The 55,658-nt window shown below is 58.9% G+C and carries 62 protein-coding genes and 2 tRNA genes (1 of these 64 running past the window's edge); 41 read left to right on the forward strand and 23 right to left on the reverse strand.

The features are described from left to right. Positions 1-103 precede the first annotated feature (103 nt). Positions 104-1,543: a type IV secretory system conjugative DNA transfer family protein gene (locus C5J26_RS20100; protein WP_245441219.1), complete on the forward strand. Its 1,440-nt coding sequence runs from the start codon at positions 104-106 to the stop codon at positions 1,541-1,543. Continuing rightward, the gene (locus C5J26_RS20105) at positions 1,503-2,432 is read left to right on the forward strand and encodes a M48 family metalloprotease (RefSeq protein WP_105403389.1); all 930 of its coding nucleotides are present in this window, start codon (positions 1,503-1,505) and stop codon (positions 2,430-2,432) included. Before C5J26_RS20100 ends, C5J26_RS20105 begins: the two co-directional genes overlap by 41 nt. Positions 2,433-2,472: 40 nt before the next feature. On the opposite strand, the gene C5J26_RS20110 is transcribed toward C5J26_RS20105, so the two are convergent. The 10 genes from C5J26_RS20110 to xerC form a co-directional block, all read right to left on the reverse strand. After that, entirely contained in the window at positions 2,473-6,846 is a 4,374-nt protein-coding gene (locus C5J26_RS20110; protein WP_105403390.1) for an NACHT domain-containing NTPase, read from the reverse strand. A gap of 130 nt (positions 6,847-6,976) precedes the next feature. Next, the gene (locus C5J26_RS20115; protein ID WP_105403391.1) at positions 6,977-7,633 is read right to left on the reverse strand and encodes a DNA methyltransferase; all 657 of its coding nucleotides are present in this window, start codon (positions 7,631-7,633) and stop codon (positions 6,977-6,979) included. Then, positions 7,633-7,830 carry a hypothetical protein gene (locus C5J26_RS20120; protein ID WP_105403392.1) on the reverse strand — a complete coding sequence of 66 codons (198 nt, stop codon included), beginning with the start codon at positions 7,828-7,830 and terminating at the stop codon, positions 7,633-7,635. The genes C5J26_RS20115 and C5J26_RS20120 overlap by 1 nt, the downstream gene beginning before the upstream one ends. Positions 7,831-8,212: 382 nt before the next feature. Next, positions 8,213-8,632 (reverse strand): hypothetical protein, encoded by a 420-nt coding sequence (locus tag C5J26_RS20125; RefSeq protein WP_206051208.1) that lies wholly within the window; start codon positions 8,630-8,632, stop codon positions 8,213-8,215. A gap of 228 nt (positions 8,633-8,860) precedes the next feature. Then, positions 8,861-9,331, reverse strand: coding sequence for a hypothetical protein (locus tag C5J26_RS20130; protein WP_105403393.1), 471 nt, complete (start codon positions 9,329-9,331; stop codon positions 8,861-8,863). Between the two features lie 21 nt (positions 9,332-9,352). Continuing rightward, positions 9,353-9,667 carry a hypothetical protein gene (locus C5J26_RS20135; RefSeq protein WP_105403582.1) on the reverse strand — a complete coding sequence of 105 codons (315 nt, stop codon included), beginning with the start codon at positions 9,665-9,667 and terminating at the stop codon, positions 9,353-9,355. Positions 9,668-9,762: 95 nt separating this feature from the next. Next, complete coding sequence (locus C5J26_RS20140) at positions 9,763-10,251, reverse strand: hypothetical protein (RefSeq protein WP_105403394.1); 489 nt, start codon at positions 10,249-10,251, stop codon at positions 9,763-9,765. Between the two features lie 87 nt (positions 10,252-10,338). Then, complete coding sequence (locus C5J26_RS20145; protein WP_105403395.1) at positions 10,339-11,406, reverse strand: MobA/MobL family protein; 1,068 nt, start codon at positions 11,404-11,406, stop codon at positions 10,339-10,341. A 228-nt stretch (positions 11,407-11,634) separates the two neighbouring features. After that, positions 11,635-12,801, reverse strand: a complete 1,167-nt coding sequence (locus tag C5J26_RS20150) for an integrase (protein WP_105403396.1) — start codon at positions 12,799-12,801, stop codon at positions 11,635-11,637. A 196-nt stretch (positions 12,802-12,997) separates the two neighbouring features. Further along, positions 12,998-14,239 (reverse strand): tyrosine recombinase XerC, encoded by a 1,242-nt coding sequence (gene xerC, locus C5J26_RS20155; protein ID WP_172745958.1) that lies wholly within the window; start codon positions 14,237-14,239, stop codon positions 12,998-13,000. A gap of 331 nt (positions 14,240-14,570) precedes the next feature. Here xerC and C5J26_RS20160 point away from each other — a divergent pair, with 331 nt between their 5' ends. The 4 genes from C5J26_RS20160 to C5J26_RS20175 all read left to right on the forward strand — a co-directional run bounded on the left by C5J26_RS20160 (position 14,571) and on the right by C5J26_RS20175 (position 16,910). Then, on the forward strand, positions 14,571-14,789 hold the full coding sequence (locus C5J26_RS20160) for a helix-turn-helix domain-containing protein (protein ID WP_105403397.1): 219 nt from the start codon (positions 14,571-14,573) through the stop codon (positions 14,787-14,789). A 63-nt stretch (positions 14,790-14,852) separates the two neighbouring features. Continuing rightward, positions 14,853-15,287: a hypothetical protein gene (locus C5J26_RS20165; protein ID WP_105403398.1), complete on the forward strand. Its 435-nt coding sequence runs from the start codon at positions 14,853-14,855 to the stop codon at positions 15,285-15,287. Next, complete coding sequence (locus C5J26_RS20170) at positions 15,284-15,550, forward strand: hypothetical protein (protein WP_105403399.1); 267 nt, start codon at positions 15,284-15,286, stop codon at positions 15,548-15,550. Before C5J26_RS20165 ends, C5J26_RS20170 begins: the two co-directional genes overlap by 4 nt. Before the next feature lie 109 nt (positions 15,551-15,659). Further along, complete coding sequence (locus C5J26_RS20175) at positions 15,660-16,910, forward strand: AAA family ATPase (protein WP_245441220.1); 1,251 nt, start codon at positions 15,660-15,662, stop codon at positions 16,908-16,910. A 260-nt stretch (positions 16,911-17,170) separates the two neighbouring features. On the opposite strand, the gene C5J26_RS20180 is transcribed toward C5J26_RS20175, so the two are convergent. Continuing rightward, positions 17,171-17,653 carry a hypothetical protein gene (locus C5J26_RS20180; protein WP_105403401.1) on the reverse strand — a complete coding sequence of 161 codons (483 nt, stop codon included), beginning with the start codon at positions 17,651-17,653 and terminating at the stop codon, positions 17,171-17,173. 281 nt (positions 17,654-17,934) lie between these two features. Between C5J26_RS20180 and C5J26_RS20185 the strand changes: the two genes are divergently transcribed. Further along, positions 17,935-18,330, forward strand: a complete 396-nt coding sequence (locus C5J26_RS20185; RefSeq protein ID WP_105403402.1) for a hypothetical protein — start codon at positions 17,935-17,937, stop codon at positions 18,328-18,330. A gap of 8 nt (positions 18,331-18,338) precedes the next feature. Next, positions 18,339-19,496: a hypothetical protein gene (locus C5J26_RS20190; protein ID WP_105403403.1), complete on the forward strand. Its 1,158-nt coding sequence runs from the start codon at positions 18,339-18,341 to the stop codon at positions 19,494-19,496. A 153-nt stretch (positions 19,497-19,649) separates the two neighbouring features. Here the strand turns inward: C5J26_RS20190 and C5J26_RS20195 are convergent, their stop codons facing one another. Continuing rightward, positions 19,650-20,111 (reverse strand): hypothetical protein, encoded by a 462-nt coding sequence (locus C5J26_RS20195; RefSeq protein WP_105403404.1) that lies wholly within the window; start codon positions 20,109-20,111, stop codon positions 19,650-19,652. A 388-nt stretch (positions 20,112-20,499) separates the two neighbouring features. Here C5J26_RS20195 and C5J26_RS20200 point away from each other — a divergent pair. The 29 genes from C5J26_RS20200 (at position 20,500) to C5J26_RS20340 (ending at position 45,538) form a co-directional block, all read left to right on the forward strand. Then, positions 20,500-20,576, forward strand: a tRNA-Met gene (locus tag C5J26_RS20200). Between the two features lie 3 nt (positions 20,577-20,579). Beyond that, positions 20,580-20,654: transfer RNA gene (locus tag C5J26_RS20205), tRNA-Trp, on the forward strand. A gap of 20 nt (positions 20,655-20,674) precedes the next feature. Further along, positions 20,675-21,241, forward strand: coding sequence for a hypothetical protein (locus C5J26_RS20210; RefSeq protein ID WP_105403405.1), 567 nt, complete (start codon positions 20,675-20,677; stop codon positions 21,239-21,241). 243 nt (positions 21,242-21,484) lie between these two features. Further along, positions 21,485-22,090, forward strand: a complete 606-nt coding sequence (locus tag C5J26_RS33275) for a hypothetical protein (RefSeq protein WP_245441221.1) — start codon at positions 21,485-21,487, stop codon at positions 22,088-22,090. After that, on the forward strand, positions 22,005-23,735 hold the full coding sequence (locus C5J26_RS20215) for a phage terminase large subunit family protein (protein ID WP_245441234.1): 1,731 nt from the start codon (positions 22,005-22,007) through the stop codon (positions 23,733-23,735). The genes C5J26_RS33275 and C5J26_RS20215 overlap by 86 nt, the downstream gene beginning before the upstream one ends. A gap of 9 nt (positions 23,736-23,744) precedes the next feature. Continuing rightward, positions 23,745-23,936, forward strand: coding sequence for a phage head-tail joining protein (locus C5J26_RS20220; protein ID WP_105403406.1), 192 nt, complete (start codon positions 23,745-23,747; stop codon positions 23,934-23,936). 1 nt (position 23,937) lies between these two features. Beyond that, positions 23,938-25,470, forward strand: a complete 1,533-nt coding sequence (locus C5J26_RS20225; RefSeq protein WP_105403407.1) for a phage portal protein — start codon at positions 23,938-23,940, stop codon at positions 25,468-25,470. Then, complete coding sequence (locus tag C5J26_RS33280; protein WP_245441222.1) at positions 25,467-26,099, forward strand: HK97 family phage prohead protease; 633 nt, start codon at positions 25,467-25,469, stop codon at positions 26,097-26,099. The genes C5J26_RS20225 and C5J26_RS33280 overlap by 4 nt, the downstream gene beginning before the upstream one ends. A 27-nt stretch (positions 26,100-26,126) precedes the next feature. Beyond that, positions 26,127-27,662: a hypothetical protein gene (locus C5J26_RS20230; protein ID WP_245441223.1), complete on the forward strand. Its 1,536-nt coding sequence runs from the start codon at positions 26,127-26,129 to the stop codon at positions 27,660-27,662. A 46-nt stretch (positions 27,663-27,708) separates the two neighbouring features. Beyond that, entirely contained in the window at positions 27,709-28,032 is a 324-nt protein-coding gene (locus C5J26_RS20235; protein WP_105403408.1) for a DUF2190 family protein, read from the forward strand. Positions 28,033-28,036: 4 nt separating this feature from the next. Next, positions 28,037-28,402: a hypothetical protein gene (locus tag C5J26_RS20240; RefSeq protein WP_172745960.1), complete on the forward strand. Its 366-nt coding sequence runs from the start codon at positions 28,037-28,039 to the stop codon at positions 28,400-28,402. Positions 28,403-28,418: 16 nt separating this feature from the next. Next, positions 28,419-29,201: a hypothetical protein gene (locus C5J26_RS20245; RefSeq protein ID WP_105403410.1), complete on the forward strand. Its 783-nt coding sequence runs from the start codon at positions 28,419-28,421 to the stop codon at positions 29,199-29,201. Continuing rightward, positions 29,198-29,755, forward strand: coding sequence for a hypothetical protein (locus C5J26_RS20250; protein WP_245441224.1), 558 nt, complete (start codon positions 29,198-29,200; stop codon positions 29,753-29,755). Before C5J26_RS20245 ends, C5J26_RS20250 begins: the two co-directional genes overlap by 4 nt. Before the next feature lie 185 nt (positions 29,756-29,940). Further along, on the forward strand, positions 29,941-30,315 hold the full coding sequence (locus C5J26_RS20260) for a GPW/gp25 family protein (protein WP_105403412.1): 375 nt from the start codon (positions 29,941-29,943) through the stop codon (positions 30,313-30,315). A gap of 32 nt (positions 30,316-30,347) precedes the next feature. Beyond that, positions 30,348-31,223: a baseplate J/gp47 family protein gene (locus tag C5J26_RS20265; RefSeq protein ID WP_105403413.1), complete on the forward strand. Its 876-nt coding sequence runs from the start codon at positions 30,348-30,350 to the stop codon at positions 31,221-31,223. Beyond that, positions 31,220-32,305, forward strand: coding sequence for a phage tail protein (locus C5J26_RS20270; RefSeq protein ID WP_105403414.1), 1,086 nt, complete (start codon positions 31,220-31,222; stop codon positions 32,303-32,305). The genes C5J26_RS20265 and C5J26_RS20270 overlap by 4 nt, the downstream gene beginning before the upstream one ends. Positions 32,306-32,323: 18 nt before the next feature. After that, positions 32,324-35,539 (forward strand): DUF4815 domain-containing protein, encoded by a 3,216-nt coding sequence (locus tag C5J26_RS20275; protein WP_105403415.1) that lies wholly within the window; start codon positions 32,324-32,326, stop codon positions 35,537-35,539. Positions 35,540-35,555: 16 nt separating this feature from the next. Continuing rightward, complete coding sequence (locus C5J26_RS20280) at positions 35,556-36,659, forward strand: hypothetical protein (protein ID WP_105403416.1); 1,104 nt, start codon at positions 35,556-35,558, stop codon at positions 36,657-36,659. A 128-nt stretch (positions 36,660-36,787) separates the two neighbouring features. Next, positions 36,788-38,446 (forward strand): phage tail protein, encoded by a 1,659-nt coding sequence (locus C5J26_RS20285; protein WP_172745962.1) that lies wholly within the window; start codon positions 36,788-36,790, stop codon positions 38,444-38,446. Positions 38,447-38,460: 14 nt separating this feature from the next. Next, positions 38,461-38,970: a phage major tail tube protein gene (locus C5J26_RS20290; RefSeq protein ID WP_105403417.1), complete on the forward strand. Its 510-nt coding sequence runs from the start codon at positions 38,461-38,463 to the stop codon at positions 38,968-38,970. Positions 38,971-39,038: 68 nt separating this feature from the next. Next, a complete protein-coding gene (locus C5J26_RS20295; RefSeq protein ID WP_105403418.1) occupies positions 39,039-39,302 on the forward strand; it encodes a phage tail assembly protein in 264 nt (87 codons plus the stop codon). A 124-nt stretch (positions 39,303-39,426) separates the two neighbouring features. Continuing rightward, positions 39,427-41,547, forward strand: a complete 2,121-nt coding sequence (locus C5J26_RS20300; RefSeq protein WP_105403419.1) for a phage tail tape measure protein — start codon at positions 39,427-39,429, stop codon at positions 41,545-41,547. 160 nt (positions 41,548-41,707) lie between these two features. Beyond that, positions 41,708-42,166 (forward strand): phage tail protein, encoded by a 459-nt coding sequence (locus tag C5J26_RS20305; RefSeq protein ID WP_105403420.1) that lies wholly within the window; start codon positions 41,708-41,710, stop codon positions 42,164-42,166. Positions 42,167-42,172: 6 nt separating this feature from the next. After that, positions 42,173-42,385, forward strand: a complete 213-nt coding sequence (locus tag C5J26_RS20310) for a tail protein X (protein ID WP_105403421.1) — start codon at positions 42,173-42,175, stop codon at positions 42,383-42,385. 3 nt (positions 42,386-42,388) lie between these two features. After that, positions 42,389-43,534, forward strand: coding sequence for a phage late control D family protein (locus C5J26_RS20315; RefSeq protein ID WP_105403422.1), 1,146 nt, complete (start codon positions 42,389-42,391; stop codon positions 43,532-43,534). A 222-nt stretch (positions 43,535-43,756) separates the two neighbouring features. Next, complete coding sequence (locus tag C5J26_RS20320; RefSeq protein WP_245441225.1) at positions 43,757-44,023, forward strand: hypothetical protein; 267 nt, start codon at positions 43,757-43,759, stop codon at positions 44,021-44,023. Next, entirely contained in the window at positions 44,016-44,618 is a 603-nt protein-coding gene (locus C5J26_RS20325) for a glycoside hydrolase family protein (protein WP_245441226.1), read from the forward strand. The genes C5J26_RS20320 and C5J26_RS20325 overlap by 8 nt, the downstream gene beginning before the upstream one ends. Then, positions 44,615-44,986 carry a hypothetical protein gene (locus tag C5J26_RS20330; protein ID WP_172745964.1) on the forward strand — a complete coding sequence of 124 codons (372 nt, stop codon included), beginning with the start codon at positions 44,615-44,617 and terminating at the stop codon, positions 44,984-44,986. Before C5J26_RS20325 ends, C5J26_RS20330 begins: the two co-directional genes overlap by 4 nt. A 210-nt stretch (positions 44,987-45,196) precedes the next feature. Then, on the forward strand, positions 45,197-45,538 hold the full coding sequence (locus tag C5J26_RS20340; protein WP_105403426.1) for a hypothetical protein: 342 nt from the start codon (positions 45,197-45,199) through the stop codon (positions 45,536-45,538). A gap of 9 nt (positions 45,539-45,547) precedes the next feature. Here C5J26_RS20340 and C5J26_RS20345 read toward each other — a convergent pair whose 3' ends face one another. Then, positions 45,548-46,636 carry a hypothetical protein gene (locus C5J26_RS20345; protein ID WP_105403427.1) on the reverse strand — a complete coding sequence of 363 codons (1,089 nt, stop codon included), beginning with the start codon at positions 46,634-46,636 and terminating at the stop codon, positions 45,548-45,550. Positions 46,637-46,951: 315 nt separating this feature from the next. On the opposite strand from C5J26_RS20345, the gene C5J26_RS20350 reads away from it, so the two are divergent. Continuing rightward, on the forward strand, positions 46,952-47,761 hold the full coding sequence (locus tag C5J26_RS20350; protein ID WP_105403428.1) for a hypothetical protein: 810 nt from the start codon (positions 46,952-46,954) through the stop codon (positions 47,759-47,761). A 94-nt stretch (positions 47,762-47,855) separates the two neighbouring features. On the opposite strand, the gene C5J26_RS20355 is transcribed toward C5J26_RS20350, so the two are convergent. The 7 genes from C5J26_RS20355 to C5J26_RS20385 all read right to left on the reverse strand — a co-directional run bounded on the left by C5J26_RS20355 (position 47,856) and on the right by C5J26_RS20385 (position 51,100). Beyond that, complete coding sequence (locus C5J26_RS20355) at positions 47,856-48,689, reverse strand: hypothetical protein (RefSeq protein WP_105403429.1); 834 nt, start codon at positions 48,687-48,689, stop codon at positions 47,856-47,858. Beyond that, positions 48,686-49,003 carry a 4-fold beta flower protein gene (locus C5J26_RS33675; RefSeq protein ID WP_105403430.1) on the reverse strand — a complete coding sequence of 106 codons (318 nt, stop codon included), beginning with the start codon at positions 49,001-49,003 and terminating at the stop codon, positions 48,686-48,688. Before C5J26_RS33675 ends, C5J26_RS20355 begins: the two co-directional genes overlap by 4 nt. A 95-nt stretch (positions 49,004-49,098) precedes the next feature. Continuing rightward, positions 49,099-49,773: an SOS response-associated peptidase gene (locus C5J26_RS20365; RefSeq protein WP_105403431.1), complete on the reverse strand. Its 675-nt coding sequence runs from the start codon at positions 49,771-49,773 to the stop codon at positions 49,099-49,101. A 12-nt stretch (positions 49,774-49,785) separates the two neighbouring features. Further along, positions 49,786-50,130, reverse strand: a complete 345-nt coding sequence (locus tag C5J26_RS32805; RefSeq protein WP_172745966.1) for a hypothetical protein — start codon at positions 50,128-50,130, stop codon at positions 49,786-49,788. A gap of 3 nt (positions 50,131-50,133) precedes the next feature. Beyond that, complete coding sequence (locus C5J26_RS20375) at positions 50,134-50,346, reverse strand: hypothetical protein (protein WP_245441227.1); 213 nt, start codon at positions 50,344-50,346, stop codon at positions 50,134-50,136. Further along, on the reverse strand, positions 50,343-50,618 hold the full coding sequence (locus C5J26_RS20380) for a hypothetical protein (protein ID WP_105403432.1): 276 nt from the start codon (positions 50,616-50,618) through the stop codon (positions 50,343-50,345). Before C5J26_RS20380 ends, C5J26_RS20375 begins: the two co-directional genes overlap by 4 nt. Continuing rightward, the gene (locus tag C5J26_RS20385) at positions 50,615-51,100 is read right to left on the reverse strand and encodes a hypothetical protein (RefSeq protein WP_105403433.1); all 486 of its coding nucleotides are present in this window, start codon (positions 51,098-51,100) and stop codon (positions 50,615-50,617) included. The genes C5J26_RS20380 and C5J26_RS20385 overlap by 4 nt, the downstream gene beginning before the upstream one ends. Before the next feature lie 147 nt (positions 51,101-51,247). Here C5J26_RS20385 and ligD point away from each other — a divergent pair, with 147 nt between their 5' ends. After that, on the forward strand, positions 51,248-52,303 hold the full coding sequence (gene ligD, locus C5J26_RS20390) for a non-homologous end-joining DNA ligase (RefSeq protein ID WP_105403434.1): 1,056 nt from the start codon (positions 51,248-51,250) through the stop codon (positions 52,301-52,303). Between the two features lie 131 nt (positions 52,304-52,434). On the opposite strand, the gene C5J26_RS20395 is transcribed toward ligD, so the two are convergent. The 3 genes from C5J26_RS20395 to C5J26_RS20405 form a co-directional block, all read right to left on the reverse strand. Beyond that, entirely contained in the window at positions 52,435-52,968 is a 534-nt protein-coding gene (locus C5J26_RS20395; RefSeq protein WP_105403435.1) for a hypothetical protein, read from the reverse strand. Between the two features lie 37 nt (positions 52,969-53,005). Further along, positions 53,006-53,242: a hypothetical protein gene (locus C5J26_RS20400; protein WP_172745968.1), complete on the reverse strand. Its 237-nt coding sequence runs from the start codon at positions 53,240-53,242 to the stop codon at positions 53,006-53,008. 370 nt (positions 53,243-53,612) lie between these two features. Beyond that, complete coding sequence (locus C5J26_RS20405; protein ID WP_105403437.1) at positions 53,613-53,939, reverse strand: GrlR family regulatory protein; 327 nt, start codon at positions 53,937-53,939, stop codon at positions 53,613-53,615. Positions 53,940-54,658: 719 nt separating this feature from the next. Here C5J26_RS20405 and C5J26_RS20410 point away from each other — a divergent pair. Then, positions 54,659-55,021 carry a hypothetical protein gene (locus tag C5J26_RS20410; protein ID WP_105403438.1) on the forward strand — a complete coding sequence of 121 codons (363 nt, stop codon included), beginning with the start codon at positions 54,659-54,661 and terminating at the stop codon, positions 55,019-55,021. A gap of 13 nt (positions 55,022-55,034) precedes the next feature. Then, a protein-coding gene (locus C5J26_RS20415) for a Fic family protein (protein WP_105403439.1) crosses the window boundary here: on the forward strand, positions 55,035-55,658 show its 5' portion. The gene runs 33 nt beyond the window's last position; only the first 624 of its 657 coding nucleotides appear in the window; the start codon lies at positions 55,035-55,037; its stop codon lies off the right edge, out of view.

Consider the following 55,658-nt stretch of genomic DNA (forward strand, 5'->3'; position numbering starts at 1 on the left):
GACGGCTCTGCCGCCTCGTGAGAACCTCCAACGTAGACTCCATGGAGAAACTCCTTGTCGCTCATCCATGGAATGTCGATCACAGATCAGGCGGCGGCAGGCAATGTGGGGGCAGAACACCGGTTACCGTGGTCGGGAGGCCTTCGACGATCCACGTTCGCTGCTCCTCGGCACCTTCAGCGACGAGGGCCAAACAATGCCCGCCGGGTTCGTCCACTGGGACGGCGACGGTCACCTGCTGACCATCGCGCGCACGCGCTCCGGCAAGGGCAAGACCAGCATCATCCCCAACCTGCTCCGTTATCAGGGCAGTTGCGTTGTCCTTGACCCCAAGGGAGAGCTGTTCGAGGCTACCTCGAAATGGCGGAGTACCCTGGGGCCGGTTTACCGCATCGCGCCGTTGGACGAAGGGTCCGGTAAACCCGTGCATCGCTTTGATCCCTTGAGCCGGGTCCGGCGGGAAGCGGACGCGCGGTCCATCGCCCAGCAGATGTTTCCGCGCGATCCGAAGTCGCCGTCGTTTTTTGCCGACGACGCGGTCGGCTTTATGACCGCCGTGATCATGTACGTGCACTACAAGGCACCGCCGCAGCGAAGGACACTGGCCACGGTATGCCAGATGGCGTCCCTCAAAGGCGGCAGCCTGCTCAAGGTCGTGAAGGATATGGAAGCGTTTCCGCCGACGGCGGACACGGCCCGCGCAGTCCTAGAAAAGGACCCGCTCCGTGGGCTGAAGGTCTTGCAGGAGACCCTCACCAGCAAGCTCTACGAATGGAAGGACCCTGATATCCAGCGCAGCGTCAGCGGCAATGATGTGAGCTTCGAAAGCCTCAAGGACAGAACCGCCACGGTCTACATCGAAATCCCGTTCGACATGATGAAGACCTTCTCCGGCTGGCTGCGCGTGGTGCTGAAGGCGGCATTGGACGCCATGCTCGCCAACCGGCTCATACCGAAGATCCCTGTGCTCTTCATGCTCGACGAATTTATGAACATTGGCCCGTTTCCCGAATATCGTGACGCGATCAACACGCACGCAGGCGCGGGCGTCAGACTCTGGTTTTTCCTCCAAAACCTCTACGGTATCCAGGAGCATTACCCCGGCACAAGCTGGCAGACATTCCTTGACTGTGAGGTGAAGCAGTTCTTCGGCATCAATGATGACGAGACCGCGAAGCTGGTCGGCGCCTATCTCGGTCACAAGACCCATGCCATCCGCACGACCACGGCCAGCGCCAACGTCTCCTCGCATCTCGGCGGCATCCACGGTGAGGCGTCCACCAACACCAGCTTTTCCATGACCGAGGGCATCCAGTTCCTCGGCCGCCCGCTGCTCACCAGCGACGAGGTGAGGGAACTGCTCGGCGGCTGGCAGGGCGACGGCTGGCGCTACAGCATCACCGATCTCGCGGGCATCCGCCCGTTCAAGACACAGCTCGTGGTCCACGAGAAAAGCGACACTTGCAGGCAACGCATCGGCATGGTCATGAAAGGGGACGCCAATGACCGAACTGAAAATCAATCACAACGACCTCAAGAATAGCAGCCTGCCGACCTGGCTCGGCCTCGTCATCGGCAGCTGGGTCGGGCTGGCTTGGGGCAGCCTGATCTCGTCGCCGATCGGCATCGGGTTCGGGGTGGCGGCCGGAAGCGCCTTCGGCGGTTTCCTGGCCGTACCCCTCTGGGGGACTGTCTGGGGCCTGGTCGGCCTCGGCCGCCAGCGCGAGAACGCCGTGCGCCAGCACGGCATCAAGCTCCTGACCGAAAACGACCCGCTCGCCCAACGCGTTTACACCCTCGCCGCCCAACTTGGCCTCAAAACCCGCCCGTGGGTCGGCGTGATGCCGCACAACAATGCCTACGCAATCGGCGCCAACGCCGACAACGCCCTGGTCGTTATTGGGCAACCGCTTCTGGACTCTCTTAGCGAAGCGGAAGTCACCGCCATCATCGGCCATGAACTGGGCCACGTCGCCAACAACGACATGCGCCGCATGGGCTTGGCCCGTTCATTCCAAAATTCGCTGGTCTGGTATCTGGGCTTTTCCGAAACCGTGCAGCGCTGGGGGCGCTGGCTCCTGACCTGGGCCTCCGAACTTTGGGTTCTTCGCCTGTCCCGCAGCCGCGAATACTGGGCAGATGCCGTCGGCGCGGCCCTCACCAGCAAGGAGCATATGATTGCGGCACTCGAAAAGCTGCATAACGGGCCGGAGCTGGGGGAATTCGAACGCGAGCATGCGCGGCTGATGTTCCGGGGGGTGGCCAGCGGGTCGGTGCTGTCAACCCATCCGACGCTGGGGGAAAGACGGGCTGCTCTCCAGGCTGAAACGTATCTCCGGCGTGTACCGCTGTTGCGCACACATCAAGTTCCGATCCTGCCGCCAGCGGCTACCCCGCCCAAAGCGGAAGATATCGCCTACCTCAAGCAATAGTCGCGTTGCTCAAAGAACATGTGTCAGCCGTCAGGAGGACCTATTTGCCGTCATCTACATCCGGGTCGGGCGTCAAAATTGGCCATTTTCGGCCTGACGCTAGATCTGGGTGACGCGGCTCGGTTTCAGGCGCTCCGGACTCGTCTCGCATTTTATCGATGGTAGTCAGACAACGGGCCGCTGGATCGTTGCGGCCTCCACTTTTGGTGAGCATCAACAGTTTGCGCCGTAACTCGATAGCCGGGACAGGCACTACATCATAAGCGCCTTGCCAGTCTTTCGACGGAATTTGCTCGGTGATAGCGTCTTGGATGGACCTCCAGTTCAAAAACGAACGGCCGGACTGGATCTCACACTCGACCAGCATAACCAGATCATCTGCCCGGGGGTGTTGGGCTATGGTATCCGCGAGCAGCGTCAGTGCCCCGTTCGTGGGGCCGTCTTTCAAAAGTTCCCGTACATGTGCCCGCACTTCGGCATGTTCGGAAATGAGTCCCGCCAACCCACGTCGCCAGTGCCAATCGTCAGCAGATTTTCCGCTCAGTGTGCCGCTTACCATCAGGTCGATAAGACGGCGGGCGCATGAAGGGGTGCCGAGTTTCAGAACCGTCGATCGCCATTGATGATCCTGGTAAAAGCGTGGGTCGTCCTCCGCAAGTTTGAATAAAACCTCTTCAGCCGCGTCGGCTGGTGCATTCTCAAGCCCGCGAACCATCTCTTCAAGCATATGGGGATCGCGCTGCGCATCGGGGAGCGCTCGCACGATGGTGGGAAGTTCCGTGAGGGGATTGGCGAAGGGCAACAAGCGCAACCAGTCCTGGAGTTGATAGGCCTCGCCGTGGCGCAGAATCCACGTCGCGGTCTTGGCGGCTTCAAAAGTCTCCGCGATGCCCTCCTCGACCAGTTTGATGTCAATGTCTTCACCTGAAAGGATCAACGACAGGAGGAGCCTGGCGCGTGACTCTCTTGGGGTCAGCGCGACAAGCTTGTCGATTGTCGTGGCCCGCTCGCCATGCGGAAGCTGTGTCCCGATAATGCCGAGAGTTAGCGCCAGCTTCTTCTGTTCGTCCGTCACCCCATCAGCAAGAAGGCGGTCGATCGCCGAGAAGATCATCTCCGCTTCCGCGCAACCTTCGCGGGGATTTGCGGCACGGGCGACGCGGCGTGCTTCGATGCCGGAGAAATCCACTCGGCCGGGGGATTTCCTTTCGTCCTTCGGAGTATTGGCGTTCGACCAGTGTGCAGAAAGGACCCTCGCGGCCGACTCGCCGAAATGCTCGCTGGTCAAGTACCTGTTCATCATCGCGTCGGTTTCCGGTGCATTGATCGCGATAAAGGCACGCTGGTATTCATGGGGCTGTAGGTCTTGGGCTTCGCGCATTGCTGTGCGATCCCGCCATCCGCTGGCTTTCGCCGCCACATGAAAGTTGTGGTGGCGGCGAAGATTATCATTAAGCAGTTGCTGAAGAATCGGTAGCAGGGTGACGGTCGGCGCGCCGCTAATCAGCTTTGCAATCGAGGATTTCTGTGATCCGGTCGCGTTTTCCGTTGTCAGAAGGCGCTCTCCCCATTTTTGCGCCAGCGTCCCGATCGTAGCCAGATTTTCCACGTTGAAGGGCCGTGCACGGTCATCATCACCAATGGTGCTGCGGGACAAGAGTTCGGCTAATTCCGCGATCTCCTCAACCGTGGCACTGTCCGCTCGGGCCTCGACAGCGGACACAAGGCTGGGGCCGGGCGTGTGGCTAATGCGTTCGCGGAGCGCGGAAAACCGATCACTTGCGGCTTTGTCATATGTACCGTGGGCATTCCGTAACCGAGTATGCGCGGCAAAATAAGCATCGAGCAGCTTGCCGACCATTTGCGGACCGAGAATAGATGAAGCCGCATCGGCGCGTTCGTCGTAAGGTTTGGTGTCCTGAAGTGCGATTCCCAAAAGGGCTTCGTCGTCCAGCAAAATCCTCGCCACTGCCAGAACGTTGTCCGTTCCGTAGAGAAGGTCACGATTCTCACGAACACGACGAAGGAGACCGTCTGCAACTGCCTGCGGGTATTGCCGGCGCACTTCGTATAGCAGATGCTGCTCACCATTATCCTTTCGGTCGATATCCATTTCGGCGACGAGATCGGTAACCTCCGAGGCGAGGCCTTCTTTGTCCGTTGCGCTCAGAAATGCGACCAAGCGGTCTCGCGGCTTTTGTTCGCCGGAGCGCACCCGTTCCCGCGCAGCAGCTAGGCGCTCTCGCACTTCCTCATTGGCGATATCGTCAATGTGGCTCTTTTGAGCGAGGATGTCGAACGTCGCGTCATCAGCGCTTGATAGCAGGTCGATTACATGGCGCGCGGCGCGCCGGAACGATAGCGCATCCGCGACAAGTGCTTTTACCTCTGGGTCATTGTCTTTTTTGGCGATTGCGGTCGCCACGTCGAGACCATCGATACCGCTATTTGATGCAATCTCATGGAGGACGTTCCTGCGGATCTCGGGCGGCAGCCCGGCGACGCGATGGGCAGCATCCCTACCCAAAACCGATGGCCGGAAGCGGCTTGCTGAACGGAAGGCAGCAAGATGGACCTGATCATCTTCATGCGTCAGAAGCGGCCAGAGCAGATCAACAAATTCCGGCCTGCCGGAGGTAATCATGAAGCGCACAGCGCGATCAACTTTACCGGGAGCGTGCCATCGGTTCACGAGGTCCAAGATGGTAGCGCCAATCGGTGTCCACACGTCATCAGTCGCGCGAAAGATCATGTCCGCTGCCAGGATTGGATCGACCTCGAATGCCGCAAGGATGGCCGCACCGCAACCAGCTTTCTGGGCAGGATCGCCGCGTGCCGAACGCTCGACCGCGAAAAGGATCGCTTCCGTCCATGGTCGCTGATTTAGCATATCTGACTTCAGCCGCTCGCGCGAAGCCGGGTCGGAGACTGCACGCACGAAAAGTCGCTCGACCTCGTATGAGGCATACCATTCCTGGAATTGCTGATGCTGGAAGGCATAGCCGGGGGTGTCGCCTGATCGCATAAGGACGTGATGGTTGACCAAGGTATCAAGCAGGGCGTTGGGCTGCGTGGTTACGTAGGTAAGTTGGCCGTCATCTACCAGCATCTGCGTCGTCTCGCTCACGGTCCTGCGCGCATTGCTGTCGGTGACAGACGTATTTGCCGTGGTAGTCGCAAAAACGGCGAGCCTGTCGAGGTAGTCCTGATGAAACCCCCCGGTGGCGTTCCGCAGTGCTGGTGCGTGTCCTGCTTCCTGTTCTTGTGCGGCAACAAATCGCCGCAGCACTTCTTCCTTTGTCGTTGGAAAAGGGGTGTCCTCCGGCAGTGATAACAGCGTTGTTAGGTAGAGCGGGATCGTTACGAGCTCGTGTATACCCGCCGTGCGCCAAGCCTGGTCGACGAGGTTTTCACCGGCTTCGCCGCGCATCGCCCTGGCAATCGCCAGTTGCTGCTCATCGCCGAGCGGCAGGAGATCGACTCGGGTCCCACTGAATGGAATATCGAGAGCTTGCTTGCGCGTGGAGATTACAAAACCAAGTTCAGGCAATTCAGCCTTCAGATTCGAAATCTGGACCCGTGCCCGCTCGCGCGCGGCTATGTCCAGTTCGTTCCATCCATCGAGTAGGAGGACAATACCGGGTTGGGCGGCGACCATGCGGAATTCAGCTTCCGAGACGCCGGCGAACGCGGGACGCTTCAAGACTGAGTTCAGAAGCGCGTCATGATCCGTTGCCCATTCACCGAGTAGCACAATAAATGGTATGCCGTTTCCAGTTTCCAAGACGCCTTCGGCGACTTGAAATATCGTGGTGGTTTTCCCCATGCCAGGCGCGGCTACGAGAATGAGGTCATCGAACGTCGTCACTGCATTGGCTAGCGATTTAGTGCTCAATGCCTCGTCAACACGATCAACTTTCAAGGTGAGCGGGACAGCGGTGCTCGGCCACTTGGCCGTGTTCCGGAAAACGGCTAGATCTGCCGAAGCTGCGGCACGGAGCCGGTCTCGCAATTCGTCAGGCGTCGGTGACTGTGTAACCGGCGCAAATGGCAGGTTGTGCATGATGCTACGCCACGATTCGGAGTTCGTGCGCTCTTTCCATTCCCGCAGATGACTGTCGGTGAACTTCGGATCTTTGGAGTCGACAGCCCGGGCGCACTTTTTACAGAGCCAAATCCCATTTTCAGCACCGCGACGCTCGTTTACTGTCATCTCCTCGTCGTAGCGAGGGCCGAGCCGAGCAGCGGCGTGAATATGCGCAGCTTCACCGATGTTAATGACGTCCTTGCCATCGGACGTCGCGCCGCTTGTTAGCTGGCGGCAAGCCGGATTGGAGCAATGACCGCCCGCCTGCCTTTCAAGCTTCCGTTTAGTTATGGACGTAAATTCGTCTCTGTTTGAGTTTTTGGCCATCTTGAATATGAATTACTAGTTTCACCAGTCATATGACTGGCGCTTTGACTATATCATCCTGTGAAGCGCCCCCGACCACAAATCGTGAGGCTATCCCCGAAATTATCTTGGCTATTCTGTTTGCCGTTATTCACGCATTTTCGCGATGGCCATCTGCATTGACCCGCAAACAGGCTGTCATCTGATGTTCCGCATCCACCTCAATGCCTAAGTAATCGCGCCCCTGGCACTTCGCTGCTAACAGCGACGACCCGGACCCGCAGAACGGGTCGAGCACCAGCTCTCCTGGTCGGCTGAATGTCCGCACAAGCTGCTCAAGCGGTGCCAGCGGTTTCTGCGTTGGATGAAGGCGATTGCCAGTATAGTCCCAAGACATCACGTCGGGCAGGGGCTGCGACGGCAATGGCGCCCGGCCTTTCATCAGGAGATAAGCTTGCTCATGCTGATGCCCGAAGTATCGCCGCGAGGAGGCATATGGCTTGCAGAACACCACGTGCCCGACAATCCGGAATCGCGCCGCACGCCAGGCGGCGATGAACCTGTCGGCTTCGTTCCAGCCGTAGAAGCTGGCCGCGAGCGAATTTGGCTTCAAAACGCGGTACATTTCCGCAAAGGCAGGATTGAGCCACGAGGCATTGTTATCGTTGGCAACCGTCCGGCCGCTGCGGTCTCGGTAATTCACCAGATACGGCGGATCAGTCAGGATGAAATCCACCGACCCGCCCGGCAGGCGCTGCATCAGGTTGATGCAGTCGCCCAGCAGGATGGTGTTGCGGGCCGGGACCATTACGCGTCGTCCCGTTCAGTTTTCGGCTTGCGGATGATCAGGCGGCCGTTCAGCGGCAGCGCCGTCAGGGTGATGTTCAGCCCCTCGCGGTCCTTGTGGCTCCAGGCGGCGCCGATTTTGGTCCACTGGGCCTTATCGCCGTCTCCTTCGACCGTATACACGGCGTAGTCGGGTTTGCTGGATTTAGTCTGTTTCATGGTGGTTCTCCCGTTGGTTTTCCGGCTGCGTCCATCGCGGCCGGTCGGGGGATTGCAGCGGCCGCGACTCTGAGCCGAAGGCGGACGCAGGCAACGGCAACACGGGAGCGCAGCGAATGGAGCGGGCAACCGATTGCCGGCGGCAGAGACCGGACGCATACCCCGACCGATTCCGGCCGCGTGGTGCAGTCGCAACCGGGAGATCCCTGAAACACTGTGATCATCCCAAGCCTATGTAGCAGGCCTAGCGTGAGAGGAGGGGGAGGCCTACGACCAACATGGTAGCAGCCTGAAGCGGCCACGCCTTGCGTGACTGGGCTTCTCGCTCAGCGCGGATACGCCGGGTTCAGCCCCAGTCCGAACCATCAGAATCGGACTGAGACTAGGGTTCCCGGCCGTCACTCTCCTGTGGAAACGGTATCCGCTGCCACATCGGCGGCTCGCGACCGGCCATCCGCTTCGCCATCGCGTCCAGTTCCGCGAACACCTCTTCGGCCGGAATGCCGGGCCGGGGATCGTCCAGGCTCTTTTTGATTTCCCGCTTCAGCAGTTCCTCGCGAAGGTCGGGATATGCCTCAAGCTCCATAAACACCTGCATGGCGACGAAGACGGCCTCCGAAGGTCCCAGGAAGCGACCTTGCTCGACCTGGGCCAGGACCCATTCGGCAATCCCAGGCACGAAAAACGCTTCGAAGCGCAAGCCGCGCTCCGCCGCATCGGCCTTCAAGTCGGAGGCCTGGGCCTTATGGGCAGCCACATATTCCGGCGGGAAGAGTTCGCCCTGTTCGTCTACGTCGCCCATCGCGGTCACCTCATCATATTATTGTCCTGAGAGTGTGCCCCCGCTTGAGACGCACCTCAAGACGCCCTATCTCATGCCCAGGCGTGGCGATGCTGGTCCTTGATGTCTTCTAAAAGCCGCGTGACACATAGATCACCCGGCAAAGCGGACGACATGGCCCGCGCGGTATGTGTCGCCGTCTTAGGTATCGACGACCTCCAGCACGCCACGCCGAGCAGGCAACGATGGTCATTTTCGCCACCAGTCGAGATAATCGTCCGGCTCCCGATCTTCTCGCTGCATCTCCCTCAGCATCCGCTCTTCACCCTCATGGTGCGGGTGCCGCTCGTCCCGGCCATGCTCCACCGACGGTTCCGGCGCCTCCAGCACCGGCCGCAACCAGTCCAGGTGATCTTCTTGAGCAACCGGCAGCTCCGCCTGCCACTCCTGCGCGGCATGTTGCTCCCCGCCGCGCTCGTCCTGCTCGCGGACACGGTTCTCAAGGTCGGCGATCTGCGCGTCCACCTTGCCGAGGTCATACATATATCCCGCCTGGACGTTCTGGCGTTCCTGCAGAAAGGACAGCGCCCGCCCGACGTCACCGGCTCCGGTCCTTATGTCTTGAACCACGCGCTCGATCTCATGGTCGATGGCCTTCACGGCCTCGTCCAGTGACAAAGCCCGTCCGCGAAGGCGCTCAAGTTCGTCCTGCTTGTCCATCGTCCCCTCCGGGCGCTTCTGTCAGTGGGCGTAGTAATAGGCGGGCCGGTGGTCCGGCTGGTCCTGAAGTTCGGTCACGAGATACGCGCGTAGCCGCTCGCCAGAATTGACCAGTTCCTGGGCGCGTGCGTGGAAATAGAAGGCGCTTTGGCGCAACTCCTCGCGGACATGCGGCATGGTCTCGGCCTGCGCCTTGCGCAGGCTCCAGTAGGCGAGGCGCTTCCGGCGCCGGATTAGGTCGGTTTCCAACCACGCCAGCTCGCGGCGCGTCGCCTCGCGCTGCTCTTCGCTCAGCTCGCAGATGCCGAACACCGAACCTGTGTAAACCGTCGTCATGGTTCCAATCATGGGGCGGGTTGCGCAATCTCGCAAGCGCTACCTGAAGTCATTGTGAATTTGGCCCGGGCGGCTCACAAGGCGGCCTGTCAGGGTCAGCCGCGCAGCGGCCACCAATCCGGTTGCTCTTCCTGTTCGGCGGTTAACTGCCGGACTTGCACCTGCGCTTCACCATCGCGCGTCGGCACGCGTTCGGCCCGGCCAAGGTCCGGTCCCTCATCGGTGACATCCAGCACTGGCCGAAGCCAGTCCAATCGGTCTTCGACGGCGGCAGGCACGTCACGGTGGTCTTCCTGCACAGGCACCTGGTCGCGTTGCTGGGCTTCCCGTTCCTGGATGCGCTGTGCGACTTGCTCCCTTTGCAAGTCCAACACGCCCGCCTTGTAGGTCAGTTCTAGTTTGACCTCATAAAGTTCCTGAATGCGGGCAATGGTCGATTGGCTGTCCTTGAACCCGTCTGTATGTACGCGGATTTCCCGCGCGATCTCGAAATCGACGTCTTTCATCTCCTTATGCAGTGACCAAGCCTCCTGTTGCAGAAGACCCAGGACACCTTCATCCGATAATTCATGTTCGTCCGCCATGCGCCGGCCTCCTATCTTACAAACCGGTGTAGAGCTTACAGAAACCCCTGGCTCAGGCGCATCTGGAACCACGGAAAATGACACCACCTACTGTGTGCGGTCCTGCTCGGGCTCCTGCCACCGTTCGCTGTCCGGGGAGGGTGACGATTGGGGCGCACCGATCTCCAGCCAGTCCAAGTGGTTTTCCCACCGTTCCAGCACCTCCATATCGGCCGGTGTGGCCGGGTCGGATAGCCAGTCCAGCATGTCGTCAGGCGCCAGCCGGTAGGCGGTGGCCTGGTCCTCGGTCATCTCGCGGCCGTTCTGCCGGTCAATCACTGTCCGTGCCGCCTCCACGTCGCCTTCGCGACCCGTGGCGGCAGGCGGGGTATCGCCGTGCATGTCGTCCAACATGCGGTTTTCCGCCGCCGCGAGTTCTCGCGGGTGAATCGGCGACCCGTCCGGGTCGGGAACGGGCAGATCATGTTCACGCTCTTCTGGTCGCATTTGCTCCCTCTTGTGTTGCGCGCGGGCGCGACGCGCCCGGCGTTCCTCCTGGTTCGGGCCGCGATGCTGGCCCGGTGCGCGGTTCAGGTTCCGTTTGGCATAGCTGCGGCTGTCGATGGTCACGGTGATTCCGGCCTTGCCCAAGGCCTCGTTGGCAATCCGTGCCCAGAGGGCGCGGGCGCCGGTCACGAACTGCACGCCATCGGCGCTACGGATTTTCAGCCCAAAACCCGTTGAGCTGACCACCCGTGTGGTCAGGAGCAGGTGCACATGCGGATTGTGGCGCGTGCCATCCTCGTGGATGGCGAGGTCGGCGACGAAGCCCTGCGCGGTATAGCTGTCGGCCATCGCCCGCGCGACGGCCAGCCAGGCCGCGCGCGGCAGCTCGCGGGGCAGGGCGAATTCCAGCTCCTTCGCCAGACGGGCATCCTTGCGCTTCTCGGCGATCTCGACCGCGTTCCACAATCGCGTGCGGTCGGTCATCCAGGACGGCGCACCCTCCGGGAGGCGGATTTCAGAGGCGAAGATATCGCGCCGTCCGCCGAAGACCGACAGGCGCTCCTCCGCCTCGTTGGGGAGCGTCTCACCGGCACGATAGGCGGCGGCATCCACGATCGAACGCCCATCGCCCCGACTGATGTTTTTGACATGCAGATGGTAGATGGCCACAAGCCTCTCCTCGGCACGGAGGGGGTTCCACAGGGGGCTTGCCCCCTTGGCGCACTTGCCGGTTTTCTCCGGTCCGCCCCTTTGCGGCCGGTAGAAAACCGTGCAACGCATCGCCTCTTTCGTCCAATGCGTACACATTCGGCGATGCGTAAGTGCGCTTTACGCATTGATACACGCGGGCGTTGATGTTTTTCAAGTGGGCAGGTGACCGATCCAGGTGTCCGGGCACTATTCCAGCACGAGCGCCGGTGCGAGCTTTGCCCGACGCCGCACGTTGATGGCCTTAGCGTCCAGCGTATTCTTGAGATGCACCGCATAGTGCTTCTCGATCATTTCGACGCTGGTGCGGCAGTTCTTGGCAATCTGGTAGATGTCGGCGCCTTCGAGCAGGCGCAGGCAAATGTAGGTGTGCCGGAGGCTGTAGGCTGAGCGGCGGTTACCCTGGCGATCGAACTTCAGCTCGCAGTCCGTGAGAACCCGGTTGAACTGTTTCTTGTGATCCTGCGGGAAGACGAGGTCGGTAGGCTTGGGTTTGTTGCGCTTCTTCAGCCGCTCGAAAGGAAACACCGCCCCCGTGGTGCTTTTGCAGTAGCCGACGCCGCGCTTGCCGCGCACCTCAATTACCAAAATGCGTTCCTTGCTCTCCGGGTCCTTCTCAATGGTGACGTCGCGGTATTCCAGCCGATTGGCCTCGTCGGGCCGTAATCCGGTGTTGGCCATGAACAGGATGAAATCATGCAGTTGTTCGGCCGCATGCTGCCAACTCAGCCCGAAGGCTGATTTGGCTCGGTCGCGGGTATGGGAGTAGAGTTGCTTGTACTCCTCCGGCGAGAACCACGCCCGATGGTTGATCTTGCTGGACGCGCGGTACGGTGCGGAGAAGTCGGGCAGGTGGCCTATCCAGCCATGCCGCAGGGCGGTTTTCATGACCTGGCGGAGGGTTACCGTTTCATGGTGAAGGGTGCTCCGGGACGGCGGCTTTCCGGTCCTAGCCTTCGTCTGCAGCCGCATCACCCGATATTCCTGTAATACGCCAGCGGTGACGGCGCTCAGGGCTTTGTCCCCGAAGTAGGGAATCAGGTGATTATTTATTCGGGCCTCGTGGTCCTTCACATAGCGGGGATTACGCTCCCCGCTGGTGATCGCCTCATATTCCAGGAAAAACTGCTTGGCGGCATCCGCGAAAGTTTTTTCCTTCTTCAGCCCTCCGGCGCGGCTTTTGCCTTTGAGTTCGAAATACCAGTCTTCCGCGAACTCTTTGGCCTGGGCCAGGCTGTCGGTCTTGGTGCTGACCCGCCACTCTTTTCCTTCGAGATAGGTGGAGCACTGCCAGACGGAACTGTTCGGGCGACGGTACACACGGACCTTGTCACCAAGCACTTTGTGGGATGCCATTTTACCCTCAAAACTGTGCGAGAATTGTGTGAGGGTATTTTAGCCGATTTCGGGCTGAGTTCAAGGCGGTAAGCCGTTGAATTTATTGGTGAGAGCGTCGGGGTTCGAACCCGAGACCTACTGATTAAAAGTCAGGCCGTAATGCCTTCTATGGTAGGGCATGTAGCGCATCATGTGCCATTTATGTGCCATTTCGCTAAGTCAGGGTCTCGGCGATCCTGTCAAAGGCTGACTGGTGGTCTTCACTCGGGAATAGGTGGCCATACCTCGACATCGTGATGTGGAAGCTCGCATGTCCCGCCAGCGTTTGAACTGCTTTCGGCGGTAGGCCCGCCTCGATCCAAGTCGAGACCGCGAAATGGCGTAGGGCGTGCCAACCAATTGGCGTGATGCCGGATGCCTTGACGAGCGGATTCCAGAGCCGCTTTGTCATATTCGTATGCCTGGTGAAATTACCCCTGCCATCGGGGAATACGAAGTCGTCGTCCTTCTTGAACTTCGATTTCTCCTTCCAGGCGGTGAGGGCGGCCACCATTGATTTTCCGATTGGTACCGTACGCCTACCGGCGGCGCTCTTTGTGGTGTCGATCCCGCCGAAGGCGTCGACCCGACTGTCGACGGTGATTTTTCCGGTTTTCAGGTCCACGTTCCGCCACCTCAGTGCCCATTGTTCGCTAGCGCGCAATCCGCTTGCGGCCGCGAAACGCACGTGCAGTTTAAAATTCGACTTTAGGAGGCGATCCAGAAGCGCCTTATTCTCTGCCGCGAGATCAGGATCATCACATGCCGTATCGGGTTCTGCCGCGAGTATGGCGGCCATATCCGCTTTGGACGGAGGGGTGACACGTTCTGAATCTTCATCCCTCGTACCGATAACCCGCACGCCTTTCGCGACGTTGATCGTCGCCATATCATTTTCGACGGCATGCTTGAGTATTCGGGAGAGCGTGCCGAGAACTCTCCGCGTGGTGACAATGCCAGCCCCATGCTTCCGCATCTCGTCACGAAATTTAACAACCCGAGCGGCTGTCAGATCCGCGAGCTTGATGGGACCAATCCCACCCTTGAAACCGATCGCGTCTTTTCGTTCCAGGCCTGGCCTTCGGATCACGTACTCGTTGGCAGGATCAATGTAGTTTTCGCAGTGTTGGCGGGTGGTCCGAAGGTAGGTCTCGGTGACCTTTTCTTTCCGGTCAGCTCGATCGGTCATATACAAGCAGAAGGATTTGCAAGCCGCGGCGACGTCGGCCTTATCAGCTAAGGCGCGATAGGTGCCCGCGCGGGTCGTACCCTGAAGTTCGCCAAGACGGTTCTCAGCATCACGCTTGAGGTTGAACTGCTCGCGGTGGCGCTTACCGTGCCTGTCGGTGAAGTCGATTTGCCAAGCCTCATGCGATCCGCTGGCGTTGGTCCATCTCCGCCGTTTTACCTTTGCCATGCGACCTCCTGATTTGCAGGCACATAATAGGCGGCTCAGCAATCGGCGCAAGGTAACCAGCGTAAAACCTTGACAAATTTGTAAAAACCGTATACAAGGAAAACATCAGGTCGTTGTGGTGGCGACTTGGTTGGCGGGGTGGTTCCCGCCCGATGCTTTGCATCCAAGACGAGAGCTCATCTCTCCGGCTGAGCCTTCCCGGGGAAGGCGGCGCCTAAGGCGTCGATCAACTTTCCAGCCCGGCCATGGCGTGCCGGCAACCGACCCTTCTCTCATTCAACCCGATTCAAGCGACGCCCGGATTTCGTTCCGCGCGCACTAGAGGAGCACCATGACTATTTCCGCGAATGATAACTTCCTGCCTGCCGACCTTCTCATGGGGGCGGCTGCCATCTCCGAATTCCTCGGCGTGACCCCCCGGCAGGTCTATCGGCTCACTTACGACGGAATAATTCCTCATTTCAAATTGGGCGGTACTGTCTCGGCCAGGAAGAGCAGCTTAGTGGCGTGGATGGCGCAAGCCGAGCGCGCCTCGTCCCGCGCCGCCTAACCCCCACAAATCACCAGCCACAAACCACAACCGTCCGGTTTCGCGCCGGCGAGAGGAGAACCTATGCCTATGATTAATTTGAAAGACGGTCGCAACGTCAACACTTCGGCCGTTGTCCAATATGCCACACTCAAAAACGGCGACACCCGCTTCCTGCTCTCGACTGGCTGTGAGGTAACCGGCGAAGCATACTCAGACCCCGCAGAACTCTTCATGCCTGTCATCCCCGCCAATCCTGGGTTCGTCGCAGTCTATGCCGAGCGACTTTCCGATGGCTCGTACTGTTACACAATGCGCTCGGCGATCGCCTGGAAGGTGACGTTCTCAGGTAGCTGGCCTCTTTTCGAAGGCTGCGACAGAGACGAGAACTCCGACTATCTCGTTATGATGGACCCCTCCGGCGGCGTCTTCGATTCTGACGGGAACATGTATTCGACACTCGAGGAGTGGAAACGCGAGTTCGAGACCGATGCTGTCGCGCTGCGCGAGGCAGCATGAAGATCAGAAACGCTAGACCGGCGCGTCGGGAGACGTCGCCGGGAGGCTTCCGCACGCTCGCGCGGTTCGCCTTCGAGCCAGTCGAAGGAGTTCTCATCTTCGACTGCACAATCGTCGAAGCGCCGGACGGGAAGCTGCTTGTATACGGCCCGTCGTCGAAGACCTCTCAGCAGGTTCTGAGCCTCGCGCCTGATGTGCGCTCCGCAATAATCAATATGACGCTCGCTGAGGTATATGATGACGCAATCGCAAACGCAGCCTAACGCCTCACCACTCGCGCCTGGGGACGAAGTCTTCCATGAATCGTTCGGTGCTGGCGTAGTTGTCCGCGCTGGTTCGTTCACGGCCAGCATCCGTCTACAAGACGGATCGGTGCAGATCGTAGCGAACAGCAACATGAAAATCGTTAAGCTAAAGGAGGCGAACGACAACGGGCCAACTGCGCCCGTCCTCTCCATCTTCGACTGGACCGTGGATCGCTATGTCGGAAAAGCTCCCGCTGTTGAGTATCTTGTCGACGGTGTCATACCGCTTGGCGTGCCTGGCATGGTTGCAGCAATGGGCGACACCGGGAAGAGTTACGCGATGCTCGAACTGCATCGGCGGGTATCGTTCGGTTCGAGCATCTATGCACCGCCTGTCTTCGGTGGACGGGTCATCGCCGAGGGTGCATCGGTTATGATCACGTCAGAGGACGATGAAGGGGAAGCACATCGCCGTATGGATGCGCTTGACCAAAAAGGTGAAAGGCACTCGACGGCTGGGAAGCGCATGATTGTGGTCCCTCTTCCTTCAGCCGGTGGAGCGCGAGCCTACTGGAAGGAAGACAAGAAGCGAGGGCTGATTGAGACGGATGATTTTCTTAGGCTGCGCGACGAACTGGCGACGGTTGAAGATCTCCGCCTGGTGACATTCGATCCGCTCGCTTCGTTCGCTCATCTGCCGTTGAACGAAGATCCGGCCGCCGGCCAGTTTGTCTGCACTTCCCTGTCCAAGTTGTCGGCAGAAACAGGCGCGACGGTTTTGGTGGCGCATCATATGAGAAAGGTGCAGAAGCCGATCGAGACATTAGGTGACGCCCGAGATGCTATCCGCGGCAGCACCGCTTTGGTCGATGGCCTGCGGCTTGCCTATGCCATGTGGCCGGCTGATGAAGCGCGGGCGAAGCGTGTCTGCAAGACGCTCGGCGTTGAATTCTCGCCGGGCAAGGTCGTGCTTGGAGGCGTAGTGAAGGCGAACGGCGCGGCGCGGCGTATTGTCAGCACCTACGTTCGAAACGAGTTCGGATTACTTGTCGATCGCACATCGGGATTGAGCGAGTCTGCGGCGCCGCAAGGGGATCTGCTGGACGCATTGGTTATTGCCGTCGCGGGTGCCGCGACATCTGGATCGCCGTTCACGAAGACGGGCGCGGGCGGTCTTTTTGAAATGAGGGAACGCCTACCTGACGAACTAAAATCGTTGTCGAAAGGCAGGCTTGATCATCTGGCCACGCAAGCCCTGGAACAGGGGAGAATAGTCAGGGCGGCAGCCAAGGGCGAGAAGTTGGCAAAATGGCTTGATGTGCCTGGCGGAATGTTCGCTCTTGGGCTTGGAAACTTCACGACGGGGACACCCAGGTAGCGTTCCAGAGCCGTTCCCGGGCATCGCTGGGAACGGCCATTCCCATGGGAATGGGAACGCTAAGCTATTGAAAAAGAACGATATTGCGTTCCCATTCCCGACGTTCCCGGAAATTTCGGGAACGGGTTAAGCTGTTGAAATTAAAGGCGTTCCCACGTTCCCGGTCTTTACCCCTCTAAAGAGGGGGAGGCGTTTGGGAACGCCATCCCCTTTGGATAGGAGAATGATCACAAGAGAAGTGCCAACCTTTTCCGTGCAGACTAAGCTGCCGCGGCGATTGGCGTTCCGATCTTCCGCTCTGCAATTAGGCCAATCAAATAGGCCTCAAAGCGTGAATCGAACCCACCATATCCCCCGTCCGTTCGACCTAGGTCGAGGTAATCTCTGAACTCATCATGCCGAAGAAGTGCCACGATGTAATCTTCCCATCCAGGCCACTGGTGCAGTTTGATGTCGTCAGCACGTTCCTTGATGAGATACGCCTCCTCGCAAAGCGAAATGACCATGTCGTAGAGGACCGATCGCCGAGCCTGGTCTTCGGCAGAAAGGGAGTTAGGCGCCTCGGTCCATGGTGGCTGCACGCCAATATGGGGATACTGGGCCAGAGCACTTAGAAACACGAAGTACCGGTCGCTCAAAGCGTTGTACGCCTGATTGAAGGCTTCGATCCGATCTTGAGCAAGCTTCTCGGCTCGCTCTCTCGCCTCTTTGCGATGACCCGAAGTGCATTGAAGCCCTGCCACAAGACACTGAATACGCCGAGGATGCCAAGGGATACGACCGTGGCTAGAAATGCGTCGAACGCCGTCGCGGCTAAGCCCCAAGAATAGGCCATCTGAACACCCCGCCGGAAACAGGCCAATTGGTACCGGCAGTCTATGCTTGTGGTTGCAGAATGCACTTCAGCTTATTGGATGATCCAAACCAGCCTGCGATCTCTCTGTTGGAACACAATATCTAGCGGTCGGACTGCATTTTTCGCGTTAAACTACTATATACAGTATAGCCAACCTGGGAGCACAACATGCGCATTAAGACGTTCGAAGAATCCGCCCGCAAGGATCGCGAAGCGACCAGGCGGGCGCTGTTCACGCTGGTCGCGGATAGCACGAAGCCATCGGATCCCCGCCGGCAGGGCCAGCATTACAGGTCCCACCTCGTAGACGCCCACATTGTCATCGAGAAGCTGCAAGAACGGATTGCCGGCCTCGAGGCAGATCTTGCGAAGACCAAACGGAATGCGGCCTACGCACTGTCCATCAGCGTCACGCGGACTGTTGCCGAAGAGGCCAGGCTGAAGGCGGCAGCGGCGATGCGGTATCGCGCTGCGGATATCGCTGAAGGGCGCCACGGTGAGCCCACCAACACGTCGCACGCAATCGACTGCCTTCCGCTGCCACGCCCAAAATTCACCAAGTAGGACCACACATGACCGCACCCGACCGCCACGACTTGTCGCAACTCTCCGCGTTGCTTTCGTCTGCCGTGTCCCCGGCCAAGCCTGCCAAGACGCCGAAGGCCAGGCCCGTCGCCGCCAACGACAACAAGCCGGTGCCGGCCGTGTTGGCGTGGCCCGCCTTGGAACGGCTGGCTTATCGCGGCGATATCGCCAGGGCATTCGCCCTGCGCCACTGGAAAAACCTGTGCCAACCGGGATCTGTGTTTGAACCTACACCAGATGTCGACGACGCTGCCGAGGAGCAGATCGAAACTCGTCCGTCCGAAGCCGAGACCCTTCGCGCGGTCGGCTGGACGGTGACAGGTGAAGAGCGGTGGCCGGTCACAGGTCGGCTGGTGAATGTATACGAACCCACCGAGGCAACACCCGTGTCCAAGCGCAACCGCCTCGGCGGAACCGACACGCGACTTGGTGATCTGCTGTTCCGGGACGGGAAGTTGATGCAATGGGCCGTAACCGCCAAGGGCAAAGCTCTGGCGCCGATCGAGCGTCCGCGCGGCATGAAGGGTGGTCAATCCTCGGAGCGCACTGAGGCGGCGATTTGGGCGTATCTGCAGACTGCCAACGCAACTTCGCCATTCGCGGCAACGTCGTTACTGCGCCCGTTCTCCGGCGAGAAGGCGATCGGAACCTGCTATGATCCACTGCCACGTGAAGCGCCGTCCAAGAAAGACAAGGTGGGACGGTTCGGCGTTGAAGAAGCTCGCGCCCTGCTGAGGTCTTACGGTGTGGATGGGGCAGTCCCCTTCGAGGAACTGCCCGTTCCTGCGACCCGTGGCCTTGACGCACTTGTTCCGGGGAAGCAATGGAGGGGCGGAACCAAAAAGCCAAAGCCGGTCGGCGAAATTTCCGCCGCTGCCGGTCGTGAGCCGGAAGTCGTGCGCCTGGTAGAGATGCGAAGCCATCTCGATCATCTTCGCCTTCTGCTCGGCGAGCATGCCCAGGTGCTGGATATGGCAATTACGAACGCGACGGCGAAGGAGATCGGCGTGGCGATGGGGAAGGCTCCAGCCTATGCCGAGAAGGTCGGCCCGTTGTTGATCGACGCAGCGATCGGCGCACTTCTGGCCATCGACGAGACGGCGAGGACAGATAATTTGGCAGAAGAGCAGAAAGTTGCGGCCTGATGTCCGGTCAGCGTGTGAGTTGCCACGAATATAAGTGAAGGGATTGAATTTCCCTTCACTTGAGGCGGTTCGCAGTCGCGGACGTTTATAACTCGCTGGATCGCCGGCCGGCCTCAACCAATTCCCCGGCCTAGTGCCGGGCACACTTCAGGACTAGGCTGCCTTCCGCTTGATCTGGCGAGCCAGTCCCACGTGCTCAACTGGCTTGATGGCTTTGCCCCCAGCCGCTCTGATCACCTCTGCCACCTCGTCTGGCATATCGCGCACTCGAGTCAGGAGATCACCGATCTTGAAGGCGGAATGGATCCCATCCCCGATTTCGCCGGGGAGCAGCTTGACCGGCCCTTCAGCCAGTTCGCCGGCAAACCAGACAGGTTGCCCGCCCGGCAGGGTCAGTGTCGCCATAGGGAGTTGCTTTGACGCCCGTCTGGCTTCATCGACCAGATCCACGACGATGTGGGGAAGCTCGGTGCAATAGTAGTACTTCGCTCCAATCTGGAATTTTGTTTCGGCACCGAACTCTTCTGGGAGCTCCAATCGCTTAACGATATGGCGGATGTGGGAGATCGATCCGACAAGTATGTTTGCGGGATGCGGGACAATTGTTAGAGCCATCTTGATTCCTCCTCAGCGTGTGGTTGAGGAGAGAATTCGCATACAACACAGATGGACGTCTATTCCGCCATTCGGAGTAGCGCTCAGCGGACCGCGCGTGGGCAAGATGTCGAACGGCTCTGGTTAATCAGCAATGTCTTGAATATAAGGAATGTCATCCTATCTGTGGATTACATTCCCACATCGAGTTCAAGAACGCCCGGCGCGATTGCGACCCGCGACGGCGTGCGCGACGGTCGACGCTCGCAGGTCCCGCTGGCTCCCGTCGCGCTAATTCCCTAGCATCACCTTGCGGTGACAAACTATTGCCCGCCGCGCGCCTCCTCTCGCTGCAACGGGCGATCCTGCGCCGGGCTCCCTTCGGGTTGAGCTCGGCGCTTTCGTTTTCTGCGGGGTAGAGCGGCATGGTAGCTAGCTTGGCTCATAACCAAGAGGTCGATGGTTCAAATCCATCCCCCGCAACCAGATGCGCGTCTAGTGTAACGGTAGCATGCAGGTCTCCAAAACTTGCGGTGTTGGTTCAAATCCAGCGGCGTCGCGCCAATTAATCATAGGCCAAGCCCATGCTGACAGTCACAATCACAGGCGATGGTCTACGGCGCTTCACGCAGCTATCCAGCGACCTGGGCAGCGGCAAGGCACGCAACCTCTACAGCAGGGCCATCAACGACACAGGCGCCAAGGCCGCGACTGCCACGGGCAGGGCGCTGTCTGACCAGTCTGGGGTATCCAAGAAGGTTGGACGCAAGGCTGTCGCGCGGCGCACGCGATCTACGCCGGCAACGCTGGCCTACGAGATCCGTGTCAAAGGCGGGGAGATCAGGCTGAAGTACTTCAGCGCACGAGAGACCCGCAAGGGCGTGAGCGCTGCACCTCGTAATGCCAGGCAGATATTCAGCGGCACGTTCATGCGTGCAGGCTGGTGGCCTAAGCGTGTGACCAAGCCCAACTGGAATGGTCAGGTGTTCAGGCGAGCAGGTGGTAAGTTCCATGTCGTCCAGTCAGACGTGGTGCTGCCGACCGAAGCCACGTCAGGCCAGACCGCAGAGACCTTCGATCGCGGCAAGAATGCGCTTGATGTACGTGTCTCGCATTACCTGCGCCGCTTGGCAGGTGGGGCCTTGAGCTAGGCGCCGCCATCCGTCGCAGATGATGCGATGAATGAAGAAAAATGCAGAAATATATGAATTATCAGGATATTATCCGATTGACATGCGAGTCGGGGGGTGGTGTAATGGCACGTTGCACATCTGCCACACTCCCCCTATATGGGTCCTCCCAGGCCACCCCCGCCCTGTGCGGGTGGGAAGGCCCCGGCCTCGCGCAGTCTGCAACTTTTTTTCTAGGCCATTTCCTTCTTTTTGGTGACCACGATGAAGTTGACCACGGCGGAGCTTGGCCTGCTGCTAGGGCTAACTACTAGACGCATCAATCAGTTAGCGGAAGAGGGGCTTGTGGTCCGGCTTGGCCACGGCGAGTTCAACGGCCCACAAAGTGTCCAGCGGTATGTCGAGCACGCCTCAAACCGCGGCAAGGACAAAGAAAACCACATCGACAAAGAGCGCGAAGAGGCCCGCCTGAAAAAAGAGCAGGCTGACACGCAGGAATTGAGAAACGCCAAGCTGCGCAAGGAGTTGCTTCCCCTTGAGGAGGTGTCGCGCGTTTGGTCAGAACAGGTCTCTAGCATCCGCAGCGGATTGCTGGCCGTCGTCTCTCGCACCCGGCAAAGGATGTCACTCTCACCCGAGGATGCACTGATCCTTGATGAGGAAATCCGCGATGCAATGACCAAGCTTGCGGATGGAGTTGACATCTATGACGCAGACCTTGGCGACCTTGAAGAAGGTGATGGCGACCCTTCGCCCGCCTCAGAAAATCAATTTGTCCGAGTGGATGGAAAAGGAAATTCGCCTGCCCAGCACGGTGTCAGGCGTACCCGGAAAGATAAAGCTATACGCTCCGCAAAAAGGGATAGCTGACGCGATCGGGGATCCTGCTTATCGGCAGGTCTCCGTTTTGAAGTCGGCGCGTATCGGTTACACGACGGTACTGACCGGCGCCGTTGCCAACTTCGTCGTCAACGACCCATCGCTGATGCTGGTCTATTTGCCGAACGACGACATGGCGAAGTCCTTCGTGACTTCCGACCTCGAGCCGACGTTCGCGGACTCCCCCGTTCTTCAGGGCGTCCTGTCCGGCGACAAGTCATCCGGCGGCAAAGACCGCAGCACCATGCTGATGCGCCAGTTCACTGGCGGCACGCTCAAGATCCTATCGGCGGAAACGCCGCGCAGCTTTCGCGCGCACAATGCCCGCGTGGTGATCATGGACGAAGTCGACGGCATGAAGCCGACGACGGAAGGCCACCCGATCCCGCTGGCAAAGCGACGGACGGCGCAGTTTGCAGATTACAAGTTGATCGTCGGCTCCACGCCGGACGAAGAGGAAACCAGCTATGTCTCTGGCGAATACGCCAAGTCTGACCAGCGCGTTTTTCAGGTTCGCTGCGTCGAATGCGATGATTACAGCGAAGTGCTTTGGGCTGATATCCACTGGCCCGAAGGCCAGCCGGAGAAGGCCGCATGGCACTGCCCGAAGTGCGGGTGCGAGGTAGAGCACAAGCATAAGTCGACAATGGTGCAGCGCGGCCGCTGGCGAGTAACGAAGCCAGAGGTCAAGGGCCACGCGGGCTTCAAGATCAACTCGTTGACCAGCCCGCTGCCTAACGCGGATTGGGGTTTGCTCGCCGAAGAGTTCCTGCTTGCCAAGAACGACCCGCTTCTGCTGAAGCCGTTCGTGAACACCATCCTTGGTGAGGCGTGGCGCACAGGTGGCGACCGCATCGACGAGTTTGCCCTTATGGATTCCGCAGAGCCGTTTGGCTTGGGTGGACCAGAGCAGCAGCCGTTCCCTGAAGATGTCCTGGCCGTCACGGTCGGCATAGACATGCAGGACGACCGCGGCGAGGTGACCTACCTAGGGCATACTGGAGCTGGCGAACTGGTGGTGCTGGACCACGACATCGTCCACGGATCCTACGAGCACGACGAGTTCTGGACCGACATCGATGCAATTGTAAAGCAGCGTTGGCGGCATCCTCTAGGCGGCGAGATTGGCATCGACGCGGTTGCGATCGACTCCAGTAACGGCAACCACATGCCGCATGTCTATGCGTTCGTGAAGCCCAGGCTTCGCCGCAAGATCGTCGCCATCAAGGGCGATGGCGGGCGACGACCGTTCATTCTGCGCTCCAAGACGATGAAGAAGGATCCGCTGTGGATCGTCGGTGTCGACTCCATCAAGGACACCATTCTGAACCGTATTCAGCACGGCAAGATCTTTAGATTTTCGAGGGATCTACCGGAGGTTTGGTACGAGCAGTTTACGGGTGAGCAGGCCGTCGTGAAGATGGATCGTGGTCGCCCCGTCCGGAAGTGGATCCCAGTCCCTGGCAGGCGCAACGAGGCGCTTGACTGCGTCGTATACGCGATTGCCGCCAAGGAACTTGTGACGATCAACTGGACCCAGCGCCGCGAGCAACTTTCGACCGGCCACACCGTGTCGGCGGCAAACGACAACACCCCGCAAGCAAAGCCTCGCAAGGCTAAATCATACTGGCTCTAGGAGGCGGCGATGACTGATAACACTGCACAGATTGCCGCTCTTCGTGATGCCATCGCATCCGGCGCACGCCGCATACAGTTCCGGTCCGGCGGGACGCATCGAGAAGTCGAATACCATTCGCTGACGGACATGATGAAGGCTCTGGAGTGGCTCGAGGCGCAACAGTCGTCTCGTCCGCGGATAACGCGGGTGGCGTTCTAGCATGGCAAAACAAAATCTGTTGGACAGGGCCATCGGGTGGGTTGCTCCATCTGCCGGGGTCAAACGGCTGCGCCAGCGCGCGGCCATCGACATCATGACCCGCGGCTACGATGGCGCAAACCGCGACCGCCTCAACATGGGGTGGCGAACGACCAATGCCAGCGCGCAAGCTGAAGTCGTTGCAGCGGGAACGCTGCTTCGCGACCGAATGCGCGATCTGGTGCGGAACAACCCATATGCGGCCAACGCGATTGCCGTCCTTGTGACGCACGCGGTGGGTGCGGGGATTGTGCCTCGGTCGAAGGACCGGAAGCTCAACGAGCTTTTCGCACAGTGGTTGCGGCAGTGCGATGCGGACGGCCATCTTGGCTTCCATGGCATTGTGTCGCTTGCGACACGCGAGATGCTGGAGTCGGGGACGGGCATCATTCGCCGCCGGCGCCGTCGCGCAGGGGACGGCCTTGCCGTACCGTTGCAATTGCAGGTGCTGGAGGTCGATCACCTCGATGCCGCAAAGAACGGCGATCTGACCAATGGTCGTCGCGGTGTTCTCGGCATCGAGTATGACTTGCTCGGCAAAACAACTGCCTACTGGATGTTTCCGCAGCATCCCGGCAACACGTCGCTCTATTCCACCACGTCGATGACGTCGGTTCCGGTTCCATCCGACGACGTTGCTTTCGCCTTCGTGAAGCAGCGCGCCGGACAGCCTCTTGGTGTTCCGTGGGGTCATGCGGTGATTTCCTCCCTGCATACCCTGGCGGCATACGAAGAGGCCGAACTGATCCGTAAGCGGCTTGAAGCCTGCATGGTTGGCGTCGTTACTGGCGGCGACGAAGAGGCTGGCGTCGGCATTGTTCTAGGCGAGAACGAAGTGCCTGGCATATACAATAACGACGGGGAGATCGTCGAGAAGGTTGAGCCCGGTACGATCTACCACGCCCGCGGCGGACGGGACATCAAGTTCTCGCAGCCTGCGGCAACAGCCGGGTACGACGCTTACAAGACTTCGATGCTGCACACTATTGCGGCTGGCTTCCATGTCCCGCATGCGCTGCTAACCGGCAGGCTTGACAAGGTGAATTACTCCTCCAGCAAGGTCGGTCTCGAGACGTTCAAGCGTACGATCGACGATCTTCAGTGGCAAGTCATCATCCCGATGATTTGCCAACCGCTGTGGGACTGGTTCTGCGAGGCGGCCTACTTCGCCGGCAAGAGCAAGTCGATGAAGGTGCCTGTTGAATGGTCGCCGCCGAGGTTCCCGTCTGCCGACGAGGCCAAGGATGTTGCTGCGCGCGTCGCGGCAATGCGCTCCGGTCTTCTTAATCCTATGGTTGCGATTGCCGAGACTGGCTACACGCCAGACGAGGTCATTGCCGGCTACGTCGAGTGGCACAAGATGCTGGACGACAAGGGCCTGGTTTTCGACTCGGACCCGCGACGAATGTCGCAAGCCGGCCAGACCCAGCAAGACACAGGCGGCGAAGACGCTGACAACGCCGGCGCTTCCGGCAATGGCGAGGACATCTCATGAATGAGAAAATGGTCAACCTCCCGAAGTTCGGGAGGTCAGCCGAGGTGCGGTCTGCGTCGTTTGACGAGGCAGACAACACCATCGAAGTTATCTGGACCACTGGCGCCGCCGTGCGGCGATGGTCCTGGCGTTCCGAACGCTACTATCAGGAAGTGCTTGAGGTGACCCCCAAGTCGGTGCGCCTCGAACGGCTTAACGCCGGGGCTCCCTTCCTGAATACACACAGCGATTGGGACTTGAGTGATATCATCGGTTCGGTGGTCCCCGGTTCCGCTCGCGTTGAGGGCGGCAAGGGATACGCGAAGGTCAAACTTTCGCGAGCCGATGAAGACAAAGCCATCGTCGAGAAGATCCGCGATGGCATCATCCGCAACATCTCCGTTGGTTACGCTATCCATAAGGTCGTGAAGACCGACGCGCACGGCGATGGGACCGACGAGGAGTGGCGCGTCGTGGATTGGGAGCCGCTGGAGATTTCCGCGGTGCCAGTCCCCGCTGACGCAGGCAGTCAGATTCGCAAGGAGGCGCTCACCATGGCGCCTTGCGAGTTTGTCAGTGAAACGGCCACCGGCCAAAACGACGCTCGCCGCATTCGCATGTCGATGCGCCAGCGCCAGACCGTGGCTTAGCCCGGCCAACTTAATAAGGAAGCAACAATGACCCTTCGTGAGAAGCTGGCCCTGCTCGAAAAGCGCGCCGCTGGCAAACTGGCAGAAATCAAGGACGACACCGCAGCCGACGCTGCGCGCGCAATCGAAAAGGATCACGAAAAGATCCTGGCAGAGATTGCCGACGTCCGTAAGCAGATCAAGGACGCTGACGATGCCGAAGACTCGCGTCAGACCGAAAAGCCGGTAGACGTTGCCGTCGAAATCCGCAAAGCGCTCGACGCTGAGCAGAAGCGCGTTTCCGAGATCCGCAAACTGGCAAAAGACGCAGGCGCATCCGAGCTCGGTGACGAGCACATCGATGGCCGCAAGTCGGTCGATGAATTTCGCACCGCACTGCTGGAGAAACTGATGGCCCGTGAGGCACCCTCGATCGACAACCGCAGCCCCGCTCGCGTTGGCGAAGAGCACCACGAGAAGCGAGCCGCTGTTATGTCGGAAGCCCTTCAGCATCGTGTCGATCCGACCACCAAGCTGACCGACGGCGCCCGCGAATACCGCGGCTTTACGTTGATGGACATGGCCCGCGAGGCTTTGGAACTGCGCGGTGAAAGGACCCGCGGCCTTTCCCGTGATGAGATCGCAGCCCGCGCGCTTGCGCAGCGTTCCGGTTACATGAGCACATCTGACTTCCCGGTCATCCTCGGCAACGTGGTCAACACGTCGCTCCGCGCAGGCTACGAGCAGGCTCCGCAGACGTTTCGTCCGCTGGTTCGCGAAGTGCCGGCCGCTGACTTCAAGGCTATCAACCGTGCGCAGCTTGGCGGCAGCGGCGGCTTCCAGAAGGTCAACGAGTCCGGCGAATACAAGCGCGGTTCGCTCGTTGAATCGAAAGAAAGCTACAGCATCGCGACCTATGGTGAGGTCATCGCCATCACCCGGCGCGTTATCATCAACGACGACATGAATACGTTTGGTCGTATCCCGCAGATCCTCGGCCAGCAGGCTGCACAGCTTGAGTCCGATCTCGTCTGGTATCAGATCCTGTCCAACCCGACCATGGGCGATAGCGTCGCTCTGTTCCACGCCACGCACAAGAACCTGCCGACGGCCGCTGCATTCGGCGTTGCGTCGCTCGGCGTTGCCCGTGCCCAGATGGCGAAGCAGGTTGATCTTGACGGCAAGACCGTCCTGAACATCCGCCCGCAGTACCTCATCGTGCCGGTTGCTCTCGAGACAACCGCCGAGCAGGAACTGAAGTCGATCTTCTATGCCGACTCTTCCAACAAGGTGGCCACGGCTTCCATGCGCTCACTGGAGATCATTGCGGAGGCTCGCCTCGACAACGGTATCGACAACAAGACCGTCGGCGCCGCTGCCGCAGGTTCGGCTACCGCCTGGTATCTCGCCGCAAGCCCGAGCCAGGTAGACACGGTAGAAATCGCGTACCTCGAAGGCAACCGCGGCCTGTTCAGCGAAACCCGCAACGGCTTTGACGTCGACGGTCTCGAAGTCAAGGCTCGCCTTGAAGTCGGCGCAAAGGCCATGGATCACCGCGGCCTCCTGAAAAATGCAGGCGCCTAATCAATAGGGGCGGCTTCGGCCGCCCGCATTCTTCAAGGAGATTGAGATGAAAAACTATATCCAGCCGGGAAGCACCGTCACCGTTGCGGCCCCTGCAAACGTCCTTTCGGGCGCAGGCGTTCTCGTCGGCACGCTATTCGGCGTTGCTTGCGGTGATGCGCTGTACGCCGCTGACGTCGAGATCAAGACCGATGGCGTGTTCGAATTGAACAAGCTTTCCGCGCAGGCGTGGACCGTCGGCGCCGCGATCTATTGGGACAACACCGCCAAGGAATGCACGACCGTCACCACGTCGAACACCCTTATCGGCAAGGCCCTCGCAGTCGCTGCCAACCCGTCCTCGACGGGCATCGTTCGTCTGAACGGCTGACATCATGGTCAACTGGCGGACTTTAGAGGCGAGGGTTGACGGTGTTATCGGCGCGACCTTCGGCGAACAGGTCCGCCATCACCCAATGAAGAACGGGGTGGCTGATACCGGCCGCCCCATTACCTTGCTGAATGGCGTTCTGCATACGCCATCGCCGGAAGGCACAATCAACATTGCCGCTGGCCTGGTCAGCACGATGGTGTCCGCAGAAGCCGCGCTTGTGGTCGAGCGGTCGAAATATCCGGCGATTGTCTTCCACAAGGGGGACCGTATCAAAGGCATGGACCTGCCGGGCCAGCCGTTCTGGGAAGTGAAGTCGGTCAATGACCGATATTCGTCGATCCTGGTGCTGGCGCTTAATCAGGTTTGACACCAAGAGGCCAACCATGTCCCTGAACCGCATCGCAGCCCGCATTGCCGCGGTGCAGGCCCTGAAGGGCCGGACACTGGTTGGTGACAACGTCCTTGACAGCCAGATTGGCGCGCTTGATATCGCAGCCGACGGCACGTTGCGGACTGATGAGGACCGCCCGTTCATCTCGGTCTACACCGACGCGGCGAAGTCGCAAGACAATCCCTTGCGGGGTTTCGTGGCGAACGGTTCGACCGAATTCCTGTTTGAGATGGGCGTCACGGCGGCACACGTCGAGACTGACCCAGACTCTGGCGAAAGCGTTATTTATCCCGGCATTCCGGCGACCGACGCCTCTTTTGAATTCCTTCTGGACATCGTCGCGCGCCAAATCGGCGACGCATTGACCGATCCCGCCAATGAGTGGGCAGAGATTTTCCGCAGGTTCCACTTCGGCAACGAAATGGTGGAGCGTGCGCGCACAAGCAACGAGGGCGGCGGGGCAAAGCTTGCCGCACAGCAGTTGAAGTTGACCGTGACGCTGTTCGCGGATCCAGTGCGAGGCATGCCTTTGGGCGACAATACGCCTCTGGCACTTTTCTTTGCAAAAGCTGAGACCGTTCCTGAGTTGACGGAATGGATCGCGCTGATGCAGGCGCAGTTAGCCGGCGCGGAATACGATTGGCAGACGCTGCTGCGTCGCTATGGCATAACTCGGTCTGAAGGCGACAACCTGCGGATAACGCCGGCTGAGGGTGCTGAGGCTGATGTTAATGTGACTGAGATCGACGCTGCTCCTGCGGAGGTGGTTGGGTGATACCTCGCGATTTCAAGGAGTTTGTACTCGACACCAAGTACCGCATTGCCGAACTAGAGCGGCGCGCCAGGAATCGTCGGCGTAAGGGTACGGTCGCCGAGATCGGCACGGGCGACAAGGCTGGCCGATACAAGGTTCAACTTTCGGAGCAGGGCGAAACGCCTTACCTGTCTGACTGGATCAAGCCAAGGCAGATTGCCGCCGCCGGCGTCAAGATCGACGTCCTCTATAGCCAGGGCGAGCAGGTCGACGTGGTTTCCGAAAGCGGCGACCTGACGGACGCGCAAATCGACTTCTCGACCTACAGCGACGACAACCAGCGTGTGAACACGGATAGCCCGTTCCACATCAAGATCGGCGACACGGTTATTACGGCCAGCGGCGGTGAAGTGACGATCACGGCGGCCAACATCAAACTCGTTGGTGACGTCAAGATTGAAGGCCCCGTCGTTATTGAAGGACCCGTCCTCACCCACAACGGCAAGAACATCGGGTCCGATCACGAGCACATCGAAGTGGTCCGCGGCTTGCAAAACACCGGCCCACCCGAATAGGGAACCCACCATGAAACAGTACACGACACGGATTGACTGCGAAGTCGCAGGACAGTGGCGCGTGGCCGGTTCTCCGTTTGAGTTGACCGACGCACAAGCTTTCCAGCTAACGCCGCCACACGGAAACGTCGTGGCGCTGTGGGTGCCTCCAGCAAAGACGACGATAGTCACGAAGGGCGAACCACATGACCGACTCGGCAGGAATAAGCGCCGTAACCGGCAGACCGCTGACTGACTGGGAACACACGCAGCAGTCCGTCGGCAAGATTGTTCAGACCGCTATTGGCTCGCGCGTGATGCACCGTGACTTCGGCTCCGGTCTTCCGGATCTGGTCGACACCAAGATGATCCGACAAAACATCCTCGCCGCCTATTCCGCCGTCGCCGCTGCCATTGAGAAGTGGGAACCGCGCTACAGAATGCGGCGCGGAAGCGTGACCACAGTCGACGCCGATGGGCGAATCGCAATGATCATCCAAGGCACGTATTTCCCGCGCGGACACCTCAGCGACTATTCGGTTGCCGAAGACAAGACGGCGCGGGTGGCCTTCACGATATAACCGGCCTCGGGCCGCCATAATGGAGGCCGACATTGGTTGACCTATCAACGCTGCCGACTCCGCAGGTCATTCAGAATCTAGACTACGAAGCTCTGGTGACGCGCCAGAAACAGACGTTTCAGACGCTCTGGACGGCTGTTCGGGCTGCCAATCCGGATCTGGATTTGCCGCAATATGACGTGGCGATGCTACAAACAGACCCGGTTATGATTGTCATACAGGCAAACGCATACCGGGAACTTGGCGAACGAGCCCGCATCAATGATGCTGCGAGGGCCAACCTGCTGGGATACGCTACGGGTTCCGACCTCGACGCGGTCGCGGCCGATCACGGCGTGACGCGCCTGACTGGCGAAAGCGACAAGGCACTTCGCGAGCGCATTGTGCTTGCCGACCAAGGCAGATCCACCGCTGGAGCTGAAGAGTGGTACGAATTCCACGCTCGCTCGGTTGATGCCGACATTCGCGACGTGGCCGTCTATCGCACGGGCACTGGTCCCGAGCTTGAGATTGCAGTCCTGACAACGAGCGGCGGCGGGACGCCAACGACCGAATTATTGGCCGAGATCACGGCGGCGGTAGATAATCCAGCCGTTCGGTCCATAAACGACATTGTTACAGTCGTGCCTGCCGTAAAGACTACGGTGAACGTGGCCGCTGAAATCTGGCTTCTGCCGGAAGCGCCTATGACTGTTTTTGAGGGCCTGTCCGCAGGCCTTGCCGCAGCGTTGGCCGACGAGGGCGGGATCGGGTTCGACGTCAACAGGTCGTGGCTGGTCTCAAGGCTAAGCCCCGGCGGCGTTTCGAAAGTCAACCTGACGGCGCCAGCCAATGACGTGGTTATGGACAACTTCAGCGCTGCGGCGCTGGGCACGGTAAGCCTGACCTTCATGGGGAGATCGCGGTGACATTCTCGACCGTTCTGCCGTCAACCAGCACGACGGTCTTTGAATACACCTTGGAGCACGCTACCGATTTTGCCGACGAGGTTTCGCCGGCAATTCAGGAGATCCACGGCATCAAATACGCGCGGCCGCTCAATGTGACTGTCGCACCTTGGCTTGTCCACGAATACGGCCTCGGTCCTATTTCGCAATTCTTCGCCACGATCGAGGATACGATCGACGAAGGCAGGCCATGGCAACGCCTACGCGGCACGCCAGCAGCCGTCACGACCGCGCTTGGCTGGCTCGATTACACTTCAATCTTCATTGAAGACCAAGTCCGCGGCAGGCGCCGCTGGCATCTATATCAGATCGGCATGGGTGAACTGCCCGGCTCCGACGAAGTCAATCGGCTGATGAGCGCCGAATATCTTGCTGGCCTGTCTGACCCGGCGCGCTCCTACTTCTGGCGTGGCTATCACGGCTACGACGTCCGCGGCCACGTTTACGGGCGGTCCCGGTGGGGACGTTCGATGTGGGGCGACTCAAGCGGCGTCCGACTGCCCGGCGGCAAGGTGAAGTGGTCGCATGGGCGGTCGCATCTCGTTGACGCCACAGCCGAAGCCGGAAAAGCCGCTGACCTTGCCGTCTCTTATACAGATGGCGACCCGCTGACATGGTTGCCGACAATCACATGGGCCGCACCCGGCGTCACATGGGAAGGCGTCACAGATGCCAGGGTTCTGAAGTCATGGCTGATGCGTCAGAAGACGGCCTATATTGGCGTATTCGACGCCGACGGCGACGCCATTGGTTATGCCGCGGTCTTGCGCGAGGTGCGCGACATCACTGACTACGAAGACGTGTCCGACACTGTCGAGCTTGTCTATGAGGCATCTATCGCATTTGGTGCGGCTTCCGGCGATGCCGCATCTGTTGCGGTCGTTTTCGGTGGCCAGTCAACGGCGAACAAGCCCGCGAAACCCTGGCTATCCCCGGCTGAGATCGATTTTCCTGACGGAGACATCCACGTCGGCACGACCGCTGCGGTTTTCTCTTTCCAGAGGACGATACGCGAGCACGTCGTCATCCACCTCACCATTTAAATCCACATCGAGGGCTGTATGAGCACCTACGTTTTTGATCCGGATGTCAATCCGGAGCTCGCGCGCGTGCGCGATCGCTTTGCCGACCGCCCGAACAATGACCGCGTTTACTTCGGTGAAGGCGACCTTTCGCAAGGCGCCGACCTGAATGAAGCCTTCTCCATCGAATCAGCCAAGCGCAAGGGGATCGCAAACCTTATCGCCAGCGATGGCGATCGCATTGAAGGCGCTGACGTGATCGTCGATGTTGATGCGGAGACGGTTACCGTCACTGGAGGCGAACTTTATATCGACGGCGCGCGCCGGTTGGTTGCCGAGTCGGTATTGACCAGCGTTCCGATGACGGGCGACGTGAAGATTGGCGTTCGCTCGGCCACGACCATTGTGACCGCAGAAGACGACGCCATCTATCTTGGCTTGGTCGAAGCCGCAGAAGAAAGCTACGGCGAGCCTGGCGGCGTTCGCACCGTCGTCACGTATGCGTGGGCATTTGACACGGATGCAGGGGAGGGCGACTTCTACCAGTACGTCACGTTGCGAGACGGCGTCATCATTTCGCAGGACGCGCCACCGACCCTTTCTGGCGTCCAACAGCAGATCGCCATCTACGACTACGACGCGCACGAAAACTACGTCGTTCGCGGCTGCATCGTTTCGGCGCTTGGCCTGGATAGCGGCAAGCAGGTCTTCTCCATCGGAGAGGGCACTGCCAACATCATGGGCTTCAAGCGCAACCGCCCGACGTCCTCGCGTTATTCCGAAACGGAAGCGCCGGACACTGGCACGGTCGACGCTGAGCCGCACACCTTTGAAGATGGCGGCACAGGCACGGCGGTTATCACCGTTCGTCGGGCGCCAATCTCTTCAATCGTTTCGGCCATCGTCACAAAACAGCGGACGGTTACCCTCACAAAGGGCGTGACGAACAGCCTTGACGCTTTGCCTGACGACTCGGTCACGGCCATCATCTCTGTCGTGCAGGGAGCGACCACCTACGTCGCCACGACCGACTACGTCCGTAGTGGCGACTCCGTGAGCTGGGCACCTGCCGGTGCAGAGCCGGCCACCTCATCGACCTATGACGTCACCTACCGCTATCTGGACGCAGTGACGCCAGCAGCTATCACCGACGCCACTGTCTCACTGACGGGTGGCGTTACGGGCACGACCGTGCTGCTTGGCTACACCAACAAGCTGCCGCGTGCCGACAGGCTCTGCCTCGACCGCGACGGCAACGTGGTTTACCTGAAGGGGCTATCCGCTCCATCACAGCCGCAGCCACCACAGGTGCCGAAGACGCTTCTGTCGCTGGCTACGATCAATAACGACTGGTTCGGCACGCCGACTGTCACCAATGACGGGATTCGCGCCTACTCGTTCGAGAAGATCGACCGGCTCTACAACAACGTGCTTGACCTGTTCAACCAGGTATCCCTGCAAAAACAGACCGTCGACATCAATGCACGGGCACCCGCAGGGCGCACCGGCATTTTCAGCGATCCGTTGCTGAACGACGATTTCCGCGATGCGGGTGAGGCTCAAAATGGGGCGGTTTTCAATGGCTCGTTCCAGATTCCGATTGTCCCGACGTTTCAGGAGATCGACGCCGGAGCGACGCTGACGCTACCTTATACGGACGTTTTGACCATTGGTCAGGAGCTTGTTTCCGGCTGCGTCAAAATCAACCCTTACATGTCGTTTGCGCCGCTTCCTGCCGTTCTTCAGATCGTTCCGGCGCAGGATTTTTGGACTGAGCAGGAGACCGTTTGGCTTTCGGCTCAGACTCAAATCTTCGGTTCCGGCAATTCAGAGCGCGTCACCAACTCGCAGGTCTTGAGCAACACCAGAACCGCACCGCTGCGCTTCCTGCGCCAGATTTCGGTGGCTTTCACAATCAGGCAGTTTGGCCCAGGCGAAACGCTGGACGAGCTGACGTTTGACGGCATCGACGTCAACCCGGGCAGCCTTGTTGCAGACGGTGATGGCGTGGTGTCTGGCACTTTCTCCATTCCGGAGAATGTGACATCTGGTGCGAAGGCTGTCGTGGCAGTCGGCGGGTCTGGCACTCGTTGCTCGGCGCGCTTTACCGGTGAAGGCCGGATGGAGCGGATAGAGCTTCAGCAGGTCACAACCGTTCAGCGCTTCCAGAGCGTTCCGCCTGAGCGGAATAACTGGGTAGACACGGGCGGCGGCACGACCGATGGAACTGGTGGCAGCACCGACCCGCAAGCACAGTCTTTTGTGCTCACGGAAGGGCGCCACGTCAGCAGCGTCGAAATCAAATTCTGCGCCATTGGTGACCGCGACGAGCCTGTAATCATAGAGTTCGTGACGGTCGACAACGGATTCCCGACCACGGAGATCATTGCGCAGACCGAAATCGACATGCAGTCGGTCCTGACTGGCACATGGACGAAGTTCCCATTTCCCGTGCCGTTCTTCCTTCCGGCGGGGCAGATGTTCGCGTTCGTGGTCAAGACGAATGACCCGGATCACAGCATATCCGTTGCGGATCGTGGCGCGTTCGACGCCCTGAACCAGCAGTGGATTGCGGCGCAGCCGTACACCGTCGGCACGCGGTTTAGCTCGAGTAACGCGGTTAGTTGGACGGTCCACCAGGATTCGGACATCACGTTCCGTCTGAACTGCGCAGCGTTTGCTCCAACAACGCTGACAGTCGCCCTAGGCACCTACGCCGTAACAGACGTCTCTGACGTCCTCGTGCGCGCCGATGTGTTCCTTCCGACGGAGGCGACTTCGGTTGTCTTCGAACTGGTCTTTGGAGGCGAGCCCCCGGTTCGTGTCCTTCCCGACCAGGTATGGGAGCGCACATCGTTCTTCACGGGCAACCTAACTGTTCGGGCCATCCTTACGGGAGCCGCAACGGTATCGCCTGTTGTCGGTCGCGACATCCTGCTGGTACTCGGCACGATGCAGGATGAGGGCGTCTACGTCAGCCGCGGCTTCACCTTCGGCGCAGATGTGCGGCTCGACGTCATTGCCTCCACCAAGCTTCCTGTTGGCTCTTCGCTGACCGTGGAGACGGATGCGCTGAACGACGTGTGGGGGGCGGTCAGCCAGACTTTGGCTGCGCCGATCGACCTCGGCTTCATCGAGCGGACTTACAGCGACGCGAGTGTGGCGGCGCCCTTGGGTGGCCGCATCAAGCTGACGTTGACCGGCACGCCGGCGGCACGACCAAGCGTGGCCGATCTGCGGGCCTTCACGGTCTAACTTCAAGGGAATTGATATGCCGACGTTGAACACCACGCCAAACCGGGCGTATCCGGAGCCCTTTGTTGGAAATGATCTGGCAACTGACGTAGGGCGGATCATCGCCGCCCTACGCGACATTGACACGGATGTGTCCGACGCCTTCGCACAGATCGTTGTCAAGGCCGGGCTGGTTTCCCCTGCATTCACGGGGACGCCGACAGCGCCAACGGCTACGCCTGGCGATGGCAGCAACAAGATAGCCAATACCGCCTTCGTCAGCGCCGCCTTGGCCGACCTAATCGTCCTGTTGGAGGCGGCCATTGCCCTCAAGGCAGATGCTGCGGCTACGACTGCTTCTTTTGCGGCTACGACTGCTGCTTTGGCTGATAAGGCAGCCCTGCTGTCTTCTGGTACAAGCGACAACGCCTTCGACGATGCTGATGAACTGGCATACGTCACCGCCACCACGCAAAAGCGTGGGACGTTGGCAGGGCTGATCAGCAGCATTTTCAAGACAGCGCGGACGATTACTAACGCGCAGTTTGCATCCTCTTCCTTCAAGCTGTTCAACGCGGCTGGCACTCCGAGCGCGCTGACGTTCAATACGGAATCCCTGACGGCGGATCGGGTCGTTACCTGGCCAAACCGAGCCTTTCCGGCCGGCAAGGAAATGGAATTTTTGGGGACAACCACGCTCACCGGCGGGACGTTCCAAGGATTGAATACCATCCCCTTTGAGGTCAATCATGTTCGGGTGCTATATGAAATTACGGCCAGCGCGGCCGCCGAGCTATTCATGCGGCTCGGAACCGGTGTTGGCGTGGTCCTCTCTGGATATAATGGCGCCACTGCTACGATCGCGGCCAGCACCGTCGGAATGACGGCTTACACTACGGGTATATATTTAAGCCGCACGGCACTTGCGGGTCCATACATCGGTGTTCTGGACCTCTACCGCGAAAACGACGGTGGTGCGGGAGCGGATTGGTTTACGGTGGGGCAGGGAAGAACAGCGGTTGGCCTCAGTCAAATTACCGACAAGGTTACCCTTAATCAAAATCTCACCTCACTTACTTTTACCACCACCGCGGGCACGGCCACGTTGACCGGTGAGGTTCACGTTTGGATTGGCTACTGACCAGCAAAAAGACCGGCACCTCCGCGCCGGAGGCTTCACTATCCCTGTCGCCGCCACAGACCCCGCCCTCCACTGCGCGGGCAACAACCACCTAAATCGCCCCACCACCACACAAGAAGGAGGCCGCATTGGCTGACCTATCGTACTTCCATGGCGTCCAGCTTAATGAAAGCGCGGACTCGCCTTCCTTGCTGCGTATCAGCAACTTCGGCCTGACCTTCATCAACGGCACGGCGCCAGATGCCGATGCTGCTGCATTTCCGCTCAACACCCCGACCTACGTCACCAGCATGGCGCAGGCCAGTTTGCTTGGCGATGAAGGCACGCTGCTTGCTGACATCGCGACGGTGTTTGGCGAGGGCGGCTCGGCCGTTATTGTCAACCGCGTCGAAGACGACGAAGATGCGGACGTGGCGCAGGCCAACCTCATTGGTGACGCAGCCGCGCGCACCGGTCTTTACGCCGCACTGAAGGCGAAGTCACTGCTTGGCGTTCAGCCGCGCGTCATCGTGACTGCCGGCGACACGGGCGCTTACATCGAAGACGGTGTCATCTCGGTAACGGTCACGAACGGCGGGGCGGACTACACGTCTGTTCCCTCCGTAACGTTCTCCGGTTCCGGCGATGCTGCCGCGACTGCCGCCATCAACAAGCATAAGGTGTCGTCGATCGCAATCACCAACGCGGGCGCCGACTATGCAACCGCACCGACGATTGCAATCGCAGCGCCTCCGGCCGGTGGTGTACAGGCAGCCGCGACGGCTACCGTCTCCGGTGGCCTGATTACCGCCATCACGATGAACAACAAGGGCAGCGGCTACGTCACTGCACCTGCGGTCACCGTTTCCGGCGGCGGCGGTTCTGGCGCAATCCTGACCGCCGTGCTTGGTGGCCCCATCACAGGCGTGACGGTCTCCGAGCCCGGCGACAGTTACGGCGCGGCACCTACGGTTTCCTTATTCGGTGGCGGCGGGTCCGGCGGTGCGGCTGTTGCCAATATCGGCGATGCGGCCAGCCCCTTCATCTCTGCGCTCAACGTCGTATGCCCGCAGATCCGCGCACGCGCCTACATCAGCGGCCCGAACACGACCAACGCAGAAGCAATCCGCTTCCGCAACACGGTCAATGGCGGACGCATCCTGGTTATCGACCCGAAGGGCATCAAGAACGTCGCCGGCACTCCGGTAACCGTTCCTATCGCCCCGGTCTTTGCCGGCGTCCGCGCTCGCGTCGTGGCCTCGGCTGAAGGCGTCTCCGGCTCGGTCTCCAACAAGATCATCCGTACTCTCGACGGCGTTGCCCGCACTATCGCTTACCCTGCCGACAGCAACTACCTGAACGAAAATCAGGTCTCGACTGTTATCAATGAGCGTGGCGGTCTTCGCACATGGGGTTCGCGCCTGGCGACGGACGTAGCCATCTGGCAGTTCGACTCGGTCAGGGCAACGGCCGACATGATCAATGAGGCTCTGGAAGACATCTACTTCCAGTGGGTCGACAAGAAGTTGACGCTCGGCAACCTGAAGATGATGATTGAAGACGGCAACGCCGCACTGCGAGTGTTCGCCGCCAACGATGACATCCTCGGCGGACGTGTATGGCTCGGCGATCAGAATGCGCCCACCACCAATGCCAACGGCCAGATTTTCCTGAATGTCGAGTTCGAGCCTGTCGGCATCATGGAACAAATCAAGATTACGACCCACCGCAACATCCTGTATTACCAGCTTCTGTTGGACGAGGTACGCGGCGCGATCGACAACGGCCCGCTGACGCTGGCAGCCTAAAGGAATCCTGAATTATGGCGAATAACCTTCCCAGCTTCCTGCTGCGAGACTGCATGCTATGGGCTGACCGCACGCTCAAGATTGGCCAGATCGGGGACATCACGCCCCCGGTCCCGGCCGCCAAGGTCGACGAAATGCGCAACGCCGGCATGATCAAGCCGCGCGAAGTCCACATGGGCTACGAGAAGCTGGAATTCAGCTTCAAGATGCCCGGGCTTGACCCGCAGACGCTGAAGCTCTTCGGTCTCGCACCGGGGACCGAAAACCCGTTCATGATCACTGGCGCCCTCGTCGACGAGGATGGCTCGGAGCACTCCGCAGTCATGACCCTTCGCGGCTTCCTGAAGCAGGCTGATGCCGGCACATGGAAGGGCGGCGACCAGGCCGAAAACGACTACACGGTCAGCGTCAACTACTACAAGCTCGAGATCGATGGCGATCCAATCTACGAGATCGATGACTTCGACATCAAGGTCGGAGGCGTCTCGCAGCGCCAGGGCATCCGCAACGCTTTGCTGCTGTAACAGCGAGACAAACACGACGGCGGGCAACCAACCCGCCGCCCACACCACGCTCTTTTGAGGAGACAAAGATGACCACCATTACGCTTTCAAAGCCCGTTGAGCACAACGGCACAACCTATTCTGCACTGACCTTCCGTGAAGCCACCATCGGCGACCTTATCGTTGGCGACGCTGTGACCGGCGAATTGACGAAGACCATGGCTGTGCTGGCGTCGATCTCCGACACGCCGCTTCCTGCCTTCAAGAAGATCCGTGCCAAAGACCTGACGGCTATCATGAAGGCGACCGCGGACCTTCTGGGAAACGAGCCGGAGCCCACGACTGGCGAATAGTTGCCGGCGTTGTGGCGCATGTACTTTCGACTCCCCTGAGTGAAATCAAGCGCCTGTCTCCCGACGAGGCGCTGGCATGGTTTGACACCGCCGCCGAAATTCTGAAGCAGACGCGGAGCCCATAATGGCCATTCTCAACAGCACGCTCCGCCTCTCGCTTTTGGACCAGGTGACTGGACGGGCGAAGGCTATCAACAGTTCGCTGAACGGCATCCGGGCAACACAAGGCGCGTTGCTCGGCACGTTCGGGCGCATCGCTGCGTTCGGCGGTGCCTATCTCGGCATCACGCAAGGTCTTCAGACCACAGCCGGTGCGGCAATGGATTTCGAGTCCGCGTTCGCTGACGTCCGCAAGGTCGTCGACGCGACCGACGAGCAGTTTGAAAACATGTCGCGGACGATTCGCCAGATGTCCACGGTACTGCCGATCGCATCCAAGGACATCGCGGCACTCTTTGCAGCCGCCGGCGAGTCCGGCGTTGCCACGCAGGATCTGAAGGCGTTCTCCGAGATGGCGGCCCGCGTGGGCATCGCCTTCGATCTTGGCGCTGGAGAGGCCGGCGAGGCGCTTGCCAAGCTGAAGACACAGCTTGGTCTCACGGTTCCGGAGACCGGCGACCTGGCCGACGCCATCAACCACCTATCGAACAACATGGCGTCCAAGGCCAAGGACGTCACGGACTATATGCTCCGGGTCGGCGCTCTCGCCGAGATGGGCGGCTTTGCCAAGGAAGAGATCGCGGCCATCGGCTCGGCCATGATCGCGGCTGGTGCGCAGTCTGAGACGGCTGGCACGGCTATGCAAAATGTCGTCAAGGCCCTGACACGCGGCAAGTTCGCGAAGAAGGAGCAGCGAGACGCCGCCAAGGCGCTTGGGCTGGATCTCCCGACCATCGCGAAGCAGATGCAGAAGGATGCGCCGAAAGCGCTGAAAACCGTGCTTAAGGCAATCGGCAAGGCGCCCAAAGACCAGCATATCGCGCTACTCAGTCAGTTCTTTGGCGACGAGGCGAAAGCCTTCGCACCGCTGATCGGCAACATCGGGCTGCTTGACCAGGCGCTGAACAGCGTCGGCGACAAGACGAAATACGCCGGGTCAGCCTACAAGGAATACGTGGCGCGCGCCAACACCACGGCGAACGTGCTGCAACTGCTTCAAAATAAGTTCGCCGAACTTGGGATGTCCATGGGTGACCGGATGCTTCCCAAGATCAGGGAGGCGGCACTTGGCATTGGCGACGTTATCGATTCGCTAGGCGCGCGGGCGCACATCTTTGCGCAGATGGATGCGGCAACGCAGGGATTCCTCAAGGGCTTCGGCGTAGACGGTGGCATTCGCGATCTGATCAATGATCTTGGCGACCTCCTGTTTGGCGCTGAAGACGGATCCGCCGCGGCGGATAAGATCGGCCTTATATTCGTTAAGTTCCGCAAATGGGGCGAGGACATCAGGTCGCTGACGTCGGCCATCGCTGAAAACCCCATAGCCAGGTTCTTCGCGGATCTTGCGCCGTATGGGTTTCAAATCATGCTGTGGTCGACAGGCATCCTGATGCTGGCCGGCACCATTCGTAAGCTCGCCGCCGCGATGATGTTCTTGTCAGGGGCGTCAACCATCATTGGCGCGCTGAAGGCGGCAGGGACTCTTGCTGCGATCGTCGGTGGTGGCGGTGTACCAGGAAAGCCAGGCGGAGGTGGCCAACCTCCCGCCGCTGGAGGCGGCGGCCTTAAGCCACTCCTGCTCGGGCTCGGTCGACTTGGGACGTTTGGTGCTGCCATTGGCGGAGCCTACACGGTCGCCAAAGAGTCATACACGGGCGATACTTCCTATGCGCGCGGGCAATCTATCATGCCGTCACCGACTGACCTTGCGCACGCAATCGGGTCGGCAATTGCAAACATGCCGGCGCAGTCGCCGCAAGCCGCTGTGGTTGCGCAGATGGCCATGGACGCTGCCAAGGCGGCGCGTGCGATGGGCATAGGTGGGAACACCACAGACACACTGCCGGGTAAAACTGCGGACGACATTGGCGACACGCGCATCGACAGCGGCAGCATCGCCGCAATGACGCAGCCATCGGGCGTCCAGCAGGTGCAGGAAGTCAATCGTGTGCCACCGAACGTCACCGTGCACGCGCCAATCACCATCACCGGCGTATCGGATCCGCAGGCAGCAGCGGGTGCCGCTGCAAGCCAGTTGGGCACTATCAGTCGGAATGCTTACGAGTCGTCGTTTAGCGATTAGGCGATGAACCCACTTCTCTTCGCAACACGGAGGGACCTGTGTGCGGCTGGCCGCTAAGCGCGATGGACCCATTCTGCCAATGCTAACTTCATGACAGTTGGTCATGAGAGCCTGCCGGCAACCCTCGGCGGGCTTTACAAATTTGTCAACAGGAGACGCCATGTCCGGACCAACCGCGATGGCTCTTGGGCCTTATGCATTCGAGGCGATCGGCTTCGGCTACGACGGCATGTCCCGCAAGGTGCAGACTCCGTGGGCAGAGGTCAAGGTGGCGCAGACGCTCGACCAGATGCAATGGGTTGGGCCAACCTCGGAAGAGGTCAGCATCAAAGGCGTGCTTTTTCCAGCGCAGAATGGAGGGCAGTCTTCCCTGGACGGCATCATTGCCGCAGCGAATGCGGGCCAAGTCCTGATGCTGGTGTCTGGCGATGCCACGCTCGGCACGATCCACGGTCGATTCACCATTCAGTCCGTCGACGAGGACAAGAGCTTTTTCACCGCCTACGGCGAGGCGAGGCGTAACTCCTACACCATCACACTGAAGCGATACGGCCAAAACGACAGTGGCGGCGGGTCTACCGGCGGCATTCTTTCGCCAATCCTCAATCTGTTCGGGTGATGAACCATGGCAACGCGCTACACGACCAGGCAAGGCCAGACGGTCGATCTGGTCTGCCTCGACCACTACGGGCGGACGGCCGGCGTCACAGAGACGGTGCTCGACGCCAACCCCGGCCTTGCTGCTCTGGGGCCGAATCTCCCCAACGGCACTATCATTGTTTTGCCGGATATCCAGACAATGCCGCCAGCGCGCGAACTCGTGCAACTTTGGGAGTAACCAATGCGCCCGAAGATTGAAATCACTATCGACGGCCAGTCCGTCGCCGGCGGCTTCTACGAGAGGCTGGTTTCCGCGTCCGTCACGGACAACGATGGCGGCGAGGCCGACACGTTTGAAATGGAACTGAACGACGGGCCGCCACAGATGCTGGCAATTCCTCGCACCGGAGCCGTCGTCGATATCCGTATAGGCTACGGCACACTGCGCAGCCTTGGCCAGTTTACGGTCGACAAGGTGACGTGCAAGTGCCTGCCGTTCGGCATGTCGATCTCTGGCAAGTCCGCGGACCTGCGCAGCGGCAAGCTGAAGGAACGCCAGGAACGAAGCTGGGAAGGCAAGACCGTCAAGGAGATCGTCGATGATGTGGCCAGAGAAAGCGATCTCCAGGCCAGCGTGGACAAATCCATTGGCGCCCATGTCTACGACTGGTTTGCGCAGCAGGACGAATCGAACATCCACTTTCTAAGCCGACTGGCGGAGCGCCACAACGCCCTGTTTGCCGTGAAGGCTGGCCGCTTGGTGTTCTCTGCCAAGGGGTCCGGCAATGCATCGACCGGCGCTTTCGTCGGCTCGGTGGTCGTCAGCCCACCACGGATCGTCGAAGGCTCATGCACATTCGAGGCCAACGACCGGACCAAATACAGCAAGGTGGTCGCCTATTATCAGGACAAGGACCAAGCCAAGCGCGTCGAGATCGAAGCCGATAGCGACGAAGATGGCGATAGCGTCTACCGCATCCCCGAACCGTTCTCAAGCGTCGAGGAAGCCGATAAGGCCGCGCAATCCAAAGCCAAAGATCTGAAGCGCGGGGAGGGCTCTGCCTCGGTCACGGTGGTGGGCGACACGGCAATCGTTGCTGGTGCGCCGCTATTGTTTCAGGGCGTTCGTCCCGGCCTTGATGGCGTGCCTTACGTCATCAGCACAGTCACGCACGCCTTCAGCAAGTCAGGCTACACCACGGCCATCAGCGCCAAGCTCTACGACGGCAAGTCCGGCGGAGAGAAGGACGGGTCGTCTGGAAATGGCGGCGGCGACGGCGAAGGCGGCGGCAGCAGCACACCTGCCAAGGACGCGCCTGCAGGGACGCCGGCAACGCCTGACCTGTGGAATCAGACGCGGCGCTACGGCAGCACAGACGACAACTAGGGCAACGGCCATGCTCCACGACTTGATTGCAAACTTCAGCCGGATGGCTTGCTCCGTAACGGGTGGGCCGTCCGGCAAGACACTGTGCTTGCGCGCTGCGATGCGGTGGGGCGACGACTGCTTGTTTTGCCGTCTTGTCGGACAGGTCATGGGAGAGCCGCATCATTGCGCCGACGAGCTATCGGCCCGCGACATCTATGAGCGGGCCAAAGGATCAAGAAAATGAAATTCATTCCTGACTGGCGCCGGGTACTTCGGCGCGCCTGGCGGCCCGTCCGCGCCTGGCTGATTCCGGATGCCGGGTCGGTCGTCAAGCGCGCATGGTCGCTGCGGCTCATTGAGCTCGCGGCCGTCGCCGACATCATCCTCAACTTCGTGCCCTTCATTGCGGATTTCATTCCGTGGTGGGTGACGCTGGCGCTGCTCGGCGGCGCCTGGATAGCGCGGCATGTGGCGCAGCCAAAGGAGAAAACCATTGCCAGTGAATAAGATTTTGGCGACGAAGCGGGCCGGCAAGCTGATTGCAGGCGTGGCTGCGGCAGCCGTCGCCGGTATGGTGGCGATATTCCCAGGCCAGCCCAACGTCCACGATGACACGGCGCTCGCAATCAAGATCATGCAGCCATGGGAAGGCAGACATCTCATCGCCTACCTCGACACCCTTCCGACGAAGCCTGTCTACACGATCTGCGATGGCGACACGACCGACGTCCGTAAGGGCATGGTCGAGACGCCCGTGGGCTGTGACAAGCGCACAGCAGGCAAGCTCGAGCGAGATTACCGGCCGCATCTCGTTAAGTGCGTGCGCAACTGGGACAAGGCGCCGCTCAGTTGGCGCGGTTCCATGCTGACGCTCGCCTGGAACGTAGGCGCCGGCGCGACATGCAATTCGACGGCTGTCCGCATCGTCAATGACGCCGCGCGTCTCAGGGCGGAACCGAACTATCGCCTAAGCTGCGAAGCTGCCACGGCCTTCAACAAGGCAGGCGGCGTCCGTCTCCGAGGACTCGTCAATCGTCGCGAGATGGGTGATGCCACCCGCCCGGGCGAGGCCGAGGTATGCGTTACGGGGTTGCCCGCATGATTGCCTTCCTCCTAAGCCCCGTGGGGCGCTGGCTGGCGGGCGCTGTGGCTGCGCTTGCGCTGCTGCTTGGGGCCTACACCTATGTCGACCACAAAGGCTACCAGCGAGCCGCTGCTCACTACGAACAGCAGATTGCCGCCACCGCCGCCGCTCTCGCCGAAGCCGACGCCAACGAACAGCGCCGGCAGACGATCACCAACAATGCGGCCAAGCAGCGGGAGGCCGCAGCCATCGCCGCTCTCGAATCCGCCGAAGCCGACAACCTAGAACTCCGAAGGAGGCTGGCCAGTGAAGCTCAGCAAGATCCTGATGCTGACCGCGTTGCCATTGGTGATGCTGGGGTGCAGCGTATCAACAAGATCCGTTAGTCCGGTGAAGCCGCCTGTGCTGGCCGCTCCGGATAGCAAGTTGCTGAAGGCGTGCGGGTTGCCGGTTGACCTAGGCAACAAGCCGCTGACGCAGTCTCAGGTAGAGGGTCTGTGGATCTCGGATCGATCGGCGCTGCTGGATTGTTACCGCCGCCACTTGGCGCTGCGGAACTTTGTGGTGTCTCGGGATGACGCGCTGCGGGGTTGGAGATGACCGGCCAAGAACTAATGTACGTGGTAGGCTTCTTCGTCATGCTGTCCGGAGCCCTCTGGGGTATCTGGTGGCGCGTCGAGGGCAAGGTCGAAAAGGCGAAGACTGAAGCATCCTTGCTGGCCTCCGCTGCGAACGCCCTTGCCTCCCTGACGCGGCAGGAACTTGCCGAACACAAGCTCCACACCGCAGAGACCTACGTCACCAAGGCTGGCATGCAGGAGCAGACGACTCAGATCATGAGGGCGATCGAGGGGGTGGGAAACCGAATTGACGGTGTCCATGAACGTCTCGACCGGCTCTATGAAAATCAGCCGCAGCGGCGGGCGAGGGCGGGGTAAGGCGCGCACCTACCTCATCTGGGCTCGGCAATACACCGCCCACGCTCTAACGGAATAAGCGAGAGGAACCCCAGGCGGATCCATGGCCTTACAATACCACCCGTCGCGAGACGAATTCGGGCGACTGGCGGTGATTGGGCCATTGTGAGCACGTCCACCGGCTTGCCCCGGCTCCGCACCACTGAGGTCACAGCCACCGCCCATTAATTGGTAGCCTGCAGGGATCTTCGCTTCCGCCGTTGGAAAGCGAGTGAACGGTCCACTGTCCACTGAAACGAGGTCGCACTGCAGTTCGGGGATCTTAGCGGCTTGTTGCTGTAAGCCCGCTTGGACCAGCCGGAGTTTCTCGTTTATCTCGCTGGCCGATTGTGGGCCAATAGCGGCGTCTGCCGGCACGCGAACTGTAAATGATCCCTTTGATGTGTGGACCGACAGGTCTGCTTCCCGGTAGGTTTGCTGGTGATCGTCAGAGCGAGATTTGCGGTCGCAAGACACTTGCCATGTGCCACCACTATTTAGGGTTTTTACTGTTTTCATCGTCGCGTCGACGCGGGTCGCTTGGTTGTTGTCGTTAGGGACCGAGCAAGCAAGGAGCGATGGATCAAATTGGATTCCCGCGACCTCAACAGCGTCAGGAGCCGTCTTTTTGATTTCTATAGTAACTTGTGTCGTGGTAATAAGAGGTTTGAACTTTACCCCTTCGCCAGATAGTTGCACGCAGTTTGACCAGGCGCTTACGGCCTCCTTCGACACAAGCGAAGTTTCCCTGTAGCGGGCGGTGTTTGCACGGTAATCAGAATCGAAAGTTCGACAGAAGTGTTCGACCCGATCCTTGGTAGAGCCGCTTCCGAGATTAAATTTTGCTGGCACTGAATAGATTACGGCCTCGGCACCAAGAGAGAAACTTTTCGTATCTTTTGCCTGCGACCCAGTGCACGTCTGATCATAGATATCTTTGGCGATGCTGTCTTGCTGCGTTTCCAGAGAGTAATCTTTGGCAGCGTACCTTAAGACATCTCCGCAATAGTCCTGCGCGTAACCAGAACCTGCCCACATCACAGCGAGAAAAAAAACTGCAATCTTCCTGAAATTAAGCATAGCCCCCTCCAACTGACCCACTGCGCGAGAATGGCACATTAGTCGCAGTAGTCAACCTTAGGTATAGCGCAATTTTTGCCGCCTCTCCTTGATCGGAGAGGCGGCTTTGTCTGTTTGTGCATTGGCGTGTGCGAAGTGCCTTTGTTACGACCTTTGGTATCCCGAAACTCTCATATTGAGGTATTGGTCGTCTGTTGGTGTGGCAACTACAACGTGTTATGCAACGAAAAGCCCTGCCACCAGTATTGTAGGTGTTTCATGAACCCTTCAGGTAGCCTGACAGATCCAGTGTTCCTAGAATCCGTTGGAGGTTGGTTGAGTTTTGGAACCATTGGGCTTGGCCTAGCCTTGGCTTTGATCTCCGCTATCGTTCTTACGTTCCGTCCGAATCCTCGGCTGTATATGGTCGCGACGCTCTTATCGGCCTTCATTATTGCGTTCGGTGGGGGGATCGAGTTCTTCCGCGCCGTACAAAAGGCTAGGCTAGACCAAGCATCTTTAAACCTTTCAACCTACTTTGGCTCCGGCGCCTGGGCCGATTTGGCGGAAGCCATATCGCTGAAGTTCAGCGGCTCAAAAGAAGTGACCGGAAATGCTCTCTCTAAGCTACTTAAGAAGGATCAAGAATATCCATATCCAGTCACAGTGCCCGGGGGCCAATGCCGCTATGTGATTGCGATTGCCCAGCCACCTTCCGATATTGTCATGGCTCGTCCTGCAAATGAAAAGCTGGAGGTCGATGTGGATGACCGATCGTTTTATAAATGGATTACGATCTGCAATAAGAGCCCCGCACCCGAGGCTTGGCAATATCCAGTCAAGGTAGTCAATTCCGATGGCATGGTCCGCGTGTCGACCTACCGGGACAAGGGCGAGCCAGCAGCGACTGCGAACGCGAGCTCGATGCCTCGCATCATTATCACGGCCTGCTTGGGGGAATATTTGGGGAACTGCCCAGAGAAATCAGATGTGTTCTATGGATGCGGAAGTGCTTGGGGTGACGGGGTAGCGGTCCAAGAGTGTAGAAAGCGGGGGTACCCAGACGGCAAGTCGGCCTTTCATCAGCGCGTTTCGGTCGGCGGCAATAAGTGCGGTTATGCTATCGCAGATGTCACTTGCGGATAATCCAAGCGCGACCGCTGGCGGAGGGGAGTGGCGCTAAGCACCATTTTGCATTGCTCTGCCCTAAGCGTTGCAACCCATTAGAACCTGTTCAGGCTTATTCATACCGCTCGACGGTTTCTGCTAGGGCCGAAATGGTGTCGTCGTCCTCGATCAGGAATGCTTCGGCCGATATCGCCTCATCGCTCTCCTCCGACGAGCCAGTTTTATCTGACAGTCGAGCGGCAACCTGCGAAAGAAAGGCTTCGGAGATAGCTACGATGTTTTGACACCACTCTATCATCTGATGATATTCTCTTTTGCGTCGTCCTTGCTGACTCGCCAAGTCAGCATCCATTTCGTGGGTAATCTGATTGCGCGCCTTAAACGCAGCATCAGTGACCCCATGAGCTGGCATGAAATCCTCTCTGCCGATCGCGAAGTAGCTGGCCGCCTTTAGGAGCTGATCTCTGGATTGTAGGCTGTCACTAGTCAGTGATCTTGTAAGTTGCTTGAGCATTATCTTTCGCGGCTCGGTGCTCACCAGCAATTCTGCGAGCAAGGCAAAGTCCGTGGATGCTTGAGCCCCGCCTTTCGAATCGTCAGAAGCTGAGCTTTTGCGGATGCGGCGCTCGGCAAATTTTTGAAATTCGCGCTGAGCTCCAGGGTCTCTTTCGATGACGTGCGCAAGTGCATCGTTTATCAATTGTTTAAAGACTGCATCCAGCCCAGATCCCGCAAACAACAACATTGCCCGAAGAAGATCTTCTGCCGCGTGGGAATTTACATTCTCCTGGCTAGTAGCGCTTTCATAAAGGGTATGGAAATTTGAAATCGCTTCCGTCATTTCCTTGTGGATGAACGCGGCTCTCTTTACCGCTTCATGAGCGGTGTCAGAATTAAATCCGGCAAGCTCAAGCAATACCTTCTTTCTTTCCGATGTTCTCCTCATGCGCTTATCCTGCCTTCGTCAACATCCGTGTATCCGAGAGGCATCCGGAAGTACCCGGCATAGCCAGGGTATCCGGGGTAACCAGGATAGCCGGGGTAGCCGGGATAGCCGGGATAGCCCCGAAATCGCCGGTTCAACCTTTTAAGTAGCCTGTTCTGAACGATGTGCCCTAAATAGTTGCCCTGTTTGTCAACGGCCTCATCGTCATCCCAAGGAAACCAGCCAACCCACGTACCTTTAGTGGAAAACAAGTGCTTTCCCACCGAGAACGCGATCCACTTTCCAGATGAATTAAAGAGGTGGCGCGCGGGCATTCGCTTGATAGACCTTTTTCTAGTTTAGGTAGGAGTAGCGTTCGCCGAATATAACATCAAGTTGACGTGCCCTGGCACTCATGCGGAAAGGTCGCTCAAAGCAATGTCGGCACCTCCTCGATCGGCTTCGCCGGCGGCTCCACGATCACCAGCATATTTCCTGGTAGCGGCCGCTGCAGGTGCTTGGCCTCATCCCATGGTGCCGTCAGCCACAGGTCGACTTCTTCCGGGGTAGTGAGGATCGTCGGCATCGCCTTCTGGTGGATCGGAGAAACGATCTCGTTGGGCTCCGTCGTCAGGAAACCGAACAGCTCATATTCCCGCTCTCCGTCGCGCACCTTGCGAATGCCTCGCCACGGGGTCCAGAACCCGGCGAAGAACATCAGCGGATGTTCCTCGCTGCCGGCGAACCAGGCGTTCGGCACGCGGCCGCTCATGACCTTCCTGGCAGGGTCCGGTTCGGCAAATGAAGTGAACGGGACGACGCAGCGGCTGGTCGGGCCGAGCCATCGTCTCCAATGCGGCGAGCTGACGTTGCGGATGTTGGTGACGCCCGGGTCGTAGTTCTTCACGAAGGCCGGAGGCGAGGGCATACCCCACGTCAGGCTGGCGACTTCCCGCTGCCCGTCCTCTCCGACGCGCACGACCGGCGCTTGGTAGCCAGGATAGACATCAAGCGAGGGCTGGTTCCAACCAGCCTTATCGCGAAAGGATTTGGTGAACTGCAGGACCGCCTCGCGGCTCGTGGTGACATTGTAGAGGTTGCACATTCGCTCTCACCGTTACAATTTGATATCGCGCCAAACCGGCCGCTTCACTGTCCTGATCTCGACGAGTTCACGAACAGGAAATCCCTTGATCCTGTCGCCAATGACCATTTCGAAGGACACTTCCATATAATCGTTCCTCCTGCATTTTTCGCAACGGAAGCGATGTTGAAGTTCCATCACGTGGCGGTCGCCGACAAGCTGGGCGATGTCCATGGGACGATAATTTCTTGTAATCTGGGGACGACACCATTTGCAGGTCACCTTGACGAACTGCCCGTTCTGGTGGGCGTCGAGCAACCGGGGTATCTTGGCTTCAGAATAGGGATGGCCGCCGCCTTTGTATTCTACGCTGGGCACGAATCACCGCTCATAACGCGGCCGCCAGCCCCGGGCGAAACCTCGGCTCCCCGCGAACTCCGCCAACGCCAATTGCTTCCGCAAATGCCTGTTATCCTCCAGCAATGTCGCGATTGCCGCTTTGGCGTCGTCATCGTGCCAGGCGAGCACCGCCTCGACTTCCCATTGGATGTCGATCTCGGATTGCGTCTGTGGTTCGGGCAGCATGATCGTCATGGGTCCAGATTGAGCATAAGGAGAGCTGTGTCGGCATCGAGCCGTTCGATAGCGCGCGATTTCTTGGGCGCCGAGACCCGGCGCTTCGCCCGGGTCCTCGGCGGCAGATCGGAAGAAAGCTCCAGTGGTGCGGGAATGGAACAAGCGTTACCGTCGGCCTCGACCGGGATCGCATCGGGTACGGGCTCAACCTCAACCGCAGATTTTGGCTGCGAGGATCGCGCCGGCTCGTTGGGTGATCTGGTCGCTGGCTTTGGCTTGAACTCGATCATTTAAGGCTCTTTTGCAGGTCCGGATTGAAGTCGAAGCCGATGATCTTGGGAGCATCCCGATAACCGCGCACGCCGTCGCGAACGCGCTCCACCGTGCATACTCCCAGCAGCGGCCGACCTTCCTCCTTCATTTGTTGTGTGAGTTGCTCCAGCGCATCTTCTGGGCCGGTACCGTTGCCCCAATCGGTGAGCAGATTGTCCGGAAGTTCCGGAGTTGGCTCCATTCCGCTTTTCCAGAGGATGCGGTAGTCACCCGTCGATCTACTGAACCCCACCTCGAGCCAGGACATTGTCGGCCACTCGCTTTCAGGGCCGGTGCCATAAATATCGGCCCGGAAACACTCAAACGATTGGTCGCCCCGCTCTCCCAACGCCGCCAGCATCTCCTTGCTGGGATCATCGATCGGCCGAACGAATGCCCACAGGTATTCAAGTTCACCTGCGGAGCCGTCGGAAGGCGAGGGTGCGAATGTTTCAGGCATAGTTACACCTTCACGCCGAAGCGTGCTCAAGCTGTGGATAATATGTGGATAGCCACCACACCGGGCGGCCGGATGTTCTAATTATGTTCTCATCTCGGGATGAGTCAACAGGGATTCTTTTTAAGGAATTGCTGATGCAATACGGGCATGACAAAGCGCCCGCGAAAACCTCCGACGCCATTGCTGATCGACGAGAATGCGCCGCTTCAAAGCCGGCCGGTCAAGCGGCGAGATCCGAAGCAGCCCCATCTTCCCTTCGATCCCATGCCGGATCGAGTGGAGCCGTGCCTGGCGCTGCTGAAGAGCAAGCCGCCGCAGGGTGATGAATGGTCCTATGAGATCAAATGGGACGGGTATCGCCTGGCTGTGCATATCGAGCCGACTGGCGTCCGGATCATCACCCGAGGCGGCCATGACTGGACCCACCGGTTCCCGGCCATCGCCGATGCGGCTAAGGCCCTCGGTCCGACCACAATGATACTCGACGGCGAGGCAGTGGTGCTCGATGAGCAGGGGCGGTCAGATTTCGGCCTGCTACAGAACTCTCTTGGCGCATCCGGCAAGGCGGGCGGGAAGCTGCCGTCACGGAACTCCATCCTCTACGCCTTCGATCTGCTCTATCTCGACGGCCACGATCTGCGGGGCCTAGAGTACGCGGCCCGCCGGCATCTGCTGGAAGACGCACTGGACGAGCAGACTGGAGCCATCAGGATCTCGGAAGAGCTCGAGGCAGACCCCGATGATTTTCTCGCCCACGCCTGCCGGCTCGGTTTGGAGGGCATCATTGCCAAGCATCGCGACCGGCCGTACCGATCAGGCCGGACTGGCGACTGGCTGAAGATCAAGTGCATCCAGAGCGACAGCTTCGCGATCATCGGTTATGAGCCGTCGACGGCGCTTCCTGGCGCGATCGCAAGTCTGCTCTTGGGCGGGCGGTACCGCGATGGCTACAAATACGTGGGCAGTGTCGGGACCGGGTTCAAACACGATGTCGCCCGATCGCTGAAGAAGCAGCTCGACAAGCTCAAGACGAAGCTGCCGCCTGTGAGGGTGCCGGGCAAGAACCTGGTGCTGACGGCTCCGGCGCTGGTCGCCGAGATTGAGTATCGGGCGTGGACGAATGACGGGAAGCTGCGGCATCCTTCGTTCAAGGGGTTGCGCGATCCGGAGGATCTATCCGAGACGTTCCGGCTGCCGGACTAGCCGATTGCTACCGTCAAGTGCTTTTTAGATATGCTCCCGCTCAGCCGGTCGGCTTCAATCCTCCGCTTCGATCTGCTCCTGACCATAATTGAAAGGGCGGGCAGCTGCGCTCCCGCTTTCCTCTCTCTCACTCACGGTTGAACAGTTAGGGCTATATTAGCCTGTGTTACCCTCGCTACTTCTCGCTGGGCAGAAATAACAGCGGCTCTAAGGGTGACGACGCATATGCTGAGTTTTTCCCGTGGCAGGAACTCACTAAAAGCTTTGGCCTTCCCTCGTTCGTCTTTGTTTGCTGGCATATTCGCCAACGTCTTCGCGATAATGTTTCGATCATGCTTGGCGAAGCTTGAGTAAAAATTGTCAGCGTCGGAAACTGAGAACTCAGCATCGAGAGTGTGAGCAAACTTATTCCGAAGTTTGGCTAGTGCAAGCAGAGGAGCGCGAAACCGAGGTTCAAGTCCAAGCGCGATTAACAATTGCGCCTTCTGAATGTATGTGAGACCAACCTCGGCAAGGGCTTCAGGGTCGACGAAAGCGTGACGGAAAACTCCCTCTATTTCGACTTCAACTGCGATTGCACCCTTTATTATAGCCTCGAAGGTCGTTGCCGTGGCGACCATCGCATAAAAATCTGCGTCGTCAATTCGCTTGAGAGGCTTGGGCATGGTGGCTCCAGATCGGGCGTAAGTCAGTCTTCTCAGTCTATTCGAGGTTCCGCTTCAGCGCTTTCAGAAGCGCGTCGAGCTCAGCATTCGACCCATGCGCGAGCACGAGGTTATCCGCCACATCGATGATCGCCGTCAGCACCTCAGTCTCTTCCCATCCAGCGCTCACGGCAGCCTCGATTATCTCCTGCAGCGGGATCTCGATTGCCATCTGGCAGAACAGGTGGCGGTTCTCGTCGCCGGCAGGGACGGCGGGTGAGGGGACGTCGGTCATCGGGAGGAAATAGAGTCCCAAACCACGTCGGCAAGGCGAAGAGCTCGACTGGGATAAGCGCGTCTAAGGGGAGGGCGTCGCGAGAGCGTGTTCGTGGGGCGACGAACGTACCCGCACCAATTACCGTGCCTACAACGCCAAAAAACCAAGCGGCGTTGGCAGATTCCTTTCCGGCGTCAGCCCCCTTCCACTGAGCGCAAAGGTCGGATTCACGTATTTCTTCAGCATCACGGCATGGATATGGTGATAATATACCTCCAATATTAACTGGAGATATATTATATGTGTAAATCAAAAGACGAAGCAGCTACGAAAATTAGCAGGCTAATTGAAGCTATGGATCGCCTTTCGTTAGCTTTGGAGCGCTCAATCAGTCGGCAAGACGAGTCATCGTCGCATTGAAACCAATGCCCGGCGCTTGAGGTGACGATCCACGAGCATTTATGGTGTCACCATTGACCGTGCCGGTGATTTGGATTGTGACTTGATCTTTTCCAAAGACCGACCCGCTTCCCGGATATTTCGAGTGGACATCGGTTTTGACAGTGGCTGTGAGCGTGTCACCATCAAGGGAATAACTTCCGACATAATAGATAGCAGAGTCACCTCCCCACATTTTTCCGTCTTGAGCAAAAACAACTCCGTATCCGATGTCATTAGGTGTCTGGAATTGTACTTTATATAAGCCGTTGCGCATTCAATCCTCCTCAATGTCAACAATTTTAAGTAGTATGTTCGGTGGGAATGGGCAATACGATCACGACCGCAAATCAAAATAGATATATGTAGCTTCAACATCTGGAATGTTATTATTCAAGATTGAGCTAGAGCGGCCAGCGTGACAGGCGTCACATCAAGCAAGGCTTGGGGCATTCCTAGTCCCGCCGATATCAGATCATGATAAAAATGGCGAAAAGCTAAGAATCGCGGCTTTTTTTCGGAAAGTTATTAAACTCCTTATTTTAATTGGCTCAGGCCACCTAATTTGGAACATAATTCCGTCTAATGCGATTGATAATTAACTTGTGATGAATATGATATTTGTGAGCTAATCCTTGACAGACATCATGACCGACGAGTCGACAACGCCGACAATTGACGTGCACTATATCAAGTCCGCGTTGTATCGCGAGATCGCGTGCGACGGGCTCGTAGGTGGTCCTACGCCAAGCAACAAGCTGTGGTTAGGCCTCTATTCAGAGAGACTTCCGGTCCCCCGGGTAGTAAGGCACGCGCTTAAGAAAACGGATGGAGTTGATCAATTTGTTTTGGATGAGGCAGTTCCACCTGTTCCGATAGATACGAGAGCAGGTCTCATAAGAAATTTGGAAGTTGGTTTTTACCTCAATTTCGACACTGCATCACAGCTTCGCGATTGGCTAAATAACTTCCTCGACCAACAGCAGGGGGAAAATCATGGCGGCAATTAATCAAAGAATGACTCACCAACCGATCCCACGTTCGGGGTTGAACATATTGCAGCGTGCAGCAAGCGCCATAATTGAAATGCCACACATTACCGCTGTCTCGTCATGGCCTGTCGTCTCAGGCGCTTCGATCAAGTCTACTAGCAAAGTGCACACTCAGGATCTGATCATCCAGCACCGGAGTTGGGCAGAGCTAAATTTAGCCAACACTATCGCAACCATTGGGAAGCCGAGTTCAAACGAAATTCGCGCTGCTGAAGAGGCGCTTGAGCGTCTGCAAGGACGCCGAGGCGAAAACGTCGAGGAATGGTCTGTAAAATTGGCCGAAAAATATAGCTCTTCCGGCGATTAATTCGGGTTATCAGATGGAGGATTGGCTTATCCCGTGCCCAGGCAACTGGGAGTACGAACATCACCCGAACTATAAGCATGAAATACTATCCAAGCGGACTGCAAATCTCCTCTATAGTCTTCGCATGTCTAGTATAGAGCAAAAATTAAAGGCAGCTCAGGATACCCGCCCGATACATGCAGTCTTCTTTGAGGGACTTACCCCAAAGAGCTTTGACTATTATGCTGGGCACTATAGAGGCGAGGCTTTTCGCTGTCTTGACACTTACAATGTAGGCGTAGCAGGTGACAGCAGAGTGGGGCATGCAGCTTCCGTCGCACCGGCAAAAATGTACGATTTTGCTTCTAAAATGAAAGAAGTATTCAACGAGCTGCATCTGATCCAAGCCGTTCCGGAGAAAATGTTTCCTCCTGCTCATAAGCTGTTTCGGGCGATTGAATTAGCTGCGGGGGTTTTCGTTTATTTTCTCGAAATTCATCCCTATGCGAACGGAAATGGTCATATGGGACGATTTATTATGCAAGCCGTCCTCGGTAGGAATGATATTTACTTCAATTCCTCATTCCAAACCCACCCCCGGCCAAATGAACCTGCTTATACGCGGGCTATTGTGGCTTATCGTAACGGAAGTAAGCAA

This window comes from Neorhizobium sp. T7_12 (assembly GCF_002968535.1).
Classification (GTDB): Bacteria; Pseudomonadota; Alphaproteobacteria; order Rhizobiales; family Rhizobiaceae; genus Neorhizobium; species Neorhizobium tomejilense.

Bases quoted from the DNA above. Each gene is read 5' to 3' on its own strand.
- C5J26_RS20100 (WP_245441219.1), top strand. From the start codon at position 104: ATGTGGGGGCAGAACACCGGTTACCGTGGTCGGGAGGCCTTCGACGAT.
- C5J26_RS20105 (WP_105403389.1), top strand. From the start codon at position 1,503: ATGACCGAACTGAAAATCAATCACAACGACCTCAAGAATAGCAGCCTG.
- C5J26_RS20110 (WP_105403390.1), bottom strand. From the start codon at position 6,846: ATGGCCAAAAACTCAAACAGAGACGAATTTACGTCCATAACTAAACGG.
- C5J26_RS20115 (WP_105403391.1), bottom strand. From the start codon at position 7,633: ATGGTCCCGGCCCGCAACACCATCCTGCTGGGCGACTGCATCAACCTG.
- C5J26_RS20120 (WP_105403392.1), bottom strand. From the start codon at position 7,830: ATGAAACAGACTAAATCCAGCAAACCCGACTACGCCGTGTATACGGTC.
- C5J26_RS20125 (WP_206051208.1), bottom strand. From the start codon at position 8,632: ATGGGCGACGTAGACGAACAGGGCGAACTCTTCCCGCCGGAATATGTG.
- C5J26_RS20130 (WP_105403393.1), bottom strand. From the start codon at position 9,331: ATGGACAAGCAGGACGAACTTGAGCGCCTTCGCGGACGGGCTTTGTCA.
- C5J26_RS20135 (WP_105403582.1), bottom strand. From the start codon at position 9,667: ATGACGACGGTTTACACAGGTTCGGTGTTCGGCATCTGCGAGCTGAGC.
- C5J26_RS20140 (WP_105403394.1), bottom strand. From the start codon at position 10,251: ATGGCGGACGAACATGAATTATCGGATGAAGGTGTCCTGGGTCTTCTG.
- C5J26_RS20150 (WP_105403396.1), bottom strand. From the start codon at position 12,801: ATGGCATCCCACAAAGTGCTTGGTGACAAGGTCCGTGTGTACCGTCGC.
- xerC (WP_172745958.1), bottom strand. From the start codon at position 14,239: ATGGCAAAGGTAAAACGGCGGAGATGGACCAACGCCAGCGGATCGCAT.
- C5J26_RS20160 (WP_105403397.1), top strand. From the start codon at position 14,571: ATGACTATTTCCGCGAATGATAACTTCCTGCCTGCCGACCTTCTCATG.
- C5J26_RS20165 (WP_105403398.1), top strand. From the start codon at position 14,853: ATGCCTATGATTAATTTGAAAGACGGTCGCAACGTCAACACTTCGGCC.
- C5J26_RS20170 (WP_105403399.1), top strand. From the start codon at position 15,284: ATGAAGATCAGAAACGCTAGACCGGCGCGTCGGGAGACGTCGCCGGGA.
- C5J26_RS20185 (WP_105403402.1), top strand. From the start codon at position 17,935: ATGCGCATTAAGACGTTCGAAGAATCCGCCCGCAAGGATCGCGAAGCG.
- C5J26_RS20190 (WP_105403403.1), top strand. From the start codon at position 18,339: ATGACCGCACCCGACCGCCACGACTTGTCGCAACTCTCCGCGTTGCTT.
- C5J26_RS20195 (WP_105403404.1), bottom strand. From the start codon at position 20,111: ATGGCTCTAACAATTGTCCCGCATCCCGCAAACATACTTGTCGGATCG.
- C5J26_RS20210 (WP_105403405.1), top strand. From the start codon at position 20,675: ATGCTGACAGTCACAATCACAGGCGATGGTCTACGGCGCTTCACGCAG.
- C5J26_RS33275 (WP_245441221.1), top strand. From the start codon at position 21,485: ATGAAGTTGACCACGGCGGAGCTTGGCCTGCTGCTAGGGCTAACTACT.
- C5J26_RS20215 (WP_245441234.1), top strand. From the start codon at position 22,005: ATGGAAAAGGAAATTCGCCTGCCCAGCACGGTGTCAGGCGTACCCGGA.
- C5J26_RS20220 (WP_105403406.1), top strand. From the start codon at position 23,745: ATGACTGATAACACTGCACAGATTGCCGCTCTTCGTGATGCCATCGCA.
- C5J26_RS20225 (WP_105403407.1), top strand. From the start codon at position 23,938: ATGGCAAAACAAAATCTGTTGGACAGGGCCATCGGGTGGGTTGCTCCA.
- C5J26_RS33280 (WP_245441222.1), top strand. From the start codon at position 25,467: ATGAATGAGAAAATGGTCAACCTCCCGAAGTTCGGGAGGTCAGCCGAG.
- C5J26_RS20230 (WP_245441223.1), top strand. From the start codon at position 26,127: ATGACCCTTCGTGAGAAGCTGGCCCTGCTCGAAAAGCGCGCCGCTGGC.
- C5J26_RS20235 (WP_105403408.1), top strand. From the start codon at position 27,709: ATGAAAAACTATATCCAGCCGGGAAGCACCGTCACCGTTGCGGCCCCT.
- C5J26_RS20240 (WP_172745960.1), top strand. From the start codon at position 28,037: ATGGTCAACTGGCGGACTTTAGAGGCGAGGGTTGACGGTGTTATCGGC.
- C5J26_RS20245 (WP_105403410.1), top strand. From the start codon at position 28,419: ATGTCCCTGAACCGCATCGCAGCCCGCATTGCCGCGGTGCAGGCCCTG.
- C5J26_RS20260 (WP_105403412.1), top strand. From the start codon at position 29,941: ATGACCGACTCGGCAGGAATAAGCGCCGTAACCGGCAGACCGCTGACT.
- C5J26_RS20275 (WP_105403415.1), top strand. From the start codon at position 32,324: ATGAGCACCTACGTTTTTGATCCGGATGTCAATCCGGAGCTCGCGCGC.
- C5J26_RS20280 (WP_105403416.1), top strand. From the start codon at position 35,556: ATGCCGACGTTGAACACCACGCCAAACCGGGCGTATCCGGAGCCCTTT.
- C5J26_RS20290 (WP_105403417.1), top strand. From the start codon at position 38,461: ATGGCGAATAACCTTCCCAGCTTCCTGCTGCGAGACTGCATGCTATGG.
- C5J26_RS20295 (WP_105403418.1), top strand. From the start codon at position 39,039: ATGACCACCATTACGCTTTCAAAGCCCGTTGAGCACAACGGCACAACC.
- C5J26_RS20300 (WP_105403419.1), top strand. From the start codon at position 39,427: ATGGCCATTCTCAACAGCACGCTCCGCCTCTCGCTTTTGGACCAGGTG.
- C5J26_RS20305 (WP_105403420.1), top strand. From the start codon at position 41,708: ATGTCCGGACCAACCGCGATGGCTCTTGGGCCTTATGCATTCGAGGCG.
- C5J26_RS20310 (WP_105403421.1), top strand. From the start codon at position 42,173: ATGGCAACGCGCTACACGACCAGGCAAGGCCAGACGGTCGATCTGGTC.
- C5J26_RS20315 (WP_105403422.1), top strand. From the start codon at position 42,389: ATGCGCCCGAAGATTGAAATCACTATCGACGGCCAGTCCGTCGCCGGC.
- C5J26_RS20320 (WP_245441225.1), top strand. From the start codon at position 43,757: ATGAAATTCATTCCTGACTGGCGCCGGGTACTTCGGCGCGCCTGGCGG.
- C5J26_RS20330 (WP_172745964.1), top strand. From the start codon at position 44,615: ATGATTGCCTTCCTCCTAAGCCCCGTGGGGCGCTGGCTGGCGGGCGCT.
- C5J26_RS20340 (WP_105403426.1), top strand. From the start codon at position 45,197: ATGACCGGCCAAGAACTAATGTACGTGGTAGGCTTCTTCGTCATGCTG.
- C5J26_RS20345 (WP_105403427.1), bottom strand. From the start codon at position 46,636: ATGCTTAATTTCAGGAAGATTGCAGTTTTTTTTCTCGCTGTGATGTGG.
- C5J26_RS20355 (WP_105403429.1), bottom strand. From the start codon at position 48,689: ATGAGGAGAACATCGGAAAGAAAGAAGGTATTGCTTGAGCTTGCCGGA.
- C5J26_RS33675 (WP_105403430.1), bottom strand. From the start codon at position 49,003: ATGCCCGCGCGCCACCTCTTTAATTCATCTGGAAAGTGGATCGCGTTC.
- C5J26_RS20365 (WP_105403431.1), bottom strand. From the start codon at position 49,773: ATGTGCAACCTCTACAATGTCACCACGAGCCGCGAGGCGGTCCTGCAG.
- C5J26_RS20375 (WP_245441227.1), bottom strand. From the start codon at position 50,346: ATGACGATCATGCTGCCCGAACCACAGACGCAATCCGAGATCGACATC.
- C5J26_RS20380 (WP_105403432.1), bottom strand. From the start codon at position 50,618: ATGATCGAGTTCAAGCCAAAGCCAGCGACCAGATCACCCAACGAGCCG.
- C5J26_RS20385 (WP_105403433.1), bottom strand. From the start codon at position 51,100: ATGCCTGAAACATTCGCACCCTCGCCTTCCGACGGCTCCGCAGGTGAA.
- ligD (WP_105403434.1), top strand. From the start codon at position 51,248: ATGACAAAGCGCCCGCGAAAACCTCCGACGCCATTGCTGATCGACGAG.
- C5J26_RS20395 (WP_105403435.1), bottom strand. From the start codon at position 52,968: ATGCCCAAGCCTCTCAAGCGAATTGACGACGCAGATTTTTATGCGATG.
- C5J26_RS20400 (WP_172745968.1), bottom strand. From the start codon at position 53,242: ATGACCGACGTCCCCTCACCCGCCGTCCCTGCCGGCGACGAGAACCGC.
- C5J26_RS20405 (WP_105403437.1), bottom strand. From the start codon at position 53,939: ATGCGCAACGGCTTATATAAAGTACAATTCCAGACACCTAATGACATC.
- C5J26_RS20410 (WP_105403438.1), top strand. From the start codon at position 54,659: ATGGCGGCAATTAATCAAAGAATGACTCACCAACCGATCCCACGTTCG.